The organism is Lactobacillus johnsonii (assembly GCF_013487865.1).
GTDB lineage: Bacteria > Bacillota > Bacilli > Lactobacillales > Lactobacillaceae > Lactobacillus > Lactobacillus johnsonii_A.
Genome location: NZ_CP047409.1, coordinates 1 through 57,671, shown reverse-complemented (window position 1 = coordinate 57,671; position 57,671 = coordinate 1). Strand labels below are relative to the sequence as shown.

The 57,671-nt window shown below is 34.8% G+C and carries 44 protein-coding genes, 2 tRNA genes, 5 pseudogenes and 1 other annotated feature (1 of these 52 running past the window's edge); of the genes and pseudogenes, 15 read left to right on the top strand and 36 right to left on the bottom strand.

Annotation, left to right across the window (positions count from 1 at the left end):
• A protein-coding gene (locus GTO82_RS00255; RefSeq protein WP_014566930.1) for an SGNH/GDSL hydrolase family protein crosses the window boundary here: on the top strand, positions 1-393 show its 3' portion. Its footprint begins 183 nt before the window's first position; only the last 393 of its 576 coding nucleotides appear in the window; the start codon falls outside the window, past its left edge; it ends in the stop codon at positions 391-393.
• A gap of 73 nt (positions 394-466) precedes the next feature.
• Positions 467-1,618: pseudogene (gene guaB, locus GTO82_RS00250) on the top strand (IMP dehydrogenase).
• Positions 1,619-1,661: 43 nt separating this feature from the next.
• Here guaB and GTO82_RS00245 read toward each other — a convergent pair.
• The 10 genes from GTO82_RS00245 to GTO82_RS00200 form a co-directional block, all read right to left on the bottom strand.
• Entirely contained in the window at positions 1,662-2,996 is a 1,335-nt protein-coding gene (locus tag GTO82_RS00245; protein WP_180873363.1) for a dihydrolipoyl dehydrogenase family protein, read from the bottom strand.
• Positions 2,997-3,205: 209 nt separating this feature from the next.
• Positions 3,206-4,255, bottom strand: coding sequence for an AI-2E family transporter (locus tag GTO82_RS00240; RefSeq protein ID WP_023599024.1), 1,050 nt, complete (start codon positions 4,253-4,255; stop codon positions 3,206-3,208).
• A gap of 807 nt (positions 4,256-5,062) precedes the next feature.
• Positions 5,063-5,326 carry a hypothetical protein gene (locus GTO82_RS00230; protein ID WP_135014519.1) on the bottom strand — a complete coding sequence of 88 codons (264 nt, stop codon included), beginning with the start codon at positions 5,324-5,326 and terminating at the stop codon, positions 5,063-5,065.
• Positions 5,327-5,691: 365 nt separating this feature from the next.
• Positions 5,692-5,964, bottom strand: coding sequence for a hypothetical protein (locus GTO82_RS00225; RefSeq protein ID WP_041818405.1), 273 nt, complete (start codon positions 5,962-5,964; stop codon positions 5,692-5,694).
• 381 nt (positions 5,965-6,345) lie between these two features.
• Positions 6,346-6,583: a binding site (T-box leader), on the bottom strand.
• A 445-nt stretch (positions 6,584-7,028) separates the two neighbouring features.
• A complete protein-coding gene (locus GTO82_RS09675; protein WP_004898362.1) occupies positions 7,029-7,154 on the bottom strand; it encodes a hypothetical protein in 126 nt (41 codons plus the stop codon).
• Positions 7,155-7,323: 169 nt separating this feature from the next.
• Positions 7,324-8,211, bottom strand: coding sequence for an alpha/beta hydrolase (locus GTO82_RS00220; protein ID WP_180873362.1), 888 nt, complete (start codon positions 8,209-8,211; stop codon positions 7,324-7,326).
• A gap of 89 nt (positions 8,212-8,300) precedes the next feature.
• Positions 8,301-11,150 carry a DUF3427 domain-containing protein gene (locus GTO82_RS00215; protein WP_180873361.1) on the bottom strand — a complete coding sequence of 950 codons (2,850 nt, stop codon included), beginning with the start codon at positions 11,148-11,150 and terminating at the stop codon, positions 8,301-8,303.
• 62 nt (positions 11,151-11,212) lie between these two features.
• The gene (locus GTO82_RS00210; protein ID WP_094497652.1) at positions 11,213-12,040 is read right to left on the bottom strand and encodes an exodeoxyribonuclease III; all 828 of its coding nucleotides are present in this window, start codon (positions 12,038-12,040) and stop codon (positions 11,213-11,215) included.
• Between the two features lie 136 nt (positions 12,041-12,176).
• The gene (locus GTO82_RS00205; RefSeq protein ID WP_004898354.1) at positions 12,177-12,443 is read right to left on the bottom strand and encodes a GlsB/YeaQ/YmgE family stress response membrane protein; all 267 of its coding nucleotides are present in this window, start codon (positions 12,441-12,443) and stop codon (positions 12,177-12,179) included.
• 39 nt (positions 12,444-12,482) lie between these two features.
• Complete coding sequence (locus GTO82_RS00200) at positions 12,483-12,644, bottom strand: CsbD family protein (RefSeq protein ID WP_004898353.1); 162 nt, start codon at positions 12,642-12,644, stop codon at positions 12,483-12,485.
• A gap of 309 nt (positions 12,645-12,953) precedes the next feature.
• On the opposite strand from GTO82_RS00200, the gene GTO82_RS00195 reads away from it, so the two are divergent.
• Positions 12,954-13,880, top strand: a complete 927-nt coding sequence (locus GTO82_RS00195) for a magnesium transporter CorA family protein (protein WP_180873360.1) — start codon at positions 12,954-12,956, stop codon at positions 13,878-13,880.
• A 137-nt stretch (positions 13,881-14,017) separates the two neighbouring features.
• Positions 14,018-15,352 (top strand): annotated as a pseudogene (locus tag GTO82_RS00190) (ClC family H(+)/Cl(-) exchange transporter).
• A 253-nt stretch (positions 15,353-15,605) separates the two neighbouring features.
• Here the strand turns inward: GTO82_RS00190 and GTO82_RS00185 are convergent.
• Positions 15,606-17,525: a GTP-binding protein gene (locus GTO82_RS00185; protein WP_180873359.1), complete on the bottom strand. Its 1,920-nt coding sequence runs from the start codon at positions 17,523-17,525 to the stop codon at positions 15,606-15,608.
• Positions 17,526-17,679: 154 nt separating this feature from the next.
• On the opposite strand from GTO82_RS00185, the gene GTO82_RS00180 reads away from it, so the two are divergent.
• The gene (locus GTO82_RS00180) at positions 17,680-18,489 is read left to right on the top strand and encodes a helix-turn-helix domain-containing protein (protein WP_180873358.1); all 810 of its coding nucleotides are present in this window, start codon (positions 17,680-17,682) and stop codon (positions 18,487-18,489) included.
• A gap of 14 nt (positions 18,490-18,503) precedes the next feature.
• Here the strand turns inward: GTO82_RS00180 and GTO82_RS00175 are convergent, their stop codons facing one another.
• Entirely contained in the window at positions 18,504-20,111 is a 1,608-nt protein-coding gene (locus GTO82_RS00175; RefSeq protein WP_180873357.1) for an ABC transporter ATP-binding protein, read from the bottom strand.
• Between the two features lie 189 nt (positions 20,112-20,300).
• Between GTO82_RS00175 and GTO82_RS00170 the strand changes: the two genes are divergently transcribed.
• Together GTO82_RS00170 and GTO82_RS00165 are read left to right on the top strand one after the other, a co-directional pair.
• Complete coding sequence (locus tag GTO82_RS00170) at positions 20,301-20,486, top strand: hypothetical protein (RefSeq protein ID WP_180873356.1); 186 nt, start codon at positions 20,301-20,303, stop codon at positions 20,484-20,486.
• Between the two features lie 111 nt (positions 20,487-20,597).
• A complete protein-coding gene (locus GTO82_RS00165; protein WP_180873355.1) occupies positions 20,598-21,437 on the top strand; it encodes a DegV family protein in 840 nt (279 codons plus the stop codon).
• Positions 21,438-21,472: 35 nt separating this feature from the next.
• Here the strand turns inward: GTO82_RS00165 and GTO82_RS00160 are convergent, their stop codons facing one another.
• Entirely contained in the window at positions 21,473-22,180 is a 708-nt protein-coding gene (locus GTO82_RS00160; protein ID WP_180873354.1) for a YjjG family noncanonical pyrimidine nucleotidase, read from the bottom strand.
• A gap of 140 nt (positions 22,181-22,320) precedes the next feature.
• Between GTO82_RS00160 and GTO82_RS00155 the strand changes: the two genes are divergently transcribed.
• Complete coding sequence (locus GTO82_RS00155; protein WP_180873353.1) at positions 22,321-23,010, top strand: DUF975 family protein; 690 nt, start codon at positions 22,321-22,323, stop codon at positions 23,008-23,010.
• A 52-nt stretch (positions 23,011-23,062) separates the two neighbouring features.
• Here GTO82_RS00155 and GTO82_RS00150 read toward each other — a convergent pair whose 3' ends face one another.
• The gene (locus GTO82_RS00150; protein ID WP_180873352.1) at positions 23,063-23,710 is read right to left on the bottom strand and encodes an NAD(P)-dependent oxidoreductase; all 648 of its coding nucleotides are present in this window, start codon (positions 23,708-23,710) and stop codon (positions 23,063-23,065) included.
• A gap of 138 nt (positions 23,711-23,848) precedes the next feature.
• On the opposite strand from GTO82_RS00150, the gene GTO82_RS00145 reads away from it, so the two are divergent.
• Positions 23,849-24,706: a 1-acyl-sn-glycerol-3-phosphate acyltransferase gene (locus GTO82_RS00145; protein ID WP_180873351.1), complete on the top strand. Its 858-nt coding sequence runs from the start codon at positions 23,849-23,851 to the stop codon at positions 24,704-24,706.
• 207 nt (positions 24,707-24,913) lie between these two features.
• Here the strand turns inward: GTO82_RS00145 and GTO82_RS00140 are convergent, their stop codons facing one another.
• The gene (locus GTO82_RS00140; protein WP_260983162.1) at positions 24,914-25,708 is read right to left on the bottom strand and encodes a GNAT family N-acetyltransferase; all 795 of its coding nucleotides are present in this window, start codon (positions 25,706-25,708) and stop codon (positions 24,914-24,916) included.
• Positions 25,709-25,804: 96 nt separating this feature from the next.
• A pseudogene (locus GTO82_RS00135) lies at positions 25,805-26,998 on the bottom strand (PTS sugar transporter subunit IIC).
• Positions 26,999-27,498: 500 nt separating this feature from the next.
• Between GTO82_RS00135 and GTO82_RS00130 the strand changes: the two are divergent.
• On the top strand, positions 27,499-29,469 hold the full coding sequence (locus GTO82_RS00130; RefSeq protein WP_180873350.1) for a YSIRK-type signal peptide-containing protein: 1,971 nt from the start codon (positions 27,499-27,501) through the stop codon (positions 29,467-29,469).
• A 251-nt stretch (positions 29,470-29,720) separates the two neighbouring features.
• Here the strand turns inward: GTO82_RS00130 and tnpC are convergent, their stop codons facing one another.
• On the bottom strand, positions 29,721-31,067 hold the full coding sequence (gene tnpC / locus GTO82_RS00125; protein ID WP_222125472.1) for an IS66 family transposase: 1,347 nt from the start codon (positions 31,065-31,067) through the stop codon (positions 29,721-29,723).
• Positions 31,015-31,200 (bottom strand): IS66 family transposase, encoded by a 186-nt coding sequence (locus GTO82_RS00120; protein WP_180874051.1) that lies wholly within the window; start codon positions 31,198-31,200, stop codon positions 31,015-31,017. The genes tnpC and GTO82_RS00120 overlap by 53 nt, the downstream gene beginning before the upstream one ends.
• Before the next feature lie 137 nt (positions 31,201-31,337).
• Here GTO82_RS00120 and GTO82_RS00115 point away from each other — a divergent pair.
• Positions 31,338-32,614, top strand: a pseudogene (locus GTO82_RS00115) (ISL3 family transposase).
• A gap of 20 nt (positions 32,615-32,634) precedes the next feature.
• On the opposite strand, the gene GTO82_RS00110 reads toward GTO82_RS00115, so the two are convergent.
• A complete protein-coding gene (locus GTO82_RS00110; protein ID WP_180873349.1) occupies positions 32,635-32,754 on the bottom strand; it encodes a hypothetical protein in 120 nt (39 codons plus the stop codon).
• A 248-nt stretch (positions 32,755-33,002) separates the two neighbouring features.
• Positions 33,003-33,075: transfer RNA gene (locus GTO82_RS00105), tRNA-Thr, on the bottom strand.
• Positions 33,076-33,410: 335 nt separating this feature from the next.
• Between GTO82_RS00105 and GTO82_RS00100 the strand changes: the two genes are divergently transcribed.
• Positions 33,411-34,763: an APC family permease gene (locus GTO82_RS00100; RefSeq protein WP_180873348.1), complete on the top strand. Its 1,353-nt coding sequence runs from the start codon at positions 33,411-33,413 to the stop codon at positions 34,761-34,763.
• Positions 34,764-34,816: 53 nt separating this feature from the next.
• Here the strand turns inward: GTO82_RS00100 and GTO82_RS00095 are convergent.
• A tRNA-Thr gene (locus tag GTO82_RS00095) sits at positions 34,817-34,889 on the bottom strand.
• Between the two features lie 207 nt (positions 34,890-35,096).
• On the opposite strand from GTO82_RS00095, the pseudogene GTO82_RS00090 reads away from it, so the two are divergent.
• The 3 genes and pseudogenes from GTO82_RS00090 to GTO82_RS00080 all read left to right on the top strand — a co-directional run bounded on the left by GTO82_RS00090 (position 35,097) and on the right by GTO82_RS00080 (position 39,859).
• A pseudogene (locus GTO82_RS00090) lies at positions 35,097-37,114 on the top strand (hypothetical protein).
• A 118-nt stretch (positions 37,115-37,232) separates the two neighbouring features.
• Positions 37,233-38,375, top strand: coding sequence for an Mbeg1-like protein (locus GTO82_RS00085; RefSeq protein ID WP_180873347.1), 1,143 nt, complete (start codon positions 37,233-37,235; stop codon positions 38,373-38,375).
• Between the two features lie 206 nt (positions 38,376-38,581).
• Positions 38,582-39,859, top strand: coding sequence for an ISL3 family transposase (locus tag GTO82_RS00080; RefSeq protein ID WP_180873346.1), 1,278 nt, complete (start codon positions 38,582-38,584; stop codon positions 39,857-39,859).
• A 49-nt stretch (positions 39,860-39,908) separates the two neighbouring features.
• Here GTO82_RS00080 and GTO82_RS00075 read toward each other — a convergent pair whose 3' ends face one another.
• The 15 genes from GTO82_RS00075 to dnaA all read right to left on the bottom strand — a co-directional run bounded on the left by GTO82_RS00075 (position 39,909) and on the right by dnaA (position 57,671).
• Positions 39,909-40,793, bottom strand: coding sequence for an ROK family protein (locus GTO82_RS00075; RefSeq protein ID WP_180873345.1), 885 nt, complete (start codon positions 40,791-40,793; stop codon positions 39,909-39,911).
• Positions 40,794-40,890: 97 nt separating this feature from the next.
• The gene (dnaB, locus tag GTO82_RS00070) at positions 40,891-42,264 is read right to left on the bottom strand and encodes a replicative DNA helicase (RefSeq protein ID WP_180873344.1); all 1,374 of its coding nucleotides are present in this window, start codon (positions 42,262-42,264) and stop codon (positions 40,891-40,893) included.
• A gap of 2 nt (positions 42,265-42,266) precedes the next feature.
• A complete protein-coding gene (rplI, locus tag GTO82_RS00065) occupies positions 42,267-42,722 on the bottom strand; it encodes a 50S ribosomal protein L9 (protein WP_003651632.1) in 456 nt (151 codons plus the stop codon).
• 11 nt (positions 42,723-42,733) lie between these two features.
• Entirely contained in the window at positions 42,734-44,752 is a 2,019-nt protein-coding gene (locus tag GTO82_RS00060; protein WP_180873343.1) for a DHH family phosphoesterase, read from the bottom strand.
• A gap of 107 nt (positions 44,753-44,859) precedes the next feature.
• A complete protein-coding gene (locus GTO82_RS00055; protein WP_180873342.1) occupies positions 44,860-45,777 on the bottom strand; it encodes a magnesium transporter CorA family protein in 918 nt (305 codons plus the stop codon).
• A gap of 93 nt (positions 45,778-45,870) precedes the next feature.
• Positions 45,871-46,107, bottom strand: coding sequence for a 30S ribosomal protein S18 (rpsR, locus tag GTO82_RS00050; protein WP_003649728.1), 237 nt, complete (start codon positions 46,105-46,107; stop codon positions 45,871-45,873).
• Positions 46,108-46,131: 24 nt separating this feature from the next.
• Positions 46,132-46,650, bottom strand: coding sequence for a single-stranded DNA-binding protein (gene ssb / locus GTO82_RS00045; RefSeq protein ID WP_180873341.1), 519 nt, complete (start codon positions 46,648-46,650; stop codon positions 46,132-46,134).
• Positions 46,651-46,683: 33 nt separating this feature from the next.
• Complete coding sequence (gene rpsF / locus GTO82_RS00040; protein WP_004896331.1) at positions 46,684-46,980, bottom strand: 30S ribosomal protein S6; 297 nt, start codon at positions 46,978-46,980, stop codon at positions 46,684-46,686.
• A gap of 186 nt (positions 46,981-47,166) precedes the next feature.
• Positions 47,167-49,656 carry a DNA gyrase subunit A gene (gene gyrA, locus GTO82_RS00035; protein ID WP_180873340.1) on the bottom strand — a complete coding sequence of 830 codons (2,490 nt, stop codon included), beginning with the start codon at positions 49,654-49,656 and terminating at the stop codon, positions 47,167-47,169.
• Positions 49,657-49,666: 10 nt separating this feature from the next.
• Positions 49,667-51,634: a DNA topoisomerase (ATP-hydrolyzing) subunit B gene (gene gyrB, locus GTO82_RS00030; RefSeq protein ID WP_180873339.1), complete on the bottom strand. Its 1,968-nt coding sequence runs from the start codon at positions 51,632-51,634 to the stop codon at positions 49,667-49,669.
• A complete protein-coding gene (gene recF / locus GTO82_RS00025) occupies positions 51,635-52,759 on the bottom strand; it encodes a DNA replication/repair protein RecF (RefSeq protein WP_180873338.1) in 1,125 nt (374 codons plus the stop codon).
• Between the two features lie 3 nt (positions 52,760-52,762).
• Positions 52,763-52,978 (bottom strand): S4 domain-containing protein YaaA, encoded by a 216-nt coding sequence (gene yaaA / locus GTO82_RS00020; RefSeq protein WP_180874048.1) that lies wholly within the window; start codon positions 52,976-52,978, stop codon positions 52,763-52,765.
• Between the two features lie 153 nt (positions 52,979-53,131).
• Positions 53,132-54,847, bottom strand: a complete 1,716-nt coding sequence (locus tag GTO82_RS00015) for an IS1182 family transposase (protein WP_180873337.1) — start codon at positions 54,845-54,847, stop codon at positions 53,132-53,134.
• A gap of 148 nt (positions 54,848-54,995) precedes the next feature.
• A complete protein-coding gene (gene dnaN / locus GTO82_RS00010) occupies positions 54,996-56,126 on the bottom strand; it encodes a DNA polymerase III subunit beta (protein ID WP_004898276.1) in 1,131 nt (376 codons plus the stop codon).
• A 180-nt stretch (positions 56,127-56,306) separates the two neighbouring features.
• Positions 56,307-57,671, bottom strand: coding sequence for a chromosomal replication initiator protein DnaA (gene dnaA, locus GTO82_RS00005; RefSeq protein WP_004898273.1), 1,365 nt, complete (start codon positions 57,669-57,671; stop codon positions 56,307-56,309).

Below are 57,671 nucleotides of genomic sequence, written 5' to 3'. Positions count from 1 at the left end.
GATTACTTGATCATTTTAGTTGGCACTAATGACTTAGCAGTACACAAGCAAGTCCCCTTACAACAATTTGAGGATAATCTAAAATTAATTGCTTCTAGTATTATTTGGCTTTATTACCCAGGAAAAGTTATCTTAATCACTCCGCCTGCAGTTGATGAAAATAAGCAAAAAGTCCGAAATAATCTTTTAGTGCAAGAGTATAGCAACATAATTAAACGCATTGCAAATGAATATAAATTTTCGTTTATTGATCTAGCAAGTAAGATGCAGGCAAATAAAAATTTTCCAGAAATTTTCAATGGTAAAAAGAACGATGGCCTTCATTTTGGCGTTAAAGGCTATGAACTACTCGCAAAATTAATTGGTCAAAAATTAAATCAAATTTCTAATTGATTTTTGCCAGATATTCGAGTAAAGTTTAGCTAATTTAATATTAAAACGTTGCTTCTAAAGAAAGGACTTTACACTGAGTTTGTGGGAAACAAAATTTGCAAAAAAGGATTAACTTTTGATGATGTACTTTTAATTCCAGCTGAAAGTCATGTGCTGCCGAATGAAGTTAAACTGGATACTAAATTAGCGCCCAATCTTCAACTTCATATTCCACTCATTTCTGCAGGAATGGACACTGTTACTGAAGGAAACATGGCAATTGCCATGGCAGAAAATGGTGGTTTAGGGGCTATTCATAAAAACCTTTCAATCGAAGCCCAAGTTGAAGAAGTAAAAAAACTAAAGGTAAAACTGTAGATCCTAACTTACCTCACCCTGCAGTTGATGATCAAGCTCGTCTTTTAGCTACAGCTGCCGTTGACGTTACAAGTGGTACTTTTGAACGTGCTGAAAGTTTACTTGAAGCTGGTGCTGACGCAATTGTCATTGATACAGCCCACGTTCATTCCGCTGGCGTTTTACGCAAAATCAAAGAAATTCATGAGCATTTCCCTAATGCTACATTGATCGCTGGAAATGTTGCTACTGGGGAAGGAACTGCTGCTCTATTTGATGCCGGAGTAGATGTTGTTAAAGTTGGAATTGGACCTGGTTCAATTTGTACTACACGTATTGTTGCTGGTGTGGGAGTTCCACAAATTACAGCTATTTATGACGCTGCTAGTGTTGCATAAAAATATGGCAAAAAGATAATTGCTGATGGTGGTATTAAGTATTCTGGAGATGTTGTTAAAGCTTTAGCTGCAGGGGAAATGCTGTAATGCTTGGTTCAATGTTCTCAGGAACCACTGAGGCTCCAGGAACAAGCTTTACTAATGAAGATAAGCAAGTCAAATCCTACCGCGGCATGGGTTCAGTTGGCGCTATGTCTCAACAACATGGCTCATCTGACCATTACTTCCAAGGTGGAGTTAATGAGGCAAATAAATTAGTTCCCGAAGGTGTTGAAACCTTAGTTCCTTATAAAGGCGATGTTTCAAATATCATCTACCAAATTAATGGTGGTCTACGTGCAGGTATGGGATATGTGGGTGCAGGTACAATTAAAGAATTAATTGAAAATAGTCAATTTGTTCAAATTACTAATGCTGGTCTTCGCGAATCTCACCCACATGATGTTCAAATGGCTAAGGAAGCTCCAAACTATGGCGGTAGTGACTTATAAAATTTATATTTGTAATGAAAAAGCACCTCATGGTGCTTTTTTTCTATCTCAAAATTCCTTCAATTTTATCGGCCAATGCAGGATAAATTGGTAATACATTTCGATGCCATTCATTTTTATTAATTCTTAGACCAATAATTGGTACAAAATAATTTATATCGTTAACTGCGCTCATACTTATTTCACTAACACCAACAATGTAATTGGCTTTATCATAAACGACAGTTAACAAGTCCTTCTCCTTTTGACCAGCATATAAACTACTTTGGCTTAGTTCGTATTCTCTAATTTCAAAATTATCTCCATCTTCAAGAACACTATCAGGATTGATTCCAGCTTGAGCTAGTTGCGGAAAAGCAAATACTCCCGTTCCGATAGCCGGATAGTTAATTGGCTGAGTAATCCCCTTTTCAAGAGAATTAAAGAGGTATTGTGCTTGAAATTCTGCTACAGGAGTTAAGTTTGGGATGTCTTGGCTCGTAACATCTCCAATAGCATAAATATTATTAACATTTGTTTGAAGATGACGGTCTACGTCAATTCCTCTAGTTGAATAATCAATTTGAGCAGCTGATAGATCTAGCTTTTCAATATTTGGAGTACGTCCACTAGCATTTACTACATAGTCCGTTACCATTGGTCCATCTTGATTCAATTCAACAACATACTTATCACTTAATTGAGTAATACGAGTTGGTTCCGTTTCAAATTTAAATTGGATTCCTCGTTCTTTCATTTTTACAACCAATTCACGACTATATTTTTGATAAAAATGCCGTAATACTCGATCTCCTCGCACTAAAATAGTTACTTGACTACCCGCAGCAGCTAAAAAGGTAGCTAATTCCATTGCTACATATCCACCGCCAATAAACGTAATATGCTCTGGAAGCTTATTTAAAGAGAAAACATCGGAACTATCATGTAAGAACTTCGCCCCTGGAATCGAGAGTTCATGGGGGCTCCTTCCAGTTGCAATTATAATTCTATTTCCCTGGAAATATTGTCTATTTACTTCAATTGTTTGTCGATCAACAAAATGGGCACTCCCGCTAATTACATCACTGATTTTACTAATATTTTTTCTTGTTTCATTTGGCCAGCTTGCAAATCGTGCCTTTTTGTCTTTCATTAGTTGAGCCCAATTTAATTTTCCGCCTTGAGAAATTATTCCCTCTTTTTCAAATTGTTGATTTGATAAAACTGCTTGAACTGCTCCATCTAAATATATTTTTGGTTCACAGCCAACATTCGGGCAAGTCCCACCAAACAAACCACTTTCGACGGTTAAAATAGACTTATGTTGTGTATCTAAGAGCTTAACTAATTTATAAGCGGCAGACCCAGTTCCTAAAATTATATAATCATATTTTTTCATAACGTCGCCTCATATCTTTCTTTCATTTTCAGTTTATCAAAAAGTTGCATGAGACCGCTATCATAAGTACTCGGGATTTTTATAAAAAAACAAAAAAGACAATTATTTGCGTAATTAATAGTGTATTGTGAATAACCAAACTCCATTCATAATCTCATATATCCTACAATCATATTTACAATACACAAAAAGCAGCCTTTACAGCTGCTTTATTTTTTATCTTCAATTTTCAAAATTTGTGGTTTTTTCTTTTTAACTGATTTTACCCCGAGGATATCTAGTAAAAATGTAAAGATCGGCACACCAACAATTAGACCCCAGGTTCCCAAAAAGTGTTCTCCGACTAGTAAAACAACGAAGGTATAAAAGATTGGTAATTCTGTTTTGCTTGCCATAAACTTTGGATTCAAAATATAGGCTTCAATGGCATGAATAATCATAATCACAATAAAGATATAGATTACATACCTCAGTCCCCCAACTGAATAAGCAACTAAGCTCAAGGGAATTAAAGAAATAATAACCCCAGCAACCGGGATTAAACTAAGAATAAATACCATCAATCCTAGAGCTATAATTTGCGGCATTCTCATAATAATTAAACATATCATTGTCATCGCAGTATTACATAAAGCAATAAAAAATTGGGCTTCTAAGACAACACCAAAAGTGTTAACAAACTTATTGCCAAAATATGCAATATCTTCAAATAGCCAAGATAAGTGACGACTCTGCAAAAAAGTATGAGAAAATTCAGTCATGGAATTAAGCTCAATCGTATAGAAAAAGCTCATGATTAGCGACATGAAAAACGCTATAGTCAATGTTCCAAAATTAGTTAAAGCATGAACCAAAATAGTTACACCATGTTTTGCCTGTGTTGTAATTTCACTATTGCTAATGTAATGACTTAAGTAGCGTGATACCCAGTTCATATCATCCGATTGATAGAATTTAATCAGAGAATGAGTCATTTTTACAATTTGCTTAATTAAAATTGGCACATAGATCGTAATTGCAAAATAAATAATTGCAATTACTAAGAGATAAGCAAGAACTACAATTATCTGCGCGGGTAGGCTAGGAATTTTCTTTTGCGTAAACCGAATTAAATGCACAATTAAATATGTGAAAATAAACGTTAGCAAGATGGTGTTCATCATCGAGCGAGCTGCATATAAAACGAGAATAATTAAACAGAGGGTCACAAGACGATGCACAGTTGTATTTTCTTTAAATTTATCCCACGCTTGTCCCATTTAGTTCACTTGCCTCTCTATTTTTTACTTAATTATACACTTATCTTTTTCCTAAGAGCTTTGCAGTAAACTTTTAATTACCTATAAGAATGCTATAATAGCTATATATAGTTAATGAAAGCGGTATCTAAATGAGAAAATTGTGGTGGCTAGCAAACATTTATTGGATAATTTTGATTATGTAGGGAGGCGGTAAATTCTTTACATATGGTTTTGATACCTCTGAATTAGGTGAAACAGCTAGTTATGCCTTAATTCTCTTAGTACTCATCTCTACTAGCGTGCTAATTATCGAATTTCAAGCCGCATGGGGTATCTGGCTTCATAATTTTGATAAAAAGAAGCATCATGATAATAAGATTTAAAAAAGAAGATGCTTCAATGTAGTGACGCCCAAATTCATGCCCCACTCCGGGGGTTAACTTCAAAAACTGCTTTTTGTTTTGCTCTCTAACTCCCATCCGCTTCGGGCAAGTCTATCCTCGACGCTCCAGGCAGCTAAAGCCGTCTTCCGTGTCGTCTCGGAATAGCCAAGCGCTACGCTTTAGAGAATTACATATATCTTTCAATTATAGTAGTTTTTTTTTAATTTCTTTAAAAATTGTGTACCAAAAATACAGATATAACAAAATACAAATGAGTAAAAGAGGAATCTTAACCCACAGTGGCCACTGCATTGTCACATTTATAATTGAAGTATGGATATTCGTTTTGAAAATAGTATCTGAAAATATAGGAAGAAAAGGAATTAATCCTAATACTATTTCAAAACTAGTAGTAGCTTTTTCATAATTCACCATCACTTGACTAGATGACCGTAACTAAAATCCAAATTATATTTATAAAAAGTAAAATTAAAGCTACCATCCCTTTAAACAATGGGCGTCTTGTTGAAGAAAATCTATTAACTAAATATTCCATACTAGCTCCAACAACAATGTTCATTAGAACCATAACCACACGAAAAGAAATATTTCCCCACGGTGACCCAAGATTTAATATGGCTAATAACACAAAAGTTGTTGTTACATCATATTTATAAAAAAGAGTTGTAACAATACCTTTTTTCATAATAGTTTCTCGTATTTTCATAAGATTTCAGTATTCCGAAAAATCCTTAATGGTAGCTAGATTAAATTTGAACTATAAAAATGAAATAAATTTTATAATAAGCAAAAAAATCTACTACTAAATTAAAAACTTTTCTATTTGCTCAATTTATAAACTACTAAAGTAATTAGTCCTCCGCATATTCCGCTTAATATAATATTCAAAAACAAATTTGAAATATATGGGGCAATTAGAAAATTATAAAGTTCAATTACCAATGTTAAACAAATAAAATATAAAATTAATTGCTTTCTTTTCATAAGATTATTGTCCTCTATATCCAGTGAGTGTATCTTTCGAAATATGACTTACACCAATTTATCAAACTAACTAAGAGTTTTTTTCTTCTTATTCTTATACATTCGAAAAAGTGCAGTGCTAATTGCGAGTAAATTTACTCCAATAATAAAAGGAACCGCAGTAATAAATTCAGTATTCCAAAAATCCTTTATGGCGGCTTCAGTATGAACTCCAAAAATCATAGTACCAAAGCTGTAATAAGCCGAATAAAGTGTAATTAGTATTAGTCCTGCAAAATTAATTAGTAATAATCCAAATATCCATTTTAAAAACTTTTTAATGGAATTCATCCCAACCACATTGAGCCCCCACCATGCTACTGATGCCCAACCAACTCCAGGCAGTGTAAGATTTGCAAACTTTTTAACAGCCAAACTAGCAACTTTCTTAGGTGCATACTGCACAATTGCATTTACCATCATTGCTGATGCTTTCTTCCATGCATGAGATTTTAAATATCTCACAGTTGCAGGTTTAAAAATTATTTTGGCCAAATTTTTTAATTCTCCTAGGTCCATTTTATTTAATATACACTTTCCAAATCTATCAGGTGAAAAAGCATTTGTACTGTATACTCCACCTCTTGATAAACTTTTTCATAATAATTTTCTCCCAATTATTCCTATACTTAATAGCTTTGTTAAAGAAAAAAGCGCCCTACCAGACCAATTATTTTGATCTAATAGGGCGCTTATGCGCTGTACCACCTATGTTCGCTGAGCATAGCTCCAGCCTCGTTGCACGTGCGGCTCAAAAAGAGCGATACGTCGACGCTATAAAGGGCGTGCCCTGAAACTACTCAATTCGTAATTTCTGCTCAAAGGTGATTTTCAGCTAAACCTTCGTTGTTTCTTCGCACCAACCAGAAACTCTCTGTAGGACTTCAGTAAAACTTACTTTCCTTATCAAAGCCGTTTTTATTTTTGATTGAACATAATATTACAACGATAAAAATTAAAAGTCAACAATAATTTTAATTATTTATTAGTTAAATTATAATTTTAGCTATTTTTAATATAATATATTGTGATACGAGAAACCTGAAAATTTTGCAATAAAAAAAGGTGGTTCAACGACCACCCACAAGACGTCTTTTGACAAATATATGCGCGCTAGCAACGTAGCCTAATCAAGTTCTCTTTAAGGAATTGTACGCCTTGCTTGACGCATTTACTTTAATTGCTATTGGTTTAATATTGTACCAAGCTTCACGACTCGTTGTTTCAGTCACTCGATTGATCCACGAAATTAAGCGTTAATGCTTCGTGAGCAAAACAATCAGAAGTCACTTTTCTTAAGTGGCTTTTTTCGTACTCTAAATTTGAAAAGTTTTTAATTAAAATATCTCTTTTAACCAAAAACATTAGCAGTCGCGCATTTCTCTAACAAAAATTGAAGCATCCAAATTTAAATTCACTTGCTCATATTGTTCTTTCAATTCTGGATTTTTTCTAATGTCTTCTCTAATAAACTCTTGAATTTTACTCATCTTAGTTCATCCCATATTTTTACTTAAATACTTAGTACCTTTATGTTAGTATTTCCATTCTTTAAAGAGATTCATTTGATCTTCTTTAGATAATTTGGTCATAGGAAAACCCCGAAATCCATGTCCGAATTCCGGGGTCACTACCTTTCAAACATCTTCTTTTATTTTGCTATTGTAGCCATAAAAAATTAATAATTTGTTTCTCTACCTGTTTATTATAAGTTAATTGCCCATGTTCCGCATTCTTGCCAGTTATTGTGACTACACGATAGCTTTTAGCCATAGGAGCAACTAAGTATTCTAATGAAAGAGATGAAGCATTTTTTACAATCCCATCCGAATTTCCACCAATATTACCAATAATGTTTAAGACGTCTATTTCTTTGTTTGGATAAAGAGTTCGTAATTTTGTCATTTCACGATAGGTGGCATTCATTTTATTTGGCTTTCCTTCATTATTAACTCGAAGATTAGAAGGCTGTCTAATAGCAATTGGCAGCTGCTTAAAATCAAGTCCATCAAAATGTCCACCAATTGAGACTTGCTTATTTAATCTTGGTAAATTTGGATTATGGGCAGCTTGCAATAGATAATACATAATTGAAGTATTTCCCAGGGAATGTCCCACCATATTTACCTTTTTAATTCCATACTCATTTTGTAAAGTCTGGACTACATTTCTGGCGTAACGTCCATTTTCTTTAAAATCAAGTTGAACGTTATTTCGATAGTTTACCTCTACAATTGGATTAACAGCGTTATTTGGAATAGTACCAATCAGTTTAACCTTTCCATTTGCATCTACATCGGCTCTAATGACAGAATTCGTCACTCCAGCTTCTTGAGCAGCTTTTACCATATTCTCTTCTCCATGATAATTACTTAGTCCACCATGGAAAAATAATGTTGGAATTACATTGAGATTGTTTTTCGGCGTTTCACTTTTTTCAACATAGTATTTATGTGCTGCATTAGCTCTATTAGGTTTGTTTTGAAAACTGCATCCTGTCAAAACTAACGCTAATAACGTAATTAAAGAGACTAGTTTTATTTTCACCCTTATCTCATCCCTTCATTTTCGCAACTTAAAATTTATCAAATAATTATTATGAATTTCTATAATTTATCCTAAACTATGCTTAATTCTTAACTGAAAAGCAAATCATAGATTGCCTGATTTAACGGATGCTTGAGAATCAGATTCATTCCAACTGTACTCTTTTGCTTTAAACCTATTTTTTCTTCTTTAACAGAATCCTTTTGGATATCGGCAGTACCTAAGTAATAAAATTCCTTTCCCGCTGCATCGCTTTGCTTAACAAATAGGTGTAATTTCATATCTTTTGTATTAAGCAGCCGTTTTACCTCATCTGAATCAATGTGACGCGGCGTACGGGTATACCAGCGCAAACTATGTCCATTTTCTAAAGTATTATGATAGCGGGCACTTCTCTTCTTCTTTGAATCTTTTTGGTAAGTGATAAAAATTGGCGTTTCTTTTTCACCAACACGATAACCATACATTGGTGCTGAAACGTCCTTAGGCCAGTTTAAGAGGCGACAAACGTCTTTACGATCATATTGCTTATACAGAGTAAATTGTTGATCAGAATTATATTCTTTTGAAAGCGCCAAGCCTGTTTTTATGACATCTTTAAATAGGTCTTTAAATTGCTTATTAGCACTTAGGGCCTGTGAAAGTTGACTTGAAAATAGATAGTGCGTTCCGGTCTTTTCAACTAAAGGAACATTTCCATACTGCTCTTTTTTCGTTGTTTTTCCCTGTTTCACGTCAAAAAATCCTAAGGATAAAACTTTCTCAACTGAATCTAGTACAGCATCATTTACGTAACAATTTTTTCCTTCAAGTAATTGCATATAGGATGCTTCACTTACCTTTTCTTTAATTAAACAGTTTTCTAGTAGAAATAATTCATGCGGTCTTTTACCAAATAACAATTCCTTCGTTACAAAAGATAAAACAGAACTTTGATAATCTGTTAGCTCGACGTTTTCTCCCATTTTCTTTAAAAAATCGCCATAGTGGGCTAAAAGGTGATTTTTGGCAAAAACAGTTGGAGCGGTTGTTCCATATTGATAGAAGTCATATAAAAGAGGTGCGTGACCTAGTTTTGCCTTCAAATCTTCGTAAGACTTTTTTAGTTCTCGCATGCTATCTAGTTTTATTTTTTCAAGTGAATCTAAAATTCTTTGTGAAGCTACCTCAGTAAAGTTAATTGTTGAAACATCGATAACTTGCGGTAATTTACTTTCTCTAACAACTTGGTCTTTGTCACAACTCTTATCACCATTTAAGGCAATTGGAATTAGATAGTTATTCTTATAATTACCCAGGAAATCAATTACAGTTACATAGTCTTTTCCCGGAAATTTACGCAGTCCACGCCCTAGTTGTTGAATAAAAATGATACTCGACTGGGTATTTCGGAGCATCACAATTTGATTTAGCGACGGAATATCGATTCCTTCGTTAAATAAATCTACGGTAAATATATATTCTAATTCACCATTTTCTAACGTCTTAGTTACTTCTACTCGTTTCTTCTGATTGTCCTCATTAGTCAGAGCCTGTGCTGGGTGGCCTGCTTGCGTAAATAATTCTGCTAACTTTCGTGCTTCTTCTTGCCGACTGCAAAATACTAAGCCTTTAGCTTTTTTACCATAATACCCATAGTAATCAAGCTGCTTAAGGACATAATCAACTCGTTTTTCGGCAACTAGGTCTTTTAATTTACTAGTTTCAGTAATTATCTCATCGCCTACCGTATAATCTTCTACTCCCACATAATGAAATGGTGTTAACATCTGCTCATTCAAGGCATCCTTTAGCCTAATTTCATAAGCTAAGTGATAATCAAATACTTCATAGATGTTTTGCTTATCCATTCTTTCTGGCGTAGCGGTCATCCCTAGTAAAAATTTGGGCGTAAAGTGTTCTAAAATTTTTTGATAAGTTGGAGCCGCCACTCGATGGGCTTCATCAATTAAAATATAATCGAATTCTTTTGGATCCAATTTTGCTAAAACTTTGTCCTGGCTTAAAGTTTGAATAGTTCCAAAAAGATACTTTTTATTAAAATCATGCTTATTTCCAGTTAATAAACCATAGTCCTCACGACTTCCGCCAATTACCTTATAAAAACTCTCTAAAGATTTTTTTGCAATTTGTTCTCGATGTACTAGATAAAGAAACTTTTTAGGGTGATATTCTCGAACTGCAAAGGCTCCTAAATATGTTTTTCCAGTCCCCGTGGCAGAAACGACTAGGGCTCTTTTTGCATTCTCATTTACTAGAGCAGTTAAATTATTTAAAGCTGCTTTTTGCATCTTATTAGGCAAAATATCTTCTTTCTGATTATTTACCAAATGCCTAGCTATCTTTTTGACAGGCTGCCAATTTTTCTCGTATTCTCTAATCCAGGAATTGGTAAGCGGAATGCTAGTAGTCAATGTAATTTGAATTTGATTATTAACTTCTTGAACTAAGTGGCCATTTTCATGAGACGTTACTTTTAATCCCCACTCACAATTTTTTAATAAAGCTGATCTAGTAAAATTTGCACTCCCAATTAAAATAGTTTGATAATCTTCATGATTAAAGATATATCCCTTAGCATGAAAACCAGCTTCTTCACTTAAACGAACTTTCAGGTTCGGTATTTTCATTAATTCCTTGAAAACTTTCGGACTATTAAAGCCAAGATAAGTACCTGTAATTAACGTACCGCTAATTCCTTTTTTAGCTAGTTCCGACATCACTAATTTAAATGGAACAAGCATATTTTCAGAAATAAATGCAACTGCCCAAGTAAAAGAAGTAGCTGACAGTAATTCTTGCCGCAAAGTAAACCATATCTTGTTCTCCTTATCATTACTTACTAACTGGGGACTCAAGAATTCATTGCCATTATTTTTATCCTTATCGTATAACCCATTTAAAATTGCTTCTTTTAAAACGTTATCCACAACTTTCACTTCCCATCTAAATTAAAAAAGAAGACCTAAACGATCTTCTTTACTTATCCACAAGTGGATAATTATAAATTAATTTCTAGCATAATTGGACAATGATCTTTGCGATCTCCGGTATCGATCATTTCTGATTTAGTTACCTGATCAGCAATTCTATCAGAAACAATGTAATAGTCAATTCTCCAGCCCGAGTTATTGTCTTTACTCGTTCTTACTCTTTGAGCCCACCATGAGTAAACACCTTCTACATTACCATGTATTTTTCTGAAGGTATCAGTAAAGCCAAGCTTCAATAATGTATCAAAGCCTTGACGTTCTTCATCAGTAAAGCCAGCGTTATGGTGATTATTTTCGGGGTGTTTCAAATCAATTGGAGTATGGGCAACATTATAGTCACCACTCGCAATTACTGGTTTACTTTTATCTAATTTTTGTAAATATTCTGTATACTTTTCATCCCAAATTTGCCGATCTTCTAATCGCTTCAATTCATTACCAGAGTTAGGAGTGTAGACTTGAGTAACATAATAATTATCGAATTCTAAGGTTAAAATTCGTCCCTCATAATCCATTGTATCCGGTGCGCCAATAGTCGGCTTAGTTACTTCAGGCGTTAAAGTGTTTTTATATAAAAACATGGTTCCTGCATAGCCTTTTCTTGCCGGCTCTTCAGAAGAACGCCAGACATAGTCATAGTTAGGAAACATCTCTGCAAGAACTTCTTGGTGCTTCTTTGTTGGACCAGTAGAACGTAGTTTAGTTTCTTGAATAGCAATAATATCGGCATCTTTTTCTTTTATTGTATTTAAAACGCTACGCGTAAGTTGGGCACGCGGTGAATCACTGGTTAAAGCGGCATTAAGGGAGTCAATATTCCATGAAATTAAACGCATTGTTATCTCTTTTCTTACCTAGATTTTTATATCACATCCATTATACTATGAAAATTTAAAAGACCGCCCACAGAAAAAAGCAGTCGACTAAGACTGCTCTTTTGAGAGAAAATTATTAAATTGTGTTAAATATGATTTATGAATGAGCTTTTGACCCAAATAGCATTGTCATAATCCATGAAACTAAGATAACTAAAATAATAGCTCCTAGTAACGATGGAACAATTGCCATTCCCGCTACTTGCGGACCCCAGGCACCCAGCAAAGCCTCGCCTAGAGATGAGCCTACTAGCCCAGCAATAATATTTGCAATCCAGTTCATTGAGCCGCCTTTATGAGTAATGGCTCCTGCAATCAACCCGATTACGCCTCCGACAATCAAAACCCAAATCCAGTGAAGCATGGGGATCGCCTCCTATTTCTAAAATATACAATAAGTAGATTATTCTAAGTCTTCTTTTACTTCAGTAGCCTTAGATTTCACCTTTCCTTTAGCTTGTTGAGCTTTTCCTTCGACCTCACGAGCTTTATCACCGGTGATTTTTCCTTCTACTTCTTTAAGTTTACCTGCTACTTTGTCTTTAATTCCATGTTTATCTTCCATCATAATTAGGCTTCCTTTCCTAAAACACATAAAAGATTGATTTAGCTAGCTATTTTTAATCTTTGTATGACTTATGATTGATTAACTTAATCATACCAAGTCCTGATCAATAAAGATATTCTACTGCCTACAGCTCTGTAAGCTTAACATTTCCTTAATAACTTGTTATGTATATTAATTAAAAATTAATATTTTCTATACACATATTGTACACATATAATTCATTACTAGGCATTAAACCTACTTATACTTCCTCTTTATGATATATTTAGTCTAAAAATTTGAGAGTTGAGAGTAGGAGGTTATTTTATGCTTACTATGTACAATAATCAGGGTCAGTTAATATCACATGACCTTTTATCAGCTAAACTTATAATTTTAGTTCAACCTACTGCTGCTGAATTAAACCATCTAGAAAAAACAATAAATTGTGATACGCATATTTTCACTAAGCAAACTTCTGTAACTGAAGTATCTCACTTTAACGCTCTTCCCGACTGTAAATTAAAGGGTGCACATATTTTTGTATCCTTTAATTTTGACCCTAAACAAAGTGAAATTGAAGACTCCCTTTACCCAACAATTGCCATATTTAATTCTCAACATTTAATACTAATTTTACAAAAATCACCGACACCTATTTTTCAGGATAAAACTTCAATTACTAAACTTTCAGTTGAAGTACTTTTAATTAAACAATTGCTATATCAAAATTATCAATTTAACAAGGAATTAGACAACATAAAACAAGCTATTGATGAGCTAGATCATGCAGCACGTACTAGCACAAAAACTCAATCCTTAAAACAAGCAACTGATTTAATGAAAACGCTGGTTTACTTTAATCACACAATGAACGACCAAACTACATCCATCAATTCCCTCACAAAGTTTTTTAAGGAACAGCATCTTGCTGACTCAATCCTAATCATTGATCTAATTCTTTCACAACAGCGAATAACTAAGCAAATCAAAGTTTATCGAGATCTTTTAGAATCAATTAATGGATTATTTTCAGCAATGATGGATAATCACTTAAATAACCTAATGAAGTATCTTGACTCAGTTGCACTTATTATCTCAATCCCTGCATTAATTAGTAGTATTTGGGGAATGAACGTAGGTGGATTGCCAGGCAAAGAAAATAAGTTCGGATTTTTATGGGTATTATTATTTGGACTTGCTTTAGCTATTATTTCATCATTCTTTTTACGGAGGAAAAATTATCTAAAATAATTCTATATTCTAAATAGATTGTTTACTTCTCTATTTTTATTGCTTGTACTCCTCTAATAATTAAATTCATTTTCTTTGTAAGGCGCATTATTTTCATCATACAATGAACCTAACAATCTATGAAAGAAGTCACAATTATGAAGCCTGCTAAAGATTTTCTTAGACGCCCCTTCACTACCCGAGTGCCCGAGCTTTTAGTTCAAAGCATCATTATCGGATTAATTATAGGGATGATAGTCAGCATTTTCCGTTTTGTTATCGATAAAAGCATCCATTTTTTATACTTTCTCTATCCCTATCTCGCAGCCCATCCCCAATGGATAAGTCTATATACCATCTTTACATTTTTTATCTGTATCCTTGTGAGCAAAATTATTAAACCATATTTACTAGACTTATCTGGTTCAGGTATTCCTCAAGTCGAAGCAACCTTAATGGGAGAACACGAAGTTGACTGGTTCCCCGTCTTATGGCGAAAATTCGTAGGCGGCCTCTTAGTAAGCTCAATGGGTCTTTTTCTTGGACGAGAAGGACCTTGTATCTAAATGGGAGCTTTAGTAGGTCAAGGTTTTGCAGAAAATATTTTTGAGTGTAGTGAAGAAGATAGAAGCTTGCTTCAATGCGCTGGAATTGCGGCTGGCCTTAGTGCAGCAGTCTCAGCCCCACTTGCAGGTGTATTTTTTCTTGTTGAAGTCATTACCCATTCTTTTAAACCTAAAGAATGTATCAGTGCCTTAGGAGCCGCTGCTTCAGCAGACTTAGTTACCATTATATTTTTTGGAACTCGGCCCTGTCTTTATCTTCCAATTGCTAAAAAATTACCCGTTCACTCCTACTGGTCCTTAATCACTGTGGGAATTGTAGCGGGTCTAATGGCATATGGATATCAACGGTCTCTTTTAAATACTAAATGGCTTTTCAGCAAGCTAAAAATTATTCCGATGCAATACCACAGTATTGTTCCACTTTTATTAGTTATTCCGATTGGGCTTGCCTTTCCGCATGTTTTGGGTGGATCACATTACTTGATCGATTCACTCTTTCACAATCCATTAATTATCCAAGAAGAAAAACTAGGGCAGCTTTCATGGATTTTAATCCCAGTTGTCTTCTTTCTACTAAGACTAATTTTTTCTATGATTTCTTATTGTAGTTCTATTCCTAGTGGTACTTTTATGCCGATTTTAGTTTTAGGAGCTTTAATGGGGACGATTTTTGCGACTGTCTTTATCCACTTAGGCCTCATTCCGACTGACAACTATACTAATATCATTGTTGTCTCTATGGCAGCCTACCTCGGGGCAATTTTGCGAGCCCCATTTACCGCAATTATTTTGTTGACAGAAATGATCGGAACCGTAGAACAAGTTTTGCCAATGATTATGAGTGTCTTTATTGCCTATCTAATTCTAGCTCTCTTAGGTGGAGAACCAATCTACACGGTCCTACGCAAGCAAATGGGATTCAAATAGTTACTTTACTTACATTTTTATTAGCACAAAAAAGGAAGTTCATTAATCAGAACTTCCTTTTCTTATAAAATATATTTATGAATTGCAATAGCTAGAGTATCGTCGACTTAATAAAAAATATAAATATTAACAATCCTAATCGTGACTTCTACTAGAGCTATTTCACACTTTTAATATAGCACCTTTTCATAAATAATGAAAGCGTTTTATAATAAAAATCATTTAGCTTAATCTACCAAAATCGTGCAGCAATTTATCCTAAATATGGATACTGTGCATGACTTGGTACCTCATTCCACACAACTGTATGACCTGCGCCATGTGAGCAGAAGACGGAGTTAGGAGTATTGTTAATGTCAGATAGTGGATCATAAGCCATTTCTTCAATAATAGCAGCACTATCTTTACATTCTCGATAACCCAAGAATAAACATTCTAGTTGTCCACTACCATGCGTGTAGTTTCTAACTTCAGTGGCATAATCTTGCATCTGTGCTACCGGTGCTTGACCGGTAATCGTAGTGACGTTCCCACTACTTTCTCCAAGTTCAAATTTTCCACCCATTCTCTCAATATCATTAATTGCGCGACCAACTTGATCCTGATTAATTCTTAAAGTGAATTGATACCAAGGTTCAAGTAAATAAACTTGTTTTTTAGCTTTTAGCTCCATTAATCCTTGCCGGACTGCACGATAAGTTGCCTCACGAAAATCTCCGCCAACTGTATGAACATTGCTTCCGCGGCCTCCAACTAGGGTAATTTCAAGATCTGTGATAGGTGACCCAGTTAAGACGCCTAAGTGTTCCTTATTAGATAAACTTTCCATTACTTGATCTTGCCATTTTTTAGGCAAAACTTCTAAACTACACTTATTTTTGAAAACCAAGCTACTTCCGTTTTTACCAGGAGTGAGTAACAAGTGAACTTCTGCATAGTGCCTTAAAGGTTCAAAGTGACCTACCCCTTCCACTGAAGCTTTAATACTTTCTTGGTAAAGAATCTTGCCCTGAGTAAATTCAACTTCTAAATTAAAGCGATCGAGTAATAGTTGCTGGAGAATCTCTAATTGAATCTTCCCCAAAACATCAATACTTATCTCTTCTGTCTGCTTGTTCCACTTAACATGGAGTTGAGGATTCTCATCTTCAAGCTGTTTTAATGCTTGCAAGCAAGTATTTGTATTAGCTGAATCAACTTTTACTGCATAAGTTAGAACCGGCTGAACGGTAAAATTAGTCTGATCATTTTCAAAGCCCAACCCTTGTCCGGGATAAGTACTTTTCAAGCCGCTAACAGCAATAATCTCACTAGCTTCTGCCTGTGGAATAACTTGATACTTAGTGCCGTTATAGCGACGAATTTCATTTATCTTTTCATCAGGAAATATCTCGGTCTTGGCTTTTAAACTACCACCTGTAATCTTTACCCAAGTTAAGCGTTCGCCTTTTTCATCATAAGAAACCTTAAAAATTCTAGCTCCAAAGTCATTGGGATACTTTTTTCCATCAGTCCACTTATCTAAGCCCGCTAGAAATTCATCTATTCCAATTAATTTTAAAGCTGCGCCAAAATATACTGGAAAAATTTTTCTTTGATTAACTAATTTTTTGACTGCACTATCTTCTATTTTTCCAAGTTCTAGATATTGATCTAAGGTTGTTTCATCTGCAGTAGCAACTTTTTCATAAAAATCTGCATCTTGATTGTCAAACTCAATAAAATTGTCATCCAGCTCATTAAGTTGCTTAAGAATATTTTCCTTATCAGCTTTCAAGGTATCCATTTTATTGACAAAGACAAAAACTGGAATTTCATGCTTTTTTAGTAAGCTCCAAAGAGTTCGTGTATATCCAGTTACTCCTTCACTAGCTGATACAACTAAGATGGCATAATCTAAAACACTTAACGTCTCTTCCATTTCTTGAGCGAAATCAATATGGCCCGGCGTATCTAAAATTTGTAATTCACTATTACCGGTTTGAATGCGCGCAATATGGGAAAAAATCGTAATCCCGCGCTTCTTTTCTAAATCATCACTGTCTAAATAGGCAGTTCCTTTATCAACTGCACCTAATTTCCTCAATGTGCCACTTTTGTAGAGCATCCCTTCTGACAAGGTAGTTTTTCCAGCATCTACATGGGCTAAAATTCCTGTTGTTAGTTTTTTCATTTTTCTAGTTTTCTAAATGTAATCGTAGTAAATTTGTGGTAATTTCTCTTTATTATAGCTTATTAATGCAATTGAAATTATTATCATCCTATAACATGATAGAATAAAGACTAAATAAGATTATTATTAAAAAATTAAATTTGAGGTATACAGAATGACAATTGGTGAAGCACTGCTAAATCTTAGAAAACAACTAGGATTAACTCAAACAGAAATGGCTGCAAATGTAGTCTCAACCTCTTTTTATTCAAAAGTTGAAAGAAATATTCATAATATTGGGACTAACGATCTCCTTCAAATTCTTAATAAACATCAAATAAATGCTACCTATTTTTTTGAAAATCTAAATGATAAAGAAAATATCTCAGAAGATATTATGGATAGAATTTCTGTAGCTTTTGAGCAAAAAAGCAAAGATAAATTATTAAAAATAAAACAGGAGATAGATTTACTTCCTAATAATCGCCAAACTGAATATTATAAATTGCAATTGCAGCTTACTTTAGAGGTCTATCTTCCTAAAGCTAAAGAAATTCCAATTGAATTAAAAAATAAACTGAAACAATACATTCTCGTCAACAACAATTGGAATATTCATTCCCTTCAAATTTTTAGAGAAACAATGCGTATCTACGATATAGATGAGCTGAACTTTTTAGTAGGTACTATCTTAGCGAAATATTCTAATCCAAATATTCTACAAAGTTCTTTGCAAGAATGTATTGGCGCAATCTGTATTAATTACCTAGATAATTGCTACGAGAAAAACTCCACAAAGTTAATCCAAGAGGTATTAGCATATATCTCAACCATTAATAGCAAAGGGCCCGTCCTATTTATAAAGTTACTTGGAAAATATTACGCGTCTGTTTTTCAAAAGGATCCTGCTACTTGTCAGGAAATAACCAACGTTTTAAAGCTTACAGGATATAGTGACTTTGTAAGTATGTTACCGAAAATATAGTATATTCATCTCTTTTATATCTTAATGATCCTATCAAATTTCTGTTTGTTTTCATCATGTAGCTGATGGCTAACAAAAATAACTGTAATATCTGGTTGACTCAGAAAGATATTTTCAACATTCAAAGCACTTTTCTTATCTAAACTGCTTGTACTCTCATCTAATAAAAATAGCTTTCTATTTCTTAGTAAGCCACGGGCTAAAGCTAATCTTTGCTTCTGTCCTCCAGACATTTTTGTGCCATTTTCGCCAACTTTTGTATTTAATCCTGCTGATAACTCTTTAACATAATCAAACAAATCAGCTTTTCTTAAGGCATCGAATATCTCTTGATCGCTAAAATGCTCACCTAACTCTAAGTTATAACGAATCGTCCCGTTAAATAAATATGGAATCTGATCCACATAAATCAATGTTTCTCTAATGGCATCATAACTGAGAGTTTTTTCATCTTGATTATTAATTTTAACTGACCCCTGATAATTTTTTATTTGACCTGAAATTATTTTTAAAAGTGTACTTTTACCACTACCAGAATCGCCATCAAGAGCAATCTTTTGATTTTTACTTATATGTAAATTTAATGGTTGCTTAAAAACTGGTTTATCTCCAAAAGAAATTTGTAGATTCTTAATATCTAAACATTGAAAATCATTATTTTCAAGTGTTCTACCAATTTGTTTAGGCTTACTTTTATCATCAAGATGATATTTTTCAAAAATTGGCGTCAACGCAGTCATTTCTGCCCACATTGGTGCAATCGCAGCTAATGAATTAAAAACATTGTAGGACAAATTTCCTGAAGATCCGATTACACCAATGGAAATACTTTTTTGCAGAGCTAGAAAACCAGTCCAAGCTTCAATACCAGTTTGTCCTAAAATATTTGAAAAACCAGCAATATTATTAGCTACTGCTTGATATTTCGCTTGTCGTACTTTCTTACCAATTAAGGCCATCGTGGCACCAGTAATTCTATTTTCAAGTTGTCTCTCAACGCCAAAAATAGAATATGTTGCAAAGCCCCTCAAGCCATCATTAATAGTACTAAGTAAATTTTCATTAGCTTGAGTAGTTGATAAACTCGCACTAGCTAATCTATCATGAACAATTTGTGGTAAAAAAACTGTTAAAAATGAGACTAGTAAAATTAAAGGTATAAATGTCCAAGAGAATTGTAGTAAGGCAATAATTGAAAATAATGGGTCGGTAATAATTTGAATGGATTGTAAAATATTATAAAAACCATTATTTTCGATTGTATTTATATCATTAGTTAGCCAGGAAGCATAGACTCCTGTATCTTTTTCCTGGTATTTCATAATTGGCTTATTAGCAATTTGGCGAACAATATCTTTTCTTAAATCCAAGCATAAAAATTCAATTGTTTTAGCTGTTTGAATTTGAAGTAAAATTAGAAAAATAGATAGGATTGCAAACACTCCAATATCAATCATTACCCAGTTAAAAAAGTTATACATCTGTAATTTGATCAAAGAATTTAGAATATTTACATTGATTAGTGCATGAGTAGCACGCAAAGCAGAAGTAATAATTGTTAGGATAATTACAACCCCAACCTTTACTGGTTCTTTTTTTAAATATCTCAATAAGCATTTCATTTTCTTCACCTCTATCATCATTTTTAGATAAAGAGGTTAAAATGTTCTTAGTTTATCGTATTTGAACACAACTTTCGTTAACGAAAATTATCCTAAATATTCTTAATAAAAACTTATCTACATTTTTTCCTTAATTCGTACTATGATTAATATTAAAATATAATTGATTTTTATAAGAAGGTTCGAAATATGTTTTCACTTTTATTAGCCTTATTAATTATTTGGCTGTTCTGGAAACTAGGAATTGGCATGCTAAAAATTGTTGGTTTCTTAATCATCGTTGGCTTGCTATTTGCCTTCGTTTCTTATCTAGTACTACCGCTTTTAGCATTAATCGCAATTGGCGGTCTCCTTGGACTAGTTTTTTCACGTTAATCAAGACAGCCTTAGCGCTGTCTTTTTTGCTAGCTTTTTCTTTGACTTTACTATCTATCTTCTCTAGACTGAAAGAAAACAGATTAATATATTTAATTCGAGGTAATCTATATGCCAATAAAAATTATCACAGATTCAACTGCGAATATCACAGCTAATCAAATTAACGGAATTGATCACGTTACCGTTCCTTTATCACTTCACGTTGATGGCAAACTTTGGATGGATACGCCTGATATTGATTTAGACAAGTTTCTTCATACGCTAAAGCATACGAAAAATAAATCTACATCTGCTTGCCCTAACGTAAATGACTGGCTAAAAGCCTTTGAGGGCAGCGATGAAATTTTTGTTATTACTTTAACTAGCGCACTTTCTGGTAGTTATAATTCAGCTACTCAAGCCGCAAAAATATATCACGAAAAGAATCCAAAAGCTAAGATCTTGGTTTTTGATTCTCGCTCAGCTGGTCCTCAATTAAGATTACTAGCTGAAAAAATCGCTAGCCTAGCAAATGCTGATAAGTCTTTTGAAGAAATTGTTAAGGCTACTGAAGAGTATCAACACCATCTTGACTTAATGTTTGCCTTGCAAGACTTAACTAACTTAGGAAATAATGGCCGTATCCCACCAGCAGTCGCAAAAATCGCTGGTTTGTTAAAGCTTTTCGTTATCGGAACTGCCAACAATAAAGGTGAATTTGAACTTTTGGGTAAGGCACGAGGCGCTAAGAAAGCTAGAAGAAAGCTCTTAGACGAAATGGTCAAGTCAGGCTATAACGGTGGCCGCGTTCAAATCGATCATGTTCAAAATGAAGGTTCTGCCCTAAGCATGAAAGAAATTATCTTAGATAACTTCCCAGATGCTAAAGTAACTATCGGCGAATGCGGTGCCCTCTGCAGTTTCTATGCCGAAGATGGCGGTTTAATGGTTGGTTTTGAAAAGGAATAGTATATAACACAAAAGGAGTGCTCCAGGCACTCCTTTTAATATGCTTTTTGAAAATCATTTTGCATTATTTTTACAAATTCAGGATATGTTTCCACTTCAAACAAGGGATGAAGTCCAATAGTATCTTTTCTGTGACGATGGTTATACCAAATACTATCAAAGCCGTATTTTTCAGCGCCTAGAATATCTGACTGTAAACCATCCCCAAAGAACAATGTTTCATTAGGCCCAATCTCAGTTCTACTAAAGAAATAATCAAAAGCATGTGGATTTGGCTTAGAATAATGAGCTTCTTCAGACGTTACAATCAAATCAAAATAATCCTTAATTCCTGCTAACTCTAAGCGGTGGCGCTGCATAAACTTTTCACCGTTACTTAATACAGTTAACTTGTATCCCTGCTTCTTGACAAACTTAAGCGTGTCTTCCACACCAGGTAATAACTGGTGTGCTTCGCCAAAGTAGGAACGGTATTCATTCATCCATTCGTTTCCATCTATATCTAGATCAAAATGCTCCTTAATGAAATCATGAAACGTCATCTCACTTAACTCATCATACGTAATCTCACCTAGTTCAAGCCTGCGCCAAAGTCCTTGATTATAAGTATGATATTGTTTCTGCAAATCAGAAGAAAGAGGCAACTTGTGCGATTTAAATAATGCATGCAAAGATGAATCTTCCGTAGCCGCAAAGTCGATCAAAGTATCATCAACGTCAAAAATTAATTGTTTATATTTCAAGTAGCACCCCTTCTTCTATTTAAGTTAGTAATTTTGATTATAGCAGAAGATAGCAGAATTTAGTTTTTCAAATTACTTAAAGATTAGTGGTAAGATTATAATTGAATAAAAGTTAATATATTGTTAGAGGAAGTAATACTATGACACGTGCACAAATGAAACAAGCTGCTAAGGATCAACTACGCGGCAACTGGGGCTGGGCTATTTGCCTAACTATCTTTGCTTGGTTAGTTAACGCCGTTATTATGGATCTCAACCGCTGGATCTGGACTGGAAAAGATTTTACTTATACTGTTCTACGTTTTAATAAAGACAACTTACTTCAAGGATATAAGCCAGCCTATAACCTTTCAGAATTTATTGTCGGCTTGATTACAGGGTTGATCTTATGGGGAGTTGCCTACACAATCCTAGATTTCGTTGAAACAGGCAAGATGGAGACTTGGTATTCTGGTATTTTTAGCGCTTATAGCAATGGTCGCTTTAAAAATAGTTTATCCACTCTATTTATGACTAATTTATTTGTTAGCTTATGGACCATTTTATTCATTATTCCTGGCTTCATTAAAGGTTACTCCTACGCAATGACGCCATATATTTTGAAAGATAAGTTTTCAGCTGGCCAAACTGATATTGGAGCAACTGAAGCTATTACCGAAAGTCGTAAGTTAATGGATGGACACAAGATGGACTTGTTTGTCCTAGACTTAAGTTTCATCGGTTGGGGCTTACTTGGTTTAATTACTTGCGGTATTGGATTTATTTGGATTACTCCTTACTACCGTCAAACCAAAGCCAACTTTTATCGTTCATTAGTTGCTAATAATTAAATATTACATAAAAATAACCGCTATAGCGCCTGAGCATTGTAGCGGTTATTTTTTATTCATCAACTAAAGTAATTCTTTCCTTATGGTGTTCTGGGTGAACAATTTCATTTACAACTAAGCGTGCCATCGTGCCTGAAGTTACTTTAGATTCATTATTATCGTTGGAGAGCAGCGTATCATTACCTAACATGTAACCAGCTGCTTCTGGACCTGCTTCAAAGGTTAAGGCTGGTGAAATTCCAAGCCAATCTACATTTTCAACTTGCTTTAAGTAATTCAATTCATTCAACTGTTCTTTTGACGTATTAATCCAGTTTTCAGAACCAGTTAATTTCTTAATATCTTCAACAACTAGGTGGTTATCAATTCCAGTTCTAAGACTACCAGCTCCTAAAATAAAGATCACTCTAATATCTTTATTCTTAGCTAAATCGCATAATTTAGTAGCAAGTTTTACCTGGTCTCTTGCCTTTTCTGGAATAGTTCCAAAAGCATCAACAATCACATTAAATTCTTGAAGTAAACTGTCATCCATTGTTAGTACGTCGCCAATTAAAAGCTTAGCATCCTTACCTAAGACTCTCTTAGCTTTATCTTCGTCTCTAACAATGCCAGTTACTTCTAAATCTTTATTTTGACTAGCTAATTTATAAATTGCACTTCCTGCCATACCTGAAGCACCAATAATACCTACTTTCATTATAATTTCTCCTCTCTGTGTTTTATCTGTTACCTTAGCTTAGCATGAAAAACAATGAGTGGGATAATATTTGGTTTTAAAAAGCAAAATAAATAAAATAGAACTTATAACTATCACATAAAATCTTGGAGAGTATAGATGATTATTGGAAAAAATCGGCGACAAGTTATTTTAAATATCAAAAAAAGCGTCAAAGAGAAAAATTTTAATGCAAAAGTTGAGCCAAATGATCCAATTTTAGGTAAAAAAGAACGCTTGAACTTAGTCAAAAACTTTTGGGCTAATCATGATAAATTATTTTCTAGAATAATTAATTTAATTGCCCGGGGAATTCTCAATGTTGGAACTCCCATATTAACTTTCAATACCAAAATTGATAACTCTACTTCGCTCAAGAATCTTTCTTCAGCTATTGTTACTTGTAACCATTACAATCAGTTCGATTGCTTACCACTCAAACGTCTAGCAATGAAATACCATAAGAGACTGTACTTTGTTATTGAAGATACTAACCTCAAACTTCCTAGCTGGATTGGATTCCTAATGAGAAACATCGACAGCATTCCCGTTACTGCTAGCATAGAGTATTTAGGACGGGATTTTCCAAGACACTTAGAGCGAATTCTGATTAGAAATAATTGGATTGTAATTTATCCAGAGCAAGAATTATGGCAAAATTATCGCAAACCTCGACCCTTGCAAAAAGGTGCCTATTATTATGCAGCTAAAATGAATGTTCCTATTATTTCTTGTTTTGTTGAAATTAAAGACACAAAAAAGCGAGAGATATTGCATCCTGAATTTAATAAAACTCACTGGATTCTTCATGTCTTACCAACTATCTATCCTAATCCTAAGCTCTCAACCAGCGAAAATGCACAAAAAATGCAAGAAATTGACTACCAACAAAAGAAACAAGCTTATGAAAAAGCCTATCATAAAAAATTAAACTACAAATTTACAGACTGGGATATTGCTGGCTATAACAAAAAATAGTTTTTCCGTTCTAGAACAACAGAAAAACTATTTTTAATTAAAAGTAATCATAAAATGAGACTTCGCCTTTAACAAAGTCATTATCAACTGGGTGATTTTCTTTAACAAAACCTAATTGAACTGCCTGCTTTAAAGTTAAATGACCTAAAAGCACTTTTGTCCAGTTAGTTAGAGAAGCAGTATAGTCTGGTGATATTTCTACTTTTCTTACCTTAGTTTCTTATTGTTAACTAAAGGCAACCCTTCTAATACCTGTTTAACATCAATTATTCTAGTCATCATATAAGGGATTGTCTTTACAGTAATTCCTTCTTGTTCAGGGAAAAATTCTCCTAACAAACTATCTTCAGGCATTTTTACATAGTACTTCAAGTCGCTTGAGCTGTGGCTTGCAATAATACTAAGTAGATCTTTAGCTGCTTGCGGAGCTTGGTAGTACATTTCTTCTGCTCGGAAATTGCGCTCAACAATTCGGTAAAACATATATCCCTGTGGTTGTTTATTTTTATCAAAGTAAACACAAATTGACCTACCAGGATAGTAAGTATCTAACCTATTCCACCACCAATTTTCGCGATTAACCGTATTTCTTTGATCATTTTGATCTAATTTATCCTGATATAACTTAATAACAGCATCTCTTAAGATTAAATCCTGCCATTTGCCACGAATCACTTTTCCCTCTTTGATAGGTTTAAAGAAACGTAAATAGGCAGGCTCAATTTGATACATTTTTTCATAAATAGCATTTTCATAGCCATAACGACGATAAAAAGTCTCTGAAAATGGGACCAGATTAGAAATTGCATAATTTTGATCGTGTAATTCTAAAATAATTTCTTTCATCAAGCGATTAATATCACCCTGACCACGATTTTCGGGATAAGAAGCAACATAGCCAACTCCACCCATTTTAACTGTTTTAGCAAAAATTCTACTCTTAAATTCATTTACCATAATATAGCTAGCAAGATGGTTATCCTTATATTCACCAAAATCCATACTATGGTTAAAAAATTGGAATCCTTACGTATATCATTATTTTTAAAAAAAGCATACTCAACTAATGGTGCTACTTGATCTAAAGTTTCTTTATCTTTATTTAACTTCATCTGCTTTTACCTTTTCTAACATTTGTCTTTCGCATGCCTTAAAGAATGGATAGCACATACATGTTGCAATAATACATTCAATAGCTGACCAAACGCCTGCACGCCAATCCCAGCCACATGCCATCATTGGACCAATAATTGGTGGCATCGTCCATGGAACCATCACAACCGGTGCGGTAATCCAATGGATCGCAATTAAAATATAGCTCAAAGTAGCTAATACTAACGGAACAAGGATAAATGGAATCATAATCATCGGATTCATCACAATTGGAAATCCGAAAATAACAGGTTCATTAATTTCAAAAAGTGCACTCGGAAATGCTACTCTACCTAAATCACGATAAGCCTTACTTTTAGAAAATAGCATTAGAACAACTAACGTTAAAGTTGCACCAGTACCACCAACATTAACTAATAAACTAGAAAATCCAGAAGCTGTTATGTACGGTAGTGGCTGATGATGCGCATAAGCTGTGGCATTTGCTGTTAAGAATTGTAAAAATATCGGATCTGAAATTCCTTCTAGAGTCATATCTCCATGAATACCACATACCCAGAGCAAACTGACCATAAATGTGTATACTAAAATTCCTGGCAATGAATTTAGAGCAAATACTAATGGATGGAAAATCGTTTGAATAACCTGATTAATATCTATCAAAACTACTCTAACAAGCCAAAACAGACCTAATACAGTCATACCAGGTAATAACGCTACAAAGGAATTTGATACTGCCGTTGGTACTCCTTCTGGAAGCTTGATAATAATCTTCTTCTTAACAAAAAAGGCAAAAATTAATGTTGCTACAAATGCTGTCAAAATAGAAGTAAAGATCCCATTTGACCCTAAATTATCATAATTCAATACATGTTTATCATTAAAAGAGCAAATGATAAATGTCATGACTGATAATCCTACACTTTAAATTGCGTCTACATCAACTTTTCTAGCAAGTTGATATGAAATTCCGATTACTGCTCGCAACGATATGATTCTAAATGATCCACTAACAGCTTGATTCAACATCCAACTATATGGCTTGATAAAATTCGTCCATGCCGGTATAGGCAGATTACCAATAATTAAGAAAATTGATCCACCAATTACTGCAGGTAGTGTCACAACTAGACCATCTCGAATAGCAACCAAGTATTTATTATTCCCTACTTTTGCCATTGGTGGCATTAGTTTAGTTTGAAGCCAATGCATAAACTTATTCATAATATCTCCTCCCAAATTTCTTATTCCACATCAAATATAGCGCTTTCAGTTATATGTGTATAGACCAATTTTAATGGTATAGAGTTCAATATCTATGAAAGATGGCAATCATGAATAAAATAAATTTATTGGTATTAAAACTTTTTACTTATTATATAAAGTGAAAAATGCAACAAAAAAAGTCCTAACTATTAAGTTAGGACTTTTAACATGTGCTGACTAAAAGCATAGAAGTTTCAACTGCAACTTCTCAATATTACAATATATCAAGCGTCTCTAATTATTTTGTTGTGGCAAATTGTGTGTTAAATTAATTTCCCGGATTTAAATGTTTTAAAAAGATATACCTAATACCTCGCACCTTATATAATATGATTTGTAGATATTTTTGTAATGTCTCATTACAAGTGAACGAAAAATGTAAAATTCTTTAAATTAAAAAGGAATGTCTAAATATGAAACATAAGAATGATAATTTATTTAATGCCAAATTATATAGCAAGCAGAAATTCGGTTTTAGAAAACTATCTATTGGTTTATCTACAGTTGCTTTAGGAACCAGTTTTTTGTTTGTTACTAATAACTCAGTGCAAGCAGCTGCTTCTAATAATCAACTCGAAAAAAATCAACAAAGTAGTAGCAATATTCAACCGACAAATAGTACTCTAACTATAGTCAAATCTAGTGATATTAACACAGGTGTTGCTGCACAAAAAGCTAATGAAGAATCTTCAGTTACCAACGTTGCCACAGATGGAAACACTGTAGAAAGTAGAACTGTGACTTTAAATACGAACAGTGGTTCTACCCCCCCATTTTCTAGAAGTTCTTTACTAGAAAGTAAGGCTGTATCAACGTCTACTGATCAGTATACAGTTGACATATCCACAACTGGTACCAATGAATTAGTCACCGATGGAAATTCTGGTCAAGTTAATGTTAACATTTCAGGAAGTGGCGACTCGCTTCCTGTTTTTAACGATAATGATAGTTTTTCAATTTCCATCAGTAACCATAATTTAAAAGTTAAAACTGACAGTCTTCCTGTTTTGAATGATAATTGGACTACTACATCCTCAAACAATGATGATGCTACCATATTTACATTTACTTATCACGGAAATGAGCAAAATTATCAAATACATTCATCCAATATTTCAATTAGCGTAAATGGTAATTTACCAAATAGTTCTACTAGTAATTCTGTTGAAGTTACGAATACTGTTACTGTTAAATTGCCTCAAACCCCATCTGTTCAAAAAGAATTTGTTTCTACTATTAAGAAATACGAGGATAATGTAAATGAGCAAGAAATATTGCACGGATTTATTTCTGGTCCTAAGGTTACTTGGAATCCTAACGATAACATTCCTAACAACGCTGCTATCCCCAATTCAACAGGGAAAGTTTCAGATGGACGTTATATTGAAACTTATGGCGACAATGTATCAGTAACCTATACCGGACCTGAGAATGTTAATGCAAATGAATTAGAGGGGCCTGAAAATCAAGCTCGTTTAATGCAATATATGTTTGACTGGAACTTTGGAAAAGGCGTGGGACCAACCCTTGATCCACTTGACAATGTTAAAGCATTTATTAAATTCACCGATAATCAAAGAATTGTACCTTCGTCCATTAAAGTATTTCATATCACTGACCCTCAGTTACTTACACAAGCAGGTAACAGAACTAAGATAAGTTCAGAAATTTATCAAAAAATCGTTGGGCAATATGACGGCAGCAATGGTACTTTTGCAAACGAAGACACCGACTTTGAAAACTTTTTACGAAATTTAGTTTCTCAAAATCCTGATAACAAAACTTTCAATAATAATGGTATTGAGATTAACCAAAATGGACCATTCTTAGTTGATGGTCAAGATTACTCAAGAAAAGGTGCTTATTTCTTCCAAATTGATACACAATTACTACCACAAGAAATGAAAGAGACTTCACCTTTTGACGGGGGGAGTGGTCCGGCAGTTTCTTATTCCAAAATTATTTTGCCTAATATGACTGCAGCAGGAATTGGTAATAATACTCAAACTCAAACTCAAACCTATACTGGCTTTAATACAGGTAGTATCTCTGGAAGTACTATACCTACTCCATCTAATCCTCCTACTCCATCCAACCCTCCTACTCCATCTAACCCTCCTACTCCATCTAACCCTCCTACTCCATCTAACCCTCCTACTCCATCTAACCCTCCTACTCCATCCAATCCTCCTACTCCATCCAATCCTCCAAAGCCAACAACTTACCCTAAACCAAAAACTCCTGTTTCAGTTAATCAAAAGAAAGAAATTTTGCCACAAACTGGAGAGAAACATTCCAACTCAATTCTTGGTATCATCAGCGTAGCTTTAGCTTCAGTACTTACCCTATTTAATCTGAGTGATAATAGAAAGCATACAAAATAAGTTCTACTATAGGTTTTTATTTTTTGTAATAACTGAAAGTTAAAAAGACAGAAATCATATTTTTTGGCAAATTCTGTTGCTAAAAAATAAATGGAAAGAATCAAACTGCCTCATAATGGTTGCTTAATTCTTTTTCTTTATAATATTTTTCTTCTAAAAGTCGTAAGCATCGTAAGGTAAGCGTCAAAAACTGAAGTATGTAAAACATAAAGCGGCCTAGCTTTGATACAGAGTGTATCTGCTAGGCCGCTTTATGTTTTACATACTTTCTGAACTTCTTTTGTCCATGGTAAATAAGCCGACAGTGCTTCTTTATCTGTCAGAGTATCTTCATTTGGTAATTTATCTAGTAAGTATTCAATATATTTTTCTGAATCAAGGCTATTTCTTTTGGCTGTCTCAATTAAACTCAAAATTATAGCTGATGATTGTGCACCTTCAAAGCTTTGTGAGAATAACCAGTTCTTTCGTCCAATCACTAATGTTTTGATTGCTCGTTCTGCGTGATTATTAGATAAAACCAGTTTGCTATCAAGCAAGACATTCTTGAAGGTCTCTTCATGATTCAGTGCATAAGCAATCGCTTTACCAAGCTTGGATCCTGGTAAAACCATCGGTTGATTATTTCGACACCAGTCGAAGAATTCTTCAAATAAAGGCTTTAGTTCTTTTTGTCGTCTTTGATATCGTTCTTCATTAGATAGCTTCTCCCATGACCTCTCTAAGGTAAACATCCTATTACAATAGTGAACCCCTTGTTTAGACAGAGACTTTCCCTTATTAGTAGGTGGCATTGCTTCTTTAAACTTTCTTCTAACATGTGCCCAGCAGCCAACTAGCGTTGTACTAGATAATGGCTTATAAGCTTGCCACATATCACAGTGAAGATACCCGGAAAAATTGCCTAAAAAGTCTATCGCAACTTTACCGCTGCGGTGTGGGTCATGATGATAAAGAATTATTGGTTTCTTTTCTTGTTTGCCCGATAAGAAAGTCCAATAGTAAGTTTTAATAGTTTCACTTTCAAGTACTCGATAACTGGTTTCATCTGCATGAAGAATCTCCTGTTGCAGAAGTCTTTCCTTCAATAAGTCATAAAGCGGTTTGAAGTAATATTCACTGCACTTCATTTGCCAGTTAACTAGATCTTGTCTTTGAATAGGCAAGCCTAGCTTTTGCCAGTCGTTCTTTTGACGGTAAGCTGGTATTTTTAACTCATACTTTTGGTAAATACTATGAGCAATAATTGAACTTGAACCATAACTATGGGCTAAAGGAGCCTTAGGAATAGGTGCTTTAATAATTTTGTCTCTTTCATTATTTAAGCTGCAATGTTTACACTTGTAAGCATGCTGTATATGATCGAGCCGCTTAATTTGTGCAGGAATAAAGACTAATTCTTTTCTTACAATCCAGGAGCCAATTTCTTTTAATTCATGTTGGCAATCTGAACAGATTTGTTCTGCTTCAGATAGTTTATGATGTACTTCTTCTGAAGGAAAAGCTGATAGAATAGCTTCTCTTTTAGCTTTATGTTTACTTCTCTTATAGATAATAGTTTCTTCTGGCTCTTCTCCTGGGAAGATCATCATCTTCACTAATTTGATCTTCTTCAAACAAACTGGTTTGACCAGATAGTGGCATCTGTTCAGAAGATTTACCGTATCTCTTTTGCGTTAAGTACGCTACTTGTTCTCTGAGAAGGGCTATTTCTTCATTTAAGTTATTAATAGGGCTCTATACTTTTTCCTGTTGATGGATATCTATGATATTCTATCGACAGGATTTTTATTGCACAAAGAAAGAGGCCATAAGCCTCACTGCATTAAATCTTCTGATTCCACTCTAAAGAATAAAGGTGATTGCTTATGTCCTCTAACAATGATTGTATTAAATTTCATCTCAATATTGAAGATCCTAATATTATTTTTCTGATTATTTTAAAAAATATATTAACGGCAAATATCATAATCTCTATGTAGCTGAACTTATTCAGTCCCATTGTCCTTATTGTCGTTCTACTAATCTTAAGCATAACGGTCATTACGTTTCTAACGTTCGTTTCATTACTGCTGATGCTAGTAAGCCCGTTACTATCAGATTAAGAAAACAACGTGTTCTCTGCAATGACTGTTTAAAAAGATCTATGGCTCAATCTAATCTGGTTAATAAAGGCTCCTATATCTCTAACACTTCTAAGCGAAAAATACTTTCTGCTCTTACTGAAGATCGTTCAATGACCAGCATTGCTAGAGAACATAATGTATCTGTCAACACGGTTCAAAGAGTATTAGAAGCCTGCTCTTCTAAGTTCTATGATGACTTTGATCATCTCCCTGAACACTTAGCCTTTGATGAATTCAAAGGTGTAGGCAAAAAGCTTCACTTTATTTGTCTAGATGGTGATACTCACAAAGTTGTTCAAATTCTTAGAACTCGTTTCAAACCTGATATTCTACGCTATTTTTACAAGTTCACTCCTAAAGCTCGTGCAATGGTTAAAACAGTAACTATGGATCTTAATTGTTATTATCCTTTAGTTGCTAGAGAATTATTTCCAAATGCTCAGATAGTTATTGACCGTTTTCATATGGTTCAAATGCTTACTAGATCGTTTAATATTTTCAGAGTTCAAATCATGAAGCAATTTAAAAAGCAAAGCCATGAATATAAGCTTTTAAAGTCTCCTTGGAAGCTTTATCTCATGAAATATGACAAACTTAATAAGACTACTCCCTACTACGATTGGCACTTTAAAGACTCTCTCACTCAGGAACATGTTGTCTTAGATGGTTTAGATTGTGACCAAACCTTAGAAAATACTTATTGGGTTATGCAGGACTTTATGACTGCTATTCAGGATAACGATGAAAAGAAAGTTATCCATCTACTTCATTCAAAACAAAGTGTTGGTAAACAAATGCATCAAACACTACTGACCTTTAAGCATAATTATACCGGTGTCCTAAACGGTATATCTTCTAACTACTCTAATGGTTGTCTTGAAGGTGTCAATCGGAAGATTAAGCAAATTGAACGTACTGCTTATGGCTATAGAAATTTCAAACATTTATTAATTAGAATTAGACTTGAAGAAAATATTGTAAAAGAAAAAGAGCCAAACAACTATTTTCTAGTTGCTTAGCTCTCTTTACAAACTATTCATCAACAGGATTTGACAAACAGCCCATTTATTTTTGGCGTAATAGAGAAGCCCTGCATTAACCAATCAACTTGTTCAGAAGTTAGTGCTTTTACCTCATCTTGATTCTTGGGCCAGTTCATCTTACCATTTTCAAATCTTTTTATTTCATCTTAATGTTAACTACTAAAAAAAAGTAAGTATATCATGCCTGAACACTTGCTTTAATCATTATTCCACTCTAAAAACTGTGTGCAAAAATTGCACTTTAATAATTTAACTGCGTGCACTTAGTGTGCATCATTTTCTTCACACAAAAAAATTAACCTTAACTTATCTTCGTAAAAACGTTGATAAATCAAGGTTAATCAATAAAAGTGAGTCTTTATAATGCTGACTAAAGGATTCGAACCTTCGACCTCATCATTACTAGTGACGTGCTCTGCCAACTGAGCTAAGTCAGCGTTTCTCACAACGTTAACTAGTATAGCAGATGATTTTGGAAAAAGCAAAACTTTTTTACAATAAAATTAATTGCTTAATTAAAGATGTATTTATTATTTGCTTTTTAATAATATCATGATATTCTAATATAAAATCATTTAGGAGTTAAAATCATGAAATATTTACACCGCACTAATTTAAATACTTCTTCCTCCTCATCTTCCACCTCCAGTGGAACATGAGTGATTTTGTGTAGCCAAATATTTCAAAAAAAGCCTGGATTCACTTAATCACTTTTGTAGCAGAGTGATTTTTGTGAATCTGGGCTTTTTTTCTTTTAGAAAGGATTATCAAGATGAAACAACAAAACCATCTTAAGCGTTCGTTAGGCTTCTTTTCAGCTATTTCAATTGTTATTGGGACAATCATCGGATCAGGTATCTTTTTCAAACAAGCTTCAGTTCTCCAAAGTGCTCATAATTCAACCCTAGCTATTAGTGCTTGGATCTTTGGTGGTGTTATTACACTAGCAGCTGGTTTAACAATTGCTGAAATTGGAGCTCAAATGCCATATACTGGCGGATTATATGTTTATATCGAGAAGTTATATGGGCGGATTCTTGGTTTTCTAGACGGATGGATGCAAGTTATCGTCTATGGCCCAGCAATTATTGCAGCCGTAGGTGGTTTTACCGGAATTCTTATCGCTAATTTCTTTAATCTAGATGATTCCTGGCGCATTCCTCTATCAATCGGCTGTATGCTTTTTATCAGTATGATTAATTTTTTAGACAATAAGATAGGTGCCGCATTTTCTGTTATTACTACAATTGGAAAAATGATTCCGATTGCTGCAATTATTATTTTTGGTATCTTTTGGGGTCAAAATAACGCCCTAGGTAAGACTATTTCTGACGCTAAACAAAGTAGTGGCGGATTTGGAGTTGCTGTGTTAGCTACCTTGTTTGCTTACGACGGCTGGATTTTAATTGCGAACTTAGGTGGTGAAATGAAAAATCCTCAAAAAGTTCTTCCGCAAGCGATTATCTTAGGAATTACGATTGTTTTAACGATCTACACTCTAATTACAGTCGGTATCTTACGCTTTATTCCAGCCGACCTTATTGAGCGCCTAGGAGAGGATACAACTACGTATTTAGCTACAAAAGCTTTTGGTAATATTGGTGGAAAGCTATTAACATTAGGAATAATTATTTCGATGCTTGGTACTCTCAATGGTAAAATTATTACTTTTCCAAGAATTGTTTATGCTATGGCTAAAAGAAATGATTTGCCATTTTCATCTTATTTAACCTATTTAACTCCAAAAGGAAAATCTCCTATCGTTGCTACTATTTTTATCACCGTATTAGCAACTTTAATGCTAGTATTGTTCGATCCTGATCGCTTATCAGACTTATGTGTCTTTACGATATATTGCTTTTATATTTTGGCCTTTTTCGGCATTTTTAAATTAAGACGAGAAAATTCTAATCGTCCTTTTAGTACTCCGCTCTATCCTTTAGTACCAATCGTTGCAATTTTAGGTGGATTATTTATCGTTGTCAGTGAACTATTTAATGATCCTGCTGGTGTAGTTCTATTTTTAGGAATAGTAGCTGTTGGCCTACCTATTTTTTACTATCTTAAGCGTAAGGAAAAAACAAGTAGAAATAAGGCGATAGAAATAAATGAAAATCATGATTAGCATAAAAATAAAAAAAGACGCTAGATAAACTAGCGCCTTTTTTGTTCTTATAATGCTGACTAAAGGATTCGAACCTTCGACCTCATCATTACTAGTGACGTGCTCTGCCAACTGAGCTAAGTCAGCCTATTTATATGATAATTATGTATTTAATCATATATTTTATTAATACACAAGAGTTTTTTTGATTTTTTAGTTAAGTTAGTAATATTTTATTTTGTTATTATGGAAAACGCTTTCAAATAATGTTACTATGTCAGTGTAGCTTAATATAATAAGTTACATTGACAAACATTACTAATATTAATTGAGTATGAATATTGAGGATATAACATGAGCTACACTTATACATTACGTTACGTTTTTGATCCACGTACCAACACACCTGAAAAAGATGAAAAACTCTTAAATTTTGTACAAAAAGCAAAAATTGATGACGTAGCTTTCATTATTAACGGTGAAAAATTAAACCATAGCCACTTAACAAAAGAAGAGACTCAAGTTTGGTTGGATGCCATTATCCCCTACAAAAGCAACTAGCTAAACTTGGTGTTACGACTAGTTTAAATCCATGGACAACTATTATGCACTCAGACCGTGGATTTAGTGTTAATCCTAAGATTGGCTTTAATACTTTTGTAGATATTAATGGTAACAAGGCTAAAGATATGGCATGTCCTGCAGATCCGACTTGGCGTAAATATTTAGCTCAGAGATATGCACAATATGCCTCAATTCATCCTCGTCGTTTATGGATGGAGGATGACTTTAGACACTATAACCATACTCCTCTAAAATTGATGTGTTTCTGCGACTATCATATGAAACTATACCAAGAAAAACTAGGTAAGGATGAAAGTCGAGCAGAATTTGTCAAAAATATGTTAAAGCCTGGCGAACCTACCATTGAACGAAAAATTTATCTTGATCAAGCTCGCAAGGAAATGATTGAAAACGAGCATTTGATTGAAGAAGCAGTCCATAAGGTAAGTCCAGATACTGATATGGGACAAATGACTTCATTTCCGGACTGGCACGCTATTGAAGGCAGAGACTGGGCTAAACTATTTGATGCTCAAGCTGGTCCTGAACACCCACGTGTAGCCCGGCCTCACCTACCAGCTTATAACGAAGTAGCTCCTTTGATTTATGGGCGCAAATTCGAAGAATATAGCCGTACTACTGCTGCGTTTTTAGGCCCACATGCTGAATTATATCCAGAACTAGAAAATTCAATGTGGACGCCGCAAGTAAAATCTAATACCTTTATTGCTTTTCAAATTATTACGACTGCCCTTCTTGGTGCAAAGGGCATTATGCTTAATATCTTTGATATGATGGGCAACGGAATTAATGAAGATTGGGGCTATGGCAAAATGCTTGCAGATATTAAACCATTTGCTTCTGCCTTATCTAACCACCGTCTCAATATGAAAGAATTAAGAGGTATTAAAGTTCTAGTAGATCAGGATTCTGCTTATACTGCTCATACTACTTGGGGCAAAGAGCCAGAAGAATTGCTTCCCCATGAAAAAAACTGGGCTAGTCTTTTAGCCAGTTTTAGCTTTGCAACAACTATTTTGCCTATTCAAGATAATTTTGAAATCGAAGATCAAACAATTGCAATCGCTGGCCAATTGCTGCGCAATCTTACAGATAGTCAAATCACTAAACTAATCACACAAAATACAGTTCTACTTGATGGTGAAAGTATTCAAGTTTTGCTTGATCGAGATTTAGGTAACTTACTCCATATTCAATCGGCTAAATGGCATGCAGCTAAAAGTGGATATCAATCATTTGAACAAGCATATGGTGTTACTGTTCAAGGCGTTAAAAATCCACGTATTACCATGCTTCAACACACTGGTAATTATTTACAGCTTGATTATCAGCCAAATAGCAATGTCAAAATTTGGAGTTCGGCTTATAATTCTATCGATCAAAAACTTGGAAATTTCATGGCAGTTATTGATGACCATATAATTGTCCTTCCCATGGATCAAGATCCAAAACACGGTTGGGAATCACAATTTTCTTCATATAAACAAGGGTTGATGCAACAAATTATGGCTAGCGTTAAACCTACTGACTACTTAATCAATATGCCTCACGTTAAATTAAATATTCAAGAAAATGGCAAAGTAGTCTGACTAGCTAATTTCAACTTAGATAGTTATACAGAGATTAAATGGCACATCAGTGAGCCTTTACCATCTACTACGGCTACCTTAATTAGAAAGCATGGTAGTAGCATTGAAAAGGAAGTAGTTAAAATTGATGTAAGAGATAATCTTGCTACAATTAAGTCTTCCCTTTCACCTCTTGAAACTATTCAACTGATATTTTAGTAATCAAGAAGAGCATTAGCTCTTCTTTTTTTATAGATAAATGTGTTCTGCTTTTATCTTTAAGCCAAAAAGCATTAAAATAAAAAATAATATAACCCTTAATGAGAGGACTTTTATCTTGGGTAAAATACTTGATTATGTTCGCTGGCGAGGAGACCTAACACTTGATCGAGAACCATTTAATAGTTTAGATGCTGGACTTTTTGCCGCATTTGCTTATCTTCCTTTTGATTCTAGTGTTAAAGGGCATACTCTCGAAGCAGCTACAAAACGTTTAATACAAAAAAAGACATTAATTCATTCAGATAAAGTAGAAGCTCAATTAATCAACCTTAGTGATCGATATAAAAATATGCGCTTTTTAGACTGGTCTCATCTTTCCCAGAAAAAGCCACCAGTACAGTTCACAGCCATGACAATTGAATTAGATCCTCAGACTATTCTAGTAGCCTATCGAGGAACTGATGGATCCATGGTCGGACTGAATGAAGATGTAGATATGAGTTATCAGCCAGAAATTTTTGGACAAAGTGTAGCAGCAGACTATTTAGATAAAATTGCCCAGACTTATCCTGATAAGCAAATTTATACTACTGGTCATTCAAAAGGTGGAAATTTTGCTGCTTATGCTATCTCTGCTGTTTCACCTAAAATTCAAGATCAAATAATAAAAGCATATAGTTTTGATGGTCCTGGGTTTATGAAAGAAACTTATGATCAACTAGAATTTCAAAGAGCTATTCCCAAGATGATTACCTATGTTCCCGAAGGATCAATTTTTGGAATGATGCTCGATCATCCTGAACGTGTCATCGTAGTTAAAAGTAAGATGAAACATTTAATGCAGCAACATAATCCCCTGCATTGGGAAGTTGCTCGAAATAGCTTTGTTATGGCTCCTGGTCTCAGTAATGCTAGTAGAATTATTAGGAGTACATTTATTTCCTGGAATACAAAAATTCCACGTGAAAAACGTGAAGAGCTCTGGCTTGCTTTCTTTACTGCTCTAGAATCCCAAAAAATTACCGATGCTAGCCAACTAACAACTAATAAAATTCGTGGCGCAATCCAATTTAGTCATGCTTATCTTTCATTAGATCCCAAAACTCGCTTAATTGCTAATGAAATAGTATCTGATATTACCACAACCGCACGTCAATACATTAATCTTCCATTTCTTAACCATACTGAACATCTAGAGCCCCTTGGCAACGACTCAAGTAAAGGACCAATTGTTGATGATTCATATGATGGAAGTTAAATTTGTTTCATGTGAAACACAAAAAAGGCAACTTCAAATGAAGTTGCCTTTTTACTATATATTTTTGGCTGTATAATTTTTCCTGTTGATGAATATCTATGATATTCTATCGACAGGATTTTTTTACGTAAAAAAAGAGGCCATAGTCCTCTCTTACTTAAAATCCTTCTTCGACCAATTCAATTAAGTGTATGGAGATTCAAACTATGTCCTCTTTAAATGATTATATTAAATTTACTCTTGATATTGAAGATAAAAACATTATTTTTTCTGATTATTCAAATGAAAATATTAACGGTAAGATTTACAAAATATATTTAGCTGAGCTGATCCAGCCTACTTGTCCTTATTGTAGTTCTACTAATCTTAAGCATAACGGTCATTACGTTTCTAACGTTCGTTTCATTACTGCTGATGCTAGTAAGCCCGTTACTATCAGATTAAGAAAACAACGTGTTCTCTGCAATGACTGTTTAAAAAGATCTATGGCTCAATCTAATCTGGTTAATAAAGGCTCCTATATCTCTAACACTTCTAAGCGAAAAATACTTTCTGCTCTTACTGAAGATCGTTCAATGACCAGCATTGCTAGAGAACATAATGTATCTGTCAACACGGTTCAAAGAGTATTAGAAGCCTGCTCTTCTAAGTTCTATGATGACTTTGATCATCTCCCTGAACACTTAGCCTTTGATGAATTCAAAGGTGTAGGCAAAAAGCTTCACTTTATTTGTCTAGATGGTGATACTCACAAAGTTGTTCAAATTCTTAGAACTCGTTTCAAACCTGATATTCTACGCTATTTTTACAAGTTCACTCCTAAAGCTCGTGCAATGGTTAAAACAGTAACTATGGATCTTAATTGTTATTATCCTTTAGTTGCTAGAGAATTATTTCCAAATGCTCAGATAGTTATTGACCGTTTTCATATGGTTCAAATGCTTACTAGATCGTTTAATATTTTCAGAGTTCAAATCATGAAGCAATTTAAAAAGCAAAGCCATGAATATAAGCTTTTAAAGTCTCCTTGGAAGCTTTATCTCATGAAATATGACAAACTTAATAAGACTACTCCCTACTACGATTGGCACTTTAAAGACTCTCTCACTCAGGAACATGTTGTCTTAGATGGTTTAGATTGTGACCAAACCTTAGAAAATGCTTATTGGGTTATGCAGGACTTTATGACTGCTATTCAGGATAACGATGAAAAGAAAGTTATCCATCTACTTCATTCAAAACAAAGTGTTGGTAAACAAATGCATCAAACACTACTGACCTTTAAGCATAATTATTCTGGTGTCCTAAACGGTATTACCTCAACTTATTCTAATGGTTGTCTTGAAGGAGTTAACCGCAAGATTAAACAAATTGAACGTACTGCTTATGGCTATAGAAATTTCAAACATTTATTAATTAGAATTAGACTCGAAGAAAATATTATAAAAGAAAAGGAATCAAACAGCTATTTCTTAGCTGCTTAATTCCTTCTTAAAATTATCCATCAACAGGATTTGCAAAAGAGCCATATTTTTATTGATTTTTCAAAGCTTCCTTAGCTAGTTCAAAGTCACCTAAAGTGGCAGAACCATTATCTTCAACTGCTGGACGTACGATTAATTCGTCAACGTCTGGCGTTGCAACATAATTATTATTAAATTCTCTAAAGAATCCACGAACTCGGACCAAGTCTTGATCATTGAGTACTGAGCCGCCAACAACCATTACATCTGGGCGCATAGTCATGTAAGCATTGAATAATAATTGAGCTACATAGTATGAAACGTAGGTAAATACCTTATGGTCTCTAGGTAGTTTTTCACCTGGAATACCAGTTCTTCCTTCTAGAGAAGGTCCAGCTGCCATTCCTTCAACACATTTATTCCCATGAAATGGACATTTCCCAGTATAGTTGTCGCCAGGGTAAGGAGTGACTAGCATGTGGCCCATTTCTGGGTGATTATTTAAACCAATAAATTTACCTGCTTGTACCGCGCCGGCACCAACTCCTGTTCCAATTGTTACATAGAAATAAGTCTTAGAATCATCTTTTCCACGTGCAATATACTCACCATAACAAGAAGCATTCACGTCCGTAGTCATTACCACAGGAATACCTAGTTCTTTTTCAAAAGTGCCTTTAACATTGGTTCCTGACCAACCACGCTTAGGTGTATCTAAGATATAACCAAATGTTCTAGAATTTGGATTGATGTCAATTGGACCAAAAGTACCAATTCCCAAAGCAGCTACTGGGTGCTCTTTAAAGAATTCAATACTTCTTGCTAAAGTTTCTTTTGCATCTGTTGTTGGAATTCTCTTCTTAGCTACAATTTTGCCAGTTTCTGTATCTTGAACTGCCAAGATAAATTTAGTTCCACCAGCTTCAATACTACCGACATATTTATTTTCTACCATTCAACTTACACCTTCTCATTCACTTAACTTTACTAAAAAGATATACTTTTAACTATTATAGTATAGCTAATTAATAAAACGCTTACAAACCTTTTTTTTAAGCCTCGCTATGAGTATAGTCAAGATTTGAAAAACGGTTATATGGTTTAGAGAACATTAATTTAACTGTTCCACGTGTACCAGAACGGTTTTTCTCGATAATTACTTCTACTTCGCCGTTATCTTCTTCTGCTTCTACTTCGCCCTCATCATCTTCGTCGCGCTCATCACGATAATAATCATCACGATAAAGGAAGGCAACAATATCGGCATCTTGTTCAATAGACCCAGATTCACGAATATCAGATAAAACTGGGCGCTTATCTTGACGTTGTTCAACTGAACGAGAAAGTTGTGAGAGGGCAATAACAGGAATATGTAGTTCTTTAGCTAATTTCTTTAATTGACGTGAAATTGCAGAAACTTCTTGTTGACGAGATTCACTGCGTGGTCCTTCAATTAGCTGCAAGTAGTCAATTACAATTAAGCCTAATTTTCCCTTTTCTTTAGCTAATCTACGGGCTTTAGCTCGAATCTCACTCATTTTAATTCCTGGCGTATCATCAATGTAGATACTGGTATTATCTAGTGAACCAGCTGCTACAACTAGCTTACGCCACTCTTCATCAGTCAGTTGACCGGTTCTAAGATGCTGTGAATCAATTAGTCCCTCAGAAGCTAGCATTCTTTGAACTAATTGCTCAGCTCCCATTTCAAGAGAGAACATAGCAACAGTTTTATCAGTCTTTAGTCCAACAAATTGTGCCACATTAAGAGCAAAAGCAGTTTTACCAACCCCAGGACGAGCGGCCAAGATAATTAATTCATCATCGTGAAAACCAGTTGTCATCTTATCTAATTCAGAAAATCCAGATGGTAAACCAGTCACCATATTTCCATCATCAGGAATTGAGTTAATTTCTTCCATAGCCGTGTTTAATACATCATGAATAGATTTGAACCCACCACTTGCATTATCCTGGGAGACCCCCATTATTTGGCTTTCTGCATCATCTAAGATATCAGTTACATCATCAGAGCCTTCAATTGCATTTTGAATAATCCTTTGACTAGTAGAAATTAGATTTCTAAGAATAGCTTTTCGCTTTACAATTTTTGCGTAGTAAGTAACATGGGCTGCTGTTGGAGTTGCCATTGATAGTTCTGTAACGTAGGCAATACCTCCAATATCATCCACTTGATTATTTTTCTTTAACTCATCTTGTAAAGTAACTGGGTCAATTACTTCCTCACGATCTGAGATATTAAGCATTGCCTGAAAAACAATTCTATTTGCATGTTCATAAAAATCATCAGGCTGTAATACATCTGAAGCATCAATAATTGCTTCCGGATCTAAAAAGACGGCCCCTAGGACCGCCTTTTCTGCTTCACTATCATGGGGAATTTGTTGAGAAACAACATTATCCATTATTAGTCTTGCTCCGTAATGTGAACGCGAATTACTGCTTCTACGCCTTTAAATAATTTAACAGGTACATTTGTATACCCTAATGATTTAATTGGTTCTGGAAGCTCTAATTTACGCTTATCAACCTTGATTCCGTATTGCTTTTCAAGTCCTTCAACAATCTTCTTACTTGAAATAGAACCAAATAAGCGAGAATCAGTACCAGCCTTAGACTTAAAGTTAACAATAGTTTTGTCGTCTTCAAGTTTTTTCTTAATATCTTCAGCAGCAGCCTTTTCTGCTTCATAAGCATCTTTTTCAGCTTTTTGAACACGTTTTAAGGTATTTAAGTTAGAACTAGTAGCTTCTTTAGCGTATCCATTTTTAATCAAGAAGTTTTGAGCATAGCCATCAGGTACGTTCTTAACTTCTCCGCGTTTACCTTTACCCTTCATGTCTTTAATAAAAATAACTTTCATAAGTTTCACTCCTATTCATTTTCTTTGAGATAGTCATTAATTGCTCCCAAGAGCTTAACTTTAGCTTCTTCGATTGTTATCCCCTTGAGCTGAGTTGCGGCATTAGATAAGTGCCCGCCCCCGCCTAGTTTCTCCATAATTACTTGAACGTTAACATTACCCATTGAACGAGCTGAGATACCAACTGCATCTTTACTCCGTCTAGTTAATGCAAAACTGGCATCTACATGTTCAAGAGATAAAGCTGTATCGGCTGCTTGAGCAGTAATAATGGGATCATAAATCTTATTTTCTTCACCCACTAAGAGAGCCATATCTGGTTCAATCATGTCAATCGTAGAAACTAAGTGACTTCTTTGCAAGTAATTATCGATATTTTCTTTCAAAAGTTCAGATACAACTTGCGTATCTGCTCCAATTGACCGTAAATAACTTGCTGCATCAAAAGTTCTAGTTCCAGTTCTCAAGGAGAATTCCTTTGAGTCGACTGTAATACCAGCTAGCATAGCTGATGCTTCTAAATCAGTCAAGACACCTTCTCCGCCTTGAGGTTGGTACTCAATCATTTCAGTTACAAGCTCACAAGTCGAAGATGCATACGGCTCAATGTATACCAGCATTGGATTTTCAGGGAATTCTTCCCCGCGGCGGTGGTGATCAATAATAATTAATCGATTCTTCAATCGGTCGTAAAGTTCTGGATCATAAGTAATACTGTACTTAGAGTGATCTGTTAAAACTAGTAAAGACTCATCTGTTGCTTCTTCTAAAGCATCTTTAGGCGAAATAAATACATCTTTATCTATACCGGCAGCTTGCATTTTGGCAATCAAACGTCCCACATCATAATTAACGTGATCAACATCTAAAACAACACTAGCTTTTACACCATGAATTCGAGCAATTTTTACAATTCCAATTGCAGATCCAATCGCATCTAAGTCAGGATTTCGATGTCCTTGAACAAAAACATGGTCAACGCCCTTAAATAATTCTACCAAGGCCTGAGAAACCATTCTAGCTCTTACCCGAGTTCGTTTCTCCATTGGATTAGATTTTCCACCATAAAAATGAGCTTCATGACCCGATTGTTTTACAACAACTTGGTCTCCACCACGTCCTAAAGCTAAATCTAAGTTGGATTGAGCTTGATCAGCAATTTCATTTAAGCTTTCTGAGCCAAATGCAATCCCAATAGACAAGGTCAATGGCATATTCTTTCGACTTGATTCAGTTCTAACTTTATCCAAAATAGAGAACTTATCTTCTTCCATCTTGGCTAAATCATGCATATGCGTCAGCAAAATAAAGTGATCTTCATCAATACGTTTAAGATATGAATTAAATTGTCCAGCGTAATTGCTGAGGGCATTTTGGACATATGAACTCATATTTGTTAAGTTCTGATCACTCATAGATTGGCTTAGTTCATCATAATTATCAATAAATATTAAGCCAATTGCTAATCTCTCCTGTTTATACTTTTCCTCAATATTGGCATAGCGCGTAATATCAAGTAAATATACGACACCCAAGTCATCTTGGACAACCATTTCAAACTTGCGGTCGCCCCATTTAATAATTTTGTTTTGATTGCTATTTGACTTAATAGCATCATTAACATATTTAGCTAACTCTTTATCTACAGATGAGATAGAAGAGCCAATAATATCTTTACCATGCAAATACATTTGCAGATAAGGATTAATCCATTGAATTTGTCGATCTTTATCATAAAGCATAATTCCAAGAGGCATTTTAATCATCGCTTCTTGTTCCCCACGCTTTATGCGGTATGAAAGATTAGCAGCATAATTATTAGTATTCCCGGCTAGAACATAAATTCCATACATTACAAAAATAATTGTTAAGATAAATAACAGCACCATGGCTAGTCCAAAAAGCGGACTAATTAATGTCCCAATAATTGCTCCTAATAAGGACAAAACAAGGACAATAATCAACGATGCTGTTAAACGTGTATCTTTAACAAATTCAGGCAATTCTAATTTGCGTAAAAAGCCTTTCATTGAAATTCCTTCCTGTTTATAGCATTAATATCATCAAAAATAATATACTGCATCATTTTATATTATACATCAAAAAATGCCTGCTTATCATCTAAGCTAAGCAAGCATTACAGCATATTATGTCGACGTAGATACCAAAGCAAAATTGCCATTACAATAATCGAACCTACCATAATTATTACCCAATCAAATGGATTATGAAAAATAGGTAAGTCAACATTCATCCCAAAGAATCCTGTTACAATTGTTGGAATTGTTAAAAGAAGTGACCACACAGTCAAAAACTGCATAGTATTGTTCAAGTTATTATTCAGAATATTGTTGGACGTCTTAGAAATTTCTTCAGTCACTTCACTATAAATTTTGATCATCTGTGAAGATTGCTGAACTTCAATGATAATATCATCACACATTTCCTCTTCAGAAGCATTCATATGAAGTCCCGACTTTTTATTTTTTAGACTTTCAAGCATCATTAGATTAGTTCTAATTGAGCTAGATAAGTAAACCAAACTTTTTTCAACTTGTGATAATTCTTGTAGGTCTTTATTATGAATTCGCTTACTTAAGTTATTATCCAAGACTAGTCGTTGACTGTTTAGCTGGCTAAGTGCCCTTTGAAAGTATTTTGTAACAGCAAAAAGAATAGCAAAAATTAATTCTTTTTCACTATGAATATGCTCATCGGGGCGTTGCCTAAATTCTTCAATCATATAAGTTGTATCAGGAGAATGAACAGTAAAAAGCGTATGGTCGACCATTAAAAACTTAATTGGTAAAGTCGTAAAATGATCTGCATCAGCTGTTGGCCAAACTGGAACATCGTAAACCAACAAATCACTGTTAGTAATATAATCATGATCAAAGTGAGGACGTTCGTGAAGGTCGGTAATATAAGAGATAATTTCTGATGTTAAATCAAAATCATCTTTTAGTAGCCTAATATCATGATCGTCACAGTTATAAATATCGTACCATTTGTAGTCAAAATCAATGTTTCCGGCTAGTTTTTGCTTAATAATCATGACAATCCTTCCATTTACTTCTTTTATAATACCGCAAAAAACAAAATAAAAAGAGTAGCATAAGCTACTCTTTTTATTAATTGTGATCTGTTATTAGTCTTCTGCGACGAATGGCAATAAGCCCATAACACGAGCTCTCTTAATAGCAACAGTCAACTTACGTTGATTCTTTGCGCTAGTGCCAGTGACACGACGTGGTAAGATCTTACCTCTTTCAGAGATAAAACGTTTCAACAAATCAACATCCTTGTAGTCGATGTAGTCAATGTGGTTAGCTGCAATAAAGTCAACCTTACGACGACGACGGCCACCTCTTCTTTGTTGAGCCATATCAAAGATCCTTTCTAATTAAAATTAAAATGGGAGATCATCATCTGAGATGTCAATTGTGCTACCTGAATCTGCAAATGGATCTTGCGGTTTATTGCTTTCTCCACCAGCAGGAGCATTATTCATGCTTGGAGCACTTGATCCACCAAAGTTATTGGTACTTGGAGCATTTCCTCCTTGGGGAGCAAAATTGCCACCATTAGTCTGACGATTTTCACGATCACGACGTGATTCTAGTAAAGAGAAATTATCAATAATGACTTCAGTCACGTATACTCTCTTACCGTCTTTATCATCGTACGTTCTAGTTTGAATCCGACCTTGAATACCAACTAATGAACCTTTTGAAGTAAAGTTAGCAAAATTTTCTGCTGCTTTACGCCAAATTACACAGTTGATGAAATCAGCACCACGTTCACCTTGACTATTGGTATATTGACGGTCAACAGCTAGAGTAAACGTAGCAACTGAGATTCCACTCCCGGTTGTACGTAAATCAGGATCACGTGTTAAACGGCCAACAAGTACAACATTATTAATCATACTTTTGTCCCCTTCCTAATTCACGAAAACAAATTACTTGTCTAATTTTACAGTCATTGAACGTAAAATTTGGTTATCAATACGAGAAAGACGACCAAATTCATCAACTGGTTCAGAGTTTTCTGCAACGAAAGTCATAATGTGATAAGTACCTTCACGGTATTTTTCAATTTCGTATGCGAAACGTCTCTTACCCCAATCTTTAGATTCAAGTTCTTCAGCACCGTTGTCAGTAACAACTTTATCGAAACGATCGATCAATGCTTTCTTTGAATCTTCGTCAATATCAGGCTTGATGATGTAAGTAACTTCGTACTTAGTTTTTGCCATAATAATTGCACCTCCTCTTGGACTAAATGGTTCTTGTTAAAATCAAGAACAAGGAGTAATGAATAATATTACTCACAATGCTTGATTTTATCACATAAATAAAAAATTACCAAATATTTTTTCACGTGATCCTGAGTTTTATTACTCAATTATTATTACGCAAAAAATTTGGTAATTTTTTATTTATTAATTTTCTTCTACTGGTTCTTCTTCAGTAGTGGTTTCTTCGTCTTCATCCCTAGCTTTAGGAACAGCAGTAATACTTGCTACTTGTGCACCATCGTCAACCTTGATTAAACGTACACCCAATGTAGCTCTTCCAGTTTGAGAAACATCGTCCACATCAAATCGAATCATGACTCCCGCACTGGTAATTAGCATAATATCTTCATCGCCATTAACTACTGTTACACCGGCTAAAGGACCGTTCTTTTCAGTAATGTTTGCAGTCTTAATTCCTTTACCGCCGCGTCCCTTAACTGGGTATTCAGAAGCTGCAGTACGTTTTCCATATCCTTTTTCAGAAATTACTAATACTTCTGAATCAGGTTCTAGAATATCAGATCCAACGACATAATCGTTATCTCTTAAATTGATTCCACGGACACCAGCTGCTGTTCTTCCCATCGAACGAACATCTTTTTCATTAAAGGTAACTGCATAACCTAAATGGGTACCGATAAGAATATTTTGTTTTCCATCGGTAGTTAAAACATTATTCAGTTCATCCCCGTCTCGCAAAGTTAAGGCAATTAACCCACTTCGACGAATATTCTGGAATTCGCTGACTTTTGTTCTTTTAACTGTTCCCATCTTAGTAACAAAGAAGAGATAATTATCGTCTGCTCCTTCAGGTACATTGATTACAGCTTGAATTTTTTCACCTTTATCAAGTTCCAAGAGATTAACTATTGGCAAGCCCTTAGCATTTCTTCCAAATTCTGGAATTTCATAGGCTTTCTTTGAGTAAACCTTACCTAAGTTAGTGAAGAATAGTAAAAAGTCATGGGTACTTGAGAAGATTAAATGGTTGATGAAATCATCATCTTGAACTCCCATTCCCTTTATTCCACGTCCACCACGGTTTTGTACCTTAAATTCATCCGCTGGCATACGCTTAATGTAGCCATTGTGAGTTAGAGTTAAAAGAACATCTTTTTGTTCAATTAAATCTTCATCTTCAATTGAAACAGCTTCACCTTCGGCAATCTTAGTACGACGATCATCACCAAAACGCTTTTGAATATCAAGTAACTCGTTGTAAATAATCTCATCAATTCGTTCTGGTTTAGCTAAGATATCTTTGTAATCTGCTATTTTTGCTTGCAAATCTTGATATTCAGTTTCAATTTTATCGCGCTCTAAGCCTGTTAAACGAACCAATCTCATATCTAAAATAGCTTGAGATTGACGATCGTCTAAGCCAAAGTTTTGAATTAATTGTGCCTTAGCAATATCGCTATTTTGTGAACCGCGAATAATCTTAATGATCTCATCGATATGATCAAGGGCAATTCTTAATCCAGCTAAAATATGTGCTCTAGCTTCAGCCTTCTTTAACTCAAACTTAGTTCTACGAGTAATAACATCTTCTTGGTGGTGAAGGTAGTACTCAAGCATTTGCTTCAAAGTTAGGAAATGCGGTGCACCATTAACAATGGCTACCATATTCATTCCGAAGTTTGCTTGCATTTGGGTTTCTTTAAATAAATTATTCAAAACCACACTAGCACTTGCATCACGGCGAATATCAATGGTAATTCTCATACCAGTCTGGTCTGATTCGTCTCGTACACCAGTAATACCATCAATTGTCTTTTCACGGGCTAAATCAGCTATCTTTTTAACTAATTCAGCCTTATTTACTAAGTAAGGAAGTTCCGTAACTACAATTCGCTCGCGACCATTTTTTTCAGTTTCAATTTCAGTCTTTGCCCGAACAACGATATTTCCTTTTCCTGTTTCATAGGCGCGGTAAATACCTCCGCGTCCCATCACAATTCCACCAGTTGGGAAATCAGGACCAGGAATCACCTTCATTAAATCTTTAGTAGTAACATCGGGATTATCCATCAACATGTGAATGCCGCGAATTACCTCTGCCAAATTATGTGGTGGAATATTTGTTGTCATACCAACTGCAATACCACTGGCACCATTGACAAGTAAGTTAGGAATTCTTGCTGGTAATACTACTGGTTCATTTTCTGTATCATCATAGTTACGTTGCCAATCAATAGTTTCTTTATTGATATCACGAAGCATTTCAACCGCAATCTTACTCATTTTTGCCTCAGTATAACGCATTGCGGCTGGCTCATCCCCATCGACAGAACCAAAATTTCCGTGTCCATCAACTAGCATGTAACGATATGAAAAGTCCTGAGCCATGTGGGCCATAGCTAGATAGATTGAAGAGTCACCATGCGGGTGAAACTTACCCATAACTTCCCCAACAATTCTGGCACTCTTCTTATATTGCTTATCTGGTGTAACTCCTAATTCATGCATTCCGTAAAGAATACGACGTTGTACAGGCTTTAAACCATCTCGAACATCAGGTAAGGCACGAGCCACAATAACTGACATAGCGTAGTCTAAGAAGGATGTACGCATGGTATAGGTTAAATCAACATTACGTATTCTATGATCTTGAGGTTGATTTTCGTTAGCCATCTAAAGCCTCCTAAGCATCTAAATTCTCAACGTATTTAGCGTTCTTTTCAATAAATTCTCGTCTTGGACCTACTTCATTACCCATCAAGAGGTCAAATATCTTGTCAGCATCTTCAGCATATTCAGGACTTACTCGATCTAAACGACGATTTTCTGGATTCATCGTAGTTTCCCATAATTGCTCTGGATCCATTTCTCCTAGTCCCTTATAACGTTGAACAATTGGTTTAGGACTTGGTTGCAAGGTACCTAAGTAATCATGCAATTCTTCGTCGGTATCGAGATATTTCTCTACCTTACCTTGGCGAACTTGATATAGAGGCGGACGAGCGATATAAACATACCCTTTTTCGATCATTGGACGCATGTAGTTGTAAAAGAGAGTCAAAAGCAGAGTTCTAATGTGAGCACCATCGACATCGGCATCTGTCATAATGATCAACTTATGGTATCTTGCCTTTGAAACATCAAAATCAGCACCAAATCCTGTACCTAAAGCGGTAAAGAGGGATCTAATTTCTTGGTTAGCAAGTATTCTATCCATTGAAGCTTTTTCAACGTTCAGAATCTTACCTCTAATTGGCAAAATTGCTTGCGTTAAACGAGAACGTCCTTGCTTTGCAGATCCACCGGCAGAGTTACCCTCAACGATAAATAACTCTGAAATACTTGGATCATTACTGGTATTGTCAGCTAGTTTTCCTGGCAAGTTAGCAATTTCAAGTCCTGATTTCTTACGGGTAACTTCACGTGCACGCTTAGCAGCAGTTCTAGCTCTTTCAGCAAGTTGTCCTTTTTCAACAATCTTACGACCAACAGAAGGGTTTTCCATTAAGAAACGACTAAACGTTTCTGAAAATGCTCGGTCCACTGCAGTTCTGGCATCTGAGTTTCCAAGCTTAGTCTTAGTCTGACCTTCAAACTGAGGATTAGGGTGCTTAACCGATACAACTGCCGTAATTCCTTCACGAATATCCTCACCAGATAAGTTGTCATCTTTATCTTTTAAGATTTTAGCCTTATGAGCATAATCGTTAACTACACGAGTTAAAGCGGTCTTAAAGCCTGCTTCGTGCATCCCACCTTCATAAGTGTGAATATTGTTTGCGAAGGTCATTAAAGTTGTTTTATAGCCATCGGTGTATTGCAACGCAACTTCAACATCAATACCTTCATAATTACCTTCAACATAGATGGGTTCATCAAATAATACTTCTTGACCTTTGTTTAAAAAGGCAACGTATTCTTTGATCCCGCCTTCAAAATGGTAAACATCGGTCTCAGCACTTTCTTTACGCTTATCGGTAAAGGTTAATTTTAAGCCCTTGTTTAAGAAAGCAAGTTCACGAATTCTATTCTTTAAAATTTTATCGTCGAAAGTTGTAGTTTCTGTAAAAATATCTGGATCAGGATAGAAACGAACGGTCGTTCCATGTTCTTCAAGAGGTACAGTTCCTACTTGTTTCATTTCGTCTACTACACGGCCATGATCAAAAGAAATTGCATATTTCTTTCCATCCCTCATAACAGTAACATCAAGTTTAGTTGAGAGGGCGTTTACTACAGAAGCACCAACACCGTGAAGACCACCAGATACTTTATATCCGCCACCGCCGAATTTACCACCAGCATGCAAAACAGTAAATACAGTTTCTAGGGCTGGACGACCTGTTTTAGCTTGAATATCAACCGGAATACCACGTCCATCATCTTGGACTGTAACACTGCCATCTTCATTAACAGTGACTTCAATCTTAGTTGCAAAACCTGCTAATCGTTCGTCAATACTATTGTCAATAATTTCCCAAACAAGGTGGTGTAAGCCTTGGCTACTGGTTGAGCCAATGTACATACCTGGGCGTTTTCTAACTGCTTCAAGTCCACCTAGAACTTGAATTTGACTTGCGTTATAAGTATCAGCACGCTTTTCAAAATCTTTAGCTTTATTTAATGCTGCCTTGCTCTTATCTTCTGCCATTTAACTCTCCTTTGTACTGATCGTTCCAGCAGAAATGTGATAGACCTTAGGTTCTTTCACGATTTCCCAAGAAATACCTTCTAAATCTGTTGTTGTGATAAAAGTTTGCGTTTTTCCATGAATATAATTCAGTAAACTGCTCTGTCTTCGATGATCTAATTCGCTCATTACATCATCTAAAAGTAAAATTGGATACTCTTGTGTCAATTCATGTACTAATTGAATTTCAGCCAACTTTACACTTAAAGAAATCGTCCGTTGCTGTCCCTGAGATGCAAAATCATGGGCATTTTTATCGTTAATTAAAAAATCCAAGTCATCTCGATGGGGGCCACTTAACGTAGTTCCCTTTCGAATTTCATTAGGACGATTTTTTTTATAACTAGTAATAACTTTTTGATAAATGGTCTCTACATCATCATCTGGGGTAATTTCCTTAACTGATGGCCGATAAAAAATCTGCAATTTTTCAGCTTGACCACTAATCTCACTATGCGCAATTTGAGCATATGAATTAAGCTTTTGGATGTATTTAATTCTTCTCGAAATTATCTCTGCTGCAATTCCTGCCAGCTGATCTGACAACACATCTAAAAAAACTAGATCATTTGCCTTTTTTATGCTCAATTGCTTCAAGTAATTATTTCTTTGTTGCAGTACCTGCCGATACTGACTTAGAAAATATAGATATTCTGAATTAATTTGCCCAAACTCTAAATCCATAAAACGTCTTCTAATTGATGGAGCTCCTTTAACCAGTGCTAGGTCTTCGGGAGAAAACAAAATTGCATTCATTTGTCCTACATAAGCGGAAAGCTTCTTTTGCTCTAGTCTATTTACCCAGGCTTTTTTTCCGTTTGGCGTTAAACGCAATTTTAACTCTACTTTTAATTGACTTTTATGAACTTTTCCTTGTAAGCCCGCAAATTTACTTCCAAAACGAATTAATTCTTTATCGCTATTTGTTCGATGAGATCGAGTTAGGGCCAAAAAATAAATCGCCTCAAGTAAATTAGTTTTTCCTTGGGCGTTTGGACCAATAAAAATATTTACATGAGGGTCAAAATTTATCTTTAGTTCTTCAAAATTTCTAAAATCTTTTAATTCAAAGTTTGCAAGATACATCGGCTACTCTGAAAAAAATTCATACTCTTCTCCAGCCAAGTTCAGTACATCTCCAGGATGTATTTTCTTTCCACGGCGATCTTCTACTTCACCGTTCAACTTAACAGGATTTTCTTTTAGATACCATTTAGCTTGACCACCAGAAGATATCACACTCTTTTCTTTTAAAAACTGAGCCAGCGTAATATATTCTCCCTTAATTGTGAATTTTTTGATAATATCACCCCATTTACCTTGTCATACCTAGTCATTATACCGTTTTTTTATGTGAAATTCAATTTTATGACGTATTGTAGCCTTTTTTAAGCCGCTTTATTCCAATTTAATATGACTATACTTAACTAGATAAAAATTCGCTTAATCAGCCTAAATTTAGCTTTTAAATACAATGCAAGAAGTGTCTGGGAAAAAACTAATTCTCAGGTACAAAAAGACGATCAAGCCAACTCTTAATTTGAGTAGCTTGACCGTCTTTTTTTTTCTATTTTTATTTGCACATAAAGCAGATCGGTCTTTGGACCATCTTCTGTGCCAATACTTGCTTAAGTTCATCATCATCAAGGCTATTCCTACATCAGTTTCAACCTTCTTTTTACCTCTTAGATGAGTTCGGCGCATGCCAAAGACGTTCTTCAAATGTCCAAAAACTGGCTCGACATCATACTTTCTCATGCTGTAGATGTGCTTGCCTTCAGGACTTTGAAGAACTTCTTTTGTCTTTTCTTTTAAATACTGCCAGTTAGGATTATAACGTACTTGCCTTTGACGGCCGCTTTTTGTTTTAGCTAAGCGTTCCAATTCTGGTGTGATTTGGAATTCATCTGCTTCATATATCTTAAAATCACGAACCTGACCAGTAGAGTGGTCCTTGCGCTGGCTATAATATTTGAAATTGAATCTAACGCCGTTTTGATCTAAATAATAATCATCTTTTTCATTGTAGAACCAGTTAGACAGCCGGCTTGGATCATTTTTGTACTTTCTGGTTTGTTCCTTTTCATACATGGTGTAAGGAATGAAATACTCTTTGTCTGAATACTTTTCTTCCAGCTGTGTGTAATTATATTCACTCCCATAGCCAGCGTCGGCGACAATCTTGTCAAACTTATCTAGGACCGTCATCTGTTTCAAAAAAGGCTCCAGCGTCTTGAAATCAGTTGGATTAGGATATAAGGCAAAATCAACCACGTACTGATCCGTCGTAGCCGCTTGAATATTGTAGCCTGGCTTAAGCTGGCCGTTTTTCATGTGGTCTTCCTTCATATGCATGAAAGTCGCATCATGGTCTGTCTTGGAGTAGCTGTTGCGTCCAGCAAAAATCTTCTCGGCTTCCTCGTATTTTTTCATTCGGGGCAGATAGTCTTTTTTCAAGCGATGAAGATACTTTTTAAGTCCACGTCTTCTCGCTTTTCTAGGCGAGCCACCTGGGATAGCTTTTGGTTCTTGCTCAATTTCTTTAGTCAGTTTTTCAATTTCAGCTTCGGTTTCTTGGGCTAGTTCTGCTAAGCCTTGACTAGTTTGAACTTTTTCTTTTTCCATTGCTTTAACCACTTCTTGGGCAACCAATTCATCATAAAGCTTGACTGCTTGATCTTTTAGCTTTTCATGAAACTTTTCAACAGCTTTACGCCAAACAAAAGTATAGCGATTGGCATCCGCTTCAATCTTGGTGCCATCAATAAAGATAGTCCCTTCATTGATTAAACCCTCTTGTTCTAATAAGTTGGTAAAGTACAAAAAGCTTTTCTTAATGAGCTGATTGGCATGCTTGCTAGATCTAAAGTTATTGATGGTATGGTAAGAAATCTTTTGATGTTCTGCCAATACCATCATGGGCAGGTTTTCTTCCAACATTAATTCGATCTTTCGGCCTGAAAATACTCTTCTGGAATAAGCAAAAAGCAGAATTTTAAGCATCATGGCCGGATGATAGGCTGGACGTCCAGTTTCGGCAGTATCTCCCAATAAAACATCTTCTGGAATTGAATCGACAAACCAGCTGATAACAGTAGCTAAATGATTGTTAGGAATAGAGAAGTCTAAATTAAGTGTTAAAGCAGTTTGACCTGTGATATAATTTTGATACATTGAGATTGCCTTCTTTCATTTTGTTTTGTGGTGATTCAATAATAGCAAGGAAGGCACTTAAAGTACATAAAAAGAACGATGAAATCCAAAATGGAAATCATCGTTCTTTTTTCATGTCTGAGAATTAGTTTTTTCCCAGACACATAAATTAAAATGTTCTAACTGGCGTGATTAATTGAGTGAAATTAACATCTTGTTTTGCCGGTATCACTGTAAATGGTCTTAGCGGCTGGGTAAAGTTCATAATAATGGAATCAGTAATAGAGGCACGTAAAGCTTCTCTTAGATAATCAGGATTGAAGGAAATAGTTAATCCCTCTCCTTCAAGATTCTTAAAGCCAATTTCTTCTTCCACATTTCCTATCTCCGGTGAATCACCTTGGAGTTTAACCAATTGATTTTGAACATCAAGAGTCATCTTAACCACATTATTACGGCTTTCGTGAGTAAGAAGACTGGCACGTTCGAGAGAACGAGCTAAAACTGGTAATTCAAATTCAACTGATGTTGTAGATTCAGTTGGAATTAACCGATCAGTGTCTGGATATTGTCCATCAAGTAAACGTGAATAGAACGCAATGTTTCCAACTTCAAATAAAACTTGATTTTCACCAGGATTTACTGTGATTTCGGGATCACTTTCTCCGATAATTCGGGATAATTCTACTAAGCTCTTTCCAGGAATAATTAAGTCAGTACTTGTTTGAGGACCATTTTCTAGAGAAATTTGACGTTGAGATAGTCGGTGACTGTCGGTAGCAACTGCTTTAATTGATGAATTGTTGAAGATAAAGTTAACACCAGTTAAAGTTGGACGACTTTCTTGAGTAGCGACTGCAAAAACAGTTTCGTTAATAATTTCTCTAAATGTTTTACCAGAAATTTTGAATGATGCATCAGTAGAAATTTCTGGTAAGTGTGGATAATTGTTTGCATCTAAACCATTAATCATGAATTCGGTATTTTCAGAAACAATTTTTGTTTGAAAACTTTCTTTTACTTCAAATGAAAAATCTTTACCTGGTAATTTTTTTACAATTTCACTGAAAAATCGTGCTGGTAGAACGATCGATCCCGTAGATTGAACAATTAAATCATCGTTTACTGGGATTTGAATTTCAATAGAAATGTCAGTATCACTACCGGTTAAAGTAAGCATTTCATCTGTAAGGGTAAGTTTTATACCACTTAATATTGGAATAGTAGCACGTGAAGAAATTGCACGCATAGCATTATTTAGGTTTTCGAGGAATAAATTACGATTAATTGTAAACTGCATCGTTTACCTCCTGTGAAATTATATGTAAGTTGTTTTATTTAATTATATATTTAAATACTTAGAAGTAGTAGTAGGGCCAGTGGAATCTGTGGGAAAGTAGCCAAACACCTGAATAAAACACACTTTTGCATGTTTAATAAATGTGGACAAAGTTAAAAGTTATCCACATGTTATTAACTTTTAGTGTTCAAGCATAGCCTTTAAATCATACACAGCTGCTTTAATTTCAGCATCAGTTTTTAAGGCACGCGAAATTTTATCGCAAGCATGCATTACAGTTGTGTGATCCTTACCGCCAAATTCCTGTCCAATTTTAGGCAAACTAGAATCTGTTAACTCACGAGACAAATACATTGCAATTTGTCGAGGAACAACAATTTGTTTTACACGCTTCTTACCCTTTAGTTCAGTAGTTGAGGTTTGGAAATAGTTGGCCACAACTTCTTGAATCTTAGAAATTTGAAGCCCCCTATTTTTTTGTACCAACTTTAAGTCAGCTAGAGCCTCTTTGGCTAAGTCAACATTAATATCTTCGCGCTCAATTGTTGCATGGGCTTGAACTTTAACTAAAGCTCCTTCGAGTTCACGAATATTGGTATCAACTTGTGAAGCAATATAGTCAAGGGTACTGTCGTCAATTGCTAGGCCATCGGTTTCAGCCTTTTTTCGCAAAATCGCAATTCTAGTCTCTAAATCTGGAGGCGTAATTTCAACTTGTAGTCCCCAAGCAAAGCGTGAAACTAAACGTTCTGATAATTCAGGAATTTCGGTTGGTAGACGATCACTAGTCATAACAATCTGTTTTTGATCATTATAAAGGGTTTCAAAAGTATGGAAGAATTCCTCCTGGATTCCCTCTTTTTTAGAAAAGAATTGAATATCGTCTACTAATAGGAGATCACAGTTCCGATACTTATTACGAAATTCAGCCTGAGTTTTGTTTTTTATTGAGTTAATAAAATCATTTACGAAAGTTTCACTCTGAATATAAACCACTTTTGCATGTGGTTTTTCAGCCAACATCTGGTGTCCAATGGCTTGCATTAAGTGGGTTTTACCTAAACCGACCCCACCAAAAATAAACAAAGGATTGTAAAAACTTCCCGGATTATCAGCGACTGCTAAGGCTGCACCCGCTGCCAGCTTGTTTCCCTCACCTTGAACAAAGGTATCGAAAGTATACTTGCTATTTAGTTGAAGGTCTTGAGCAAATTCATCTCTGCGATTTTCTAATATTTCTTGATTAGTTTTAATTCGTGGTTGTGGTGTAACTAAACGTTCAGGACCTTCTTTACCTGCAACTTCAAATTTAGGTTGAATTTCCATGTCGGCATAAGCATATGCTTCTTGAATGAGTTGAGAAGCTAAGTTCTTTTCCCAGTATCCCTTTGCAACGGGTGATTCAACAGCGATTATCATTTCTTTTGTCTTTTTATTAAAGGAAATTGGTTTAGTATTTTTAAACCAAGCATTATAGGCAACCGTGCTGTAGCTTTTTTTCATCTCAGCATTAAAAAATTGCCAAAATTTATCTAGATCAAACAA

Coding starts and splice junctions, on each gene's coding strand:
- GTO82_RS00075 (WP_180873345.1), bottom strand. CDS start 40,793: ATGGTAGAAAATAAATATGTCGGTAGTATTGAAGCTGGTGGAACTAAA.
- GTO82_RS00205 (WP_004898354.1), bottom strand. CDS start 12,443: ATGCTTCACTGGATTTGGGTTTTGATTGTCGGAGGCGTAATCGGGTTG.
- GTO82_RS00140 (WP_260983162.1), bottom strand. CDS start 25,708: ATGGATTTTGGTGAATATAAGGATAACCATCTTGCTAGCTATATTATG.
- GTO82_RS00145 (WP_180873351.1), top strand. CDS start 23,849: ATGATTATTGGAAAAAATCGGCGACAAGTTATTTTAAATATCAAAAAA.
- rpsF (WP_004896331.1), bottom strand. CDS start 46,980: ATGGCAAAAACTAAGTACGAAGTTACTTACATCATCAAGCCTGATATT.
- GTO82_RS00175 (WP_180873357.1), bottom strand. CDS start 20,111: ATGAAATGCTTATTGAGATATTTAAAAAAAGAACCAGTAAAGGTTGGG.
- GTO82_RS00230 (WP_135014519.1), bottom strand. CDS start 5,326: ATGAAAAAAGGTATTGTTACAACTCTTTTTTATAAATATGATGTAACA.
- gyrB (WP_180873339.1), bottom strand. CDS start 51,634: ATGGCAGAAGATAAGAGCAAGGCAGCATTAAATAAAGCTAAAGATTTT.
- GTO82_RS00155 (WP_180873353.1), top strand. CDS start 22,321: ATGACACGTGCACAAATGAAACAAGCTGCTAAGGATCAACTACGCGGC.
- GTO82_RS00170 (WP_180873356.1), top strand. CDS start 20,301: ATGTTTTCACTTTTATTAGCCTTATTAATTATTTGGCTGTTCTGGAAA.
- GTO82_RS00100 (WP_180873348.1), top strand. CDS start 33,411: ATGAAACAACAAAACCATCTTAAGCGTTCGTTAGGCTTCTTTTCAGCT.
- gyrA (WP_180873340.1), bottom strand. CDS start 49,656: ATGGCTAACGAAAATCAACCTCAAGATCATAGAATACGTAATGTTGAT.
- rpsR (WP_003649728.1), bottom strand. CDS start 46,107: ATGGCTCAACAAAGAAGAGGTGGCCGTCGTCGTCGTAAGGTTGACTTT.
- GTO82_RS00080 (WP_180873346.1), top strand. CDS start 38,582: ATGTCCTCTTTAAATGATTATATTAAATTTACTCTTGATATTGAAGAT.
- GTO82_RS00245 (WP_180873363.1), bottom strand. CDS start 2,996: ATGAAAAAATATGATTATATAATTTTAGGAACTGGGTCTGCCGCTTAT.
- GTO82_RS00180 (WP_180873358.1), top strand. CDS start 17,680: ATGACAATTGGTGAAGCACTGCTAAATCTTAGAAAACAACTAGGATTA.
- GTO82_RS00150 (WP_180873352.1), bottom strand. CDS start 23,710: ATGAAAGTAGGTATTATTGGTGCTTCAGGTATGGCAGGAAGTGCAATT.
- GTO82_RS00130 (WP_180873350.1), top strand. CDS start 27,499: ATGAAACATAAGAATGATAATTTATTTAATGCCAAATTATATAGCAAG.
- GTO82_RS00110 (WP_180873349.1), bottom strand. CDS start 32,754: ATGAACTGGCCCAAGAATCAAGATGAGGTAAAAGCACTAACTTCTGAA.
- GTO82_RS00185 (WP_180873359.1), bottom strand. CDS start 17,525: ATGAAAAAACTAACAACAGGAATTTTAGCCCATGTAGATGCTGGAAAA.
- ssb (WP_180873341.1), bottom strand. CDS start 46,650: ATGATTAATAATGTTGTACTTGTTGGCCGTTTAACACGTGATCCTGAT.
- GTO82_RS09675 (WP_004898362.1), bottom strand. CDS start 7,154: ATGAGTAAAATTCAAGAGTTTATTAGAGAAGACATTAGAAAAAATCCA.
- GTO82_RS00060 (WP_180873343.1), bottom strand. CDS start 44,752: ATGAAAGGCTTTTTACGCAAATTAGAATTGCCTGAATTTGTTAAAGAT.
- dnaN (WP_004898276.1), bottom strand. CDS start 56,126: ATGCAGTTTACAATTAATCGTAATTTATTCCTCGAAAACCTAAATAAT.
- GTO82_RS00200 (WP_004898353.1), bottom strand. CDS start 12,644: ATGGAAGATAAACATGGAATTAAAGACAAAGTAGCAGGTAAACTTAAA.
- GTO82_RS00240 (WP_023599024.1), bottom strand. CDS start 4,255: ATGGGACAAGCGTGGGATAAATTTAAAGAAAATACAACTGTGCATCGT.
- rplI (WP_003651632.1), bottom strand. CDS start 42,722: ATGAAAGTTATTTTTATTAAAGACATGAAGGGTAAAGGTAAACGCGGA.
- GTO82_RS00165 (WP_180873355.1), top strand. CDS start 20,598: ATGCCAATAAAAATTATCACAGATTCAACTGCGAATATCACAGCTAAT.
- GTO82_RS00055 (WP_180873342.1), bottom strand. CDS start 45,777: ATGATTATTAAGCAAAAACTAGCCGGAAACATTGATTTTGACTACAAA.
- GTO82_RS00210 (WP_094497652.1), bottom strand. CDS start 12,040: ATGCGTTTAATTTCATGGAATATTGACTCCCTTAATGCCGCTTTAACC.
- GTO82_RS00195 (WP_180873360.1), top strand. CDS start 12,954: ATGCTTACTATGTACAATAATCAGGGTCAGTTAATATCACATGACCTT.
- recF (WP_180873338.1), bottom strand. CDS start 52,759: ATGTATCTTGCAAACTTTGAATTAAAAGATTTTAGAAATTTTGAAGAA.
- dnaB (WP_180873344.1), bottom strand. CDS start 42,264: ATGGATAATGTTGTTTCTCAACAAATTCCCCATGATAGTGAAGCAGAA.
- GTO82_RS00015 (WP_180873337.1), bottom strand. CDS start 54,847: ATGTATCAAAATTATATCACAGGTCAAACTGCTTTAACACTTAATTTA.